Below are 57,671 nucleotides of genomic sequence, written 5' to 3'. Positions count from 1 at the left end.
GCACCGCCGCGCCCTTCACCGCAAGCGGCCGCGCATCGGGCGCGTCCGGCACTTCGCGGCCCGCGCCGAGCAGCGTGAACATGCGGTCGGTATCGGTCAAAGCCTGCTTCAGTTCCCTGTACACCACGCCGAGAAAGTTCAGCGGAATATACAACTGCAGCATGAAGGTGTTGATGAGCACGAGGTCGCCGAGCGTGAGCCGTCCGGCCATGACGCCCTGTGTCGCGCGCCAGAGAATGAACACGAGCCCCGTGCCGATGATCGTCTGCTGCCCGAAGTTGAGCATCGACAAGGAACGCTGCGACTGGATCGCCGCCGTTCTATAGCGCTGCAGGTTCTCGTCGTAGCGGCGCGCTTCCCACTCTTCGTTGCCGAAGTACTTCACCGTCTCGTAGTTGAGCAGGGAATCTATCGCGCGGGCGTTCGCCTTCGAGTCGAGATCGTTCATCGTGCGGCGAAAATGCGTTCGCCATTCCGTCACCTTCACAGTGAACACGATATACGTCACTAACGCGATGAACGTGACGATGGCGTAATACGCTTCGTACTTCGTCGCGAAGAAGGTGAGCACGAGCCCCACTTCGACGAGCGTCGGCAGAATGCTGTAGAGCGAATACGACACGAGTTGCTGAATGCCGCGCGTGCCGCGTTCGATATCGCGCGACATGCCGCCCGTTTGCCGCTCCAGATGAAAGCGCAGCGACAGCGCGTGCAGATGTCGAAACACCTTGAGCGCAAGCTGGCGCACCGCGCTCTCCGTGACCTTCGCAAAGAGCAGTTCGCGCAGTTCGGTGAAGATCGAGGTCGACAGCCGCACGAGCGCATAAGCGATTACCAGCAACCCGATTCCGCTAATCAGCACGAGCCCCGGCGCGTCCTGCGCGCGGCCGAGTGCAGTGAGATGCTGCACGGACGAGAGGCTATCGACGATATGCTTCATCACGATAGGCACGCCGAGGTTCGTCACCTTCGCACCGATGAGACACGCAAGCGCGAACGCCACGCGCACCTTGTACGTGGCGAGGTAAGGCAACAGCGAGCGGATCGTCTGCCAGTCGCGGCGCGAGCCCTTGGCAGGCGCGTCCGTCTCTCTCGTGGGGATGCGGCGCATGAGTCGTATTTTTCGGGCGCCTTCGGGCACGTTGCGCGGGGGCGGCGTTTCAGACGCTTGGGGGTTCTTGCGGGAGCGCGATCTACGCGTGCTATCCCGGTACAATTCGCGAGACTCGCTGGCTTGCTGCTCGCGAGTCATCTATACATATGCATTGTCGCAGAAGGTTCAAGGCCCCGCTCATGGCCGCTGCGACGCAACACCGGACCCTTTCCATGCCCCAAGAATCCAGTCTTCCCCAAAAGCCGGTCGCCCTGCGTGTCGTTCCGCAGCCCGCCGACGCCAACGTGCACGGCGATGTCTTCGGCGGCTGGATCATGGCGCAGGTGGATATCGCGGGTTCCATTCCCGCGAGCCGGCGTGCGAACGGACGCGTGGCGACCGTCGCCGTGAACTCGTTTCTGTTCAAGCATCCGGTATTCGTCGGCGATCTGCTGAGCTTCTACGCGGACATCGTCAAGACGGGCAACACGTCGGTGACGATATCCGTCGAGGTCTATGCGCAGCGCATGAGTCTCGCGGAAGAAGTGGTCAAGGTGACGGAGGCGACACTGACCTATGTCGCCACGGATCGCGACCGTCGCCCGCGCGTGTTGCCCGCGCTCGATTGACCTTTTCGCAGACGTCTATTCGGTCAGGCCGAATTCGCGCATGGCCGGCAAGAAGTCGTGGTTGAGTTTGTCTGCGTTGCGCGAGAGCTTGGCTAGCGCGTAACGCTGGAAGCGATCGAGCTTGCCCCAGCGCGACAAGCTTGGCGCGCTCACACCAGCTAGACTGCTCTGACGAATCACGGATTCAGGCACGGCATCGGCATGTGCCCAGACGGGATCGGTGTCGCGCTCGATTTGTTCCGGCGTGGCATTGGCATGTGTTTTCAGCATCTCTTCGAGCGCGAGATCGAAGTTCTTTTCGAGTTCCGCATCGTCTTCCACGGGAAAGCGTGCAAGCAACGCGCGATCTTCATACGGAAGCTGTTGCCATTCCTCGAGCGCGATACGCATGCCAAAGCGATCCAGATTGAAGCGCACGGCAAGCGGAATGAAACGCAAGTTGTCCGAGGATTCAACCTCGAAGCCGAAGAGACGAGCGGCGTCGTAAAGTCCCATGACGTTAGCCTCGTTGGATTGAGGGGCGCGCGCGGCGCGCATCGCCCGCTTAAGTTATTGTAGGGCTCTGAATCTGGCTGGAACCGTTGCAAATGAACCGCTGACGCGCGCATTAGAAAACGCGGACAGCATGACATGGCAGCAAGCGTCATACCCACACTTTACTTGAACGCGGCGGCCATGCGGTAAAGAAGGAGCAGCAAGTGAGTCGACTCGATACCGACGATCAACCCGGCTATGTCGAACGCAACGTGCGCAGGCATCGCAAGGGCGAGAGCGCGATCGTCACGGATAACGTGGGCCAGGAATGGCCCGTTGCGCTCGTCTACAACGGCATTTCGCACGCGGTCATGATGTGCACGCCGCGCGATCTCGAAGCCTTCGCGGTGGGCTTCTCGCTGACGGAAGGTATTGTCGAGCGGGGCAGCGACATTCACGACATAGAAGTCTATTACCGCGATGAAGCAGACGCGCTGCCTCATGCCGAAGTGCACTTGCAAGTCGTGCAGCAGGCGTTCGTTTCGCTGAAGGACAAGCGGCGCGCATTGGCGGGCCGCACGGGGTGCGGCGTGTGCGGGATCGAGAGTATCGACTTGCTGGATTTGCAGCCCGAAGCCGTGCCGGATACCGGCTTTCTCGCGAAGCTCGCGCCCGATGCCATCGAACGCGCCGCGCGCGATCTGCCCGCGCATCAGCGGCTGACGAAGCTCACCGGCGGCCTGCACGCCGCTGCATGGTGCGACGAAACAGGCGCGGTGCTGCACGCGTTCGAGGATGTCGGCCGCCATAACGCGCTCGACAAACTCATCGGCCATCTCGTGCTGCAGCGTGTGGACACGACGCAAGGCTTCGTGTTTCTGTCGAGCCGCGCAAGCTACGAACTCGTGCGCAAGTCGGCGCGCGTCGGCGTGCCGATGATCGCGACTATCTCCGCGCCGACTTCACTTGCCATCGCCATCGCGAAGAAAGCGAGCCTGAGGCTCGTCAGCTTCGCGCGCGAAAACAGCTTCGTCGAGTACGACGCGGATTGAACGCGCTTCAGGCGTTTTGCGCAGGCTTTATTCGAACGCGCTGAAGTTCGGTTTGCGTTTCTCGAAGAACGCCTGAAACGCCTCACGCGCTTCCGGCGCGGCGAGCATGCGCGCAAAGTGCCCCGCTTCCTCGCCCATGCGCGCGGTGACTTCCGCCGCCTGTGCGCCCTTCAGCAAGGACTTGGTGGTGCGCAGCGACGACGCCGGCAACGCGGCCAGCTTCCTCGCCTTGCCAAACGCGTAGGCATCGAGTTCGGTGGCAGCGAGCACGCCGTTGACAAAGCCCATTTCGGTGGCTTCCTTGACATCGAATGCTTCGCCGAGCAGCAGCTTTTCCGCCGCACGCTGGTATCCGGCGATACGCGGCAACAATAGACTCGATGCCGCTTCCGGACACAAGCCGAGCTGCACGAAGGGCAGCGAGAACTTCGCGCCCTCGGCCGCGTAGACGAGATCGCAATGCAGAAGCATCGTCGTGCCGATACCTACCGCCACACCCGATACCGCCGCAACCACCGGCTTCGGCATCGCGCTCAGGCGGCGCAGGAATTGAAACACGGGCGCGTCCTGGTCTTTGGGCGGATCGTTGAGAAAGTCTTCGAGGTCGTTGCCCGCGCTAAAAGCGCCGCCGTTGCCGCGAATCAGCACGGCGCGCACGGAAGGATCTTTCTCGGCTTCGTAAAGACCGTCGGCCATCTCCTGATACATCGCAGCCGTGATCGCGTTCTTCTTCTCGGGGCGATTCAGCACGATGCAGAGCACGCCATCCGCGCGTTCGATGAGAATCTCCATCTTCCGTCTCCTGTCGTATGGTCCGCCAACGCTCGACGCGCTGGCGGACCACGTCATCACAGCCGCTCGATGATGCCCGCAGCGCCCATTCCGGTGCCGACGCACATCGTCACCATGCCGTACTTCAGATTGCGGCGGCGCAGGCCATGTACGACGGTCGCCGCGCGAATCGCGCCGGTCGCGCCGAGCGGATGCCCGAGCGCAATCGCGCCGCCGAGCGGATTGACCTTCGAAGGATCGAGCCCGAGGTCCTGAATCACCGCGAGCGACTGCGCCGCGAATGCCTCGTTGAGTTCGATCCAGTCGATGTCATCCTGCTTGAGACCGGCGGCCTTCAATGCAGCGGGAATCGCTTCCTTCGGCCCGATGCCCATGATCTCCGGCGGCACGCCGCGCACTGCAAAGCTCACGAAGCGCGCGAGCGGCGTGAGGTTGAATTGCTTCAACACTTTCTCCGACACGACGATCAACGCGCCCGCGCCATCGGAAGTTTGCGAACTGTTGCCCGCCGTCACCGAGCCCTTGTTCGCGAACACCGCGCGCAGCTTCGCGAGACCTTCGACGCTCGTATCGGCGCGCGGACCTTCGTCGAGCGCGATCTCGCGGGCATTCACGCGCACTTCGCCCGAAGCGAGATCGGGGAAGCGTTCGTTGAGCGTGTAAGCCGCGATTTCATCGGCGAATTCGCCCGCCTTTTGCGCCGCCAACGCACGCCGATGCGACTCCGCCGCGAACGCGTCCTGCGCCTCGCGGGTCACCTTCCAGCGCTCGGCCACGCGCTCGGCGGTCAGCCCCATGCCGTACGCAATGCCGACGTCCTCATTGCGATCGAAGATATGCGGCGACAGCGACGGCTTGTTGCCCATCATCGGCACCATGCTCATGGACTCGCAGCCGCCTGCGATCATCGCGTCGGATTCGCCCACGCGGATGCGGTCCGCGGCCATCGCGAGCGCCGTCAGACCCGATGCGCAGAAGCGGTTCACCGTCACGCCGCCGACCGTGTTCGGCAGACCCGCGAGCAAGGCGCCCATGCGCGCGACGTTCAGCCCTTGCTCGGCTTCGGGAATGGCGCAGCCGACGATCGCGTCTTCGATCACGCTCGTGTCGAGTCCGGGCACTTGCGCCACAGCCGAGCGGATGGCGTGGACCAGCAGTTCATCCGGGCGCGTGTTCTTGAACACGCCGCGCGGCGCCTTGCCGATAGGCGTGCGGCTCGCGGCGACAATGTATGCGTCTTGCAATTGCTTGCTCATTATTTGCAGCTCCAATAGGTCGCGTGTTCAGTTGCGAACCGGCTTGCCGGTCTGCAGCATGCCCATGATCCGTTCCTGCGTTTTCTGCGTGCCGAGCAACTCGACGAACGCGCGGCGTTCGAGCGCGAGCAGCCATTCTTCATCGACGAGACTGCCGGCTTCGACATCGCCGCCGCACATGGCTTCCGCTATGCGGCTCGCGATCAGATAGTCGTGCTCGCTGATGAAGCGGCCATCGCGCATGTTGACGAGCGACGCCTTGATGGTCGAAATCGCCGAGCGGCCCGCCACCGGCACCTGTCTCACACGCAAGGGCGGACGGTAGCCGGTATCGGCAAGCGCGCGCGCTTCCTTCTTCGCGATGTCGAGCAACTCGTGCACGTTGAAGACGATGGTGTCCGTGGGCTTGAGATAACCCATCGCGCGGGCATCGAAAGCGGAGGTGGAAACCTTCGCCATCGCGGCGTTCTCGAACGACTTCTGCAGGAACTTGAGCAGATCGGTCGTTGCGTTGACGGCGTTCGCGGCATCGGCGGCGCGCAACGCGGCTTCCTTCAGGCCACCGCCCGCAGGCACGAGACCCACGCCTACTTCGACGAGACCGATATAGCTTTCGACGTGCGCCACGCGCTTGGCCGAATGCAGCAGCAACTCGCAACCGCCGCCAAGCGCGATGCCCGACACGGCCGCGATGACCGGCACATTCGCGTACTTCACGCGCAACATGCCTTGCTGGAACTTCTTCACGAACGGGTCGATGCCCTTCGCGCCGCCCATCATGAACGCGGGCATGGCTTCCTCGAGATTTGCCCCCGCCGAGAACGGACCGCCCGGCGCGCCGAGCGCAAGCGAAGTCGGCTGCCAGATCACCACGCCGCGATACGCTTTCTCGGCGAGTTCGATGGCTTGCGTGAGACCGTCGATCACGCCCGGGCCAATGGTGTTCAGCTTCGTCTTGAACGACACGATGACGACATCGCTTTGCTCGTCATCGAGCCAGGCGCGCACGCTTTCGGTTTCGAAGAGCGTCTTGCCGAAGGTCTTGGGATCGGCGCCGGTCTCGCCGACGAGCGGCGCGCGAAATACTTGCTTCTCGTACACGGACAAGCTCGAGCGCGGCACGAAGCGGCGTTCCCGCGGCGACCACGAACCCTCGCTCGTATGCACGCCGCCTTTTTCCGCGACGGGACCGTCGAGCACCCACGCGGGCAGCGGCGCTTTCGAGAGCGCCCTGCCTGCATCGATATCTTCCTGCACCCACTTCGCGATCTGCTGCCAGCCCGCGGCTTGCCAGCTTTCGAACGGCCCTTGATTCCAGCCGAAGCCCCAGCGAATGGCGAGATCGACGTCGCGCGCGTTATCCGCGATCGATTCGAGATGCACCGCGATGTAGTGGAACACGTCACGGAAAATGGCCCAGAGGAACTGTGCCTGCGGATTGTCCGTCTCGCGCAGCAGCTTGAAGCGCTCGGCGGGCGGACGCTTCAGAATGCGGCCGACGAGTTCATCGGCCTTCGCGCCGCCATCGACGTATTGCGCGGTCTTCGGATCGAGCACCTTGATCGCGCGCCCTTCCTTGCGATAGAAACCGGCGCCCGTCTTCTGGCCGAGTGCGCCGCTTTCCACCAGTTTCGCGAGCACGGGCGGCGTGGCGTAGATGGGCAGAAAGGGATCGTCCGGCAGGTTGTCCTGCATCGTCTTGATGACATGCGCCATCGTGTCGAGACCGACGACATCCGCGGTGCGGAAGGTGGCGGACTTGGCGCGACCGAGACGCGAACCCGTGAGGTCATCGACCTGATCGAAGCGCAGACCGAACTTTTCCGCTTCGGCGATCACGGCGAGAATCGAGAACACGCCGACACGATTCGCGATGAAGTTCGGCGTGTCTTTCGCGCGCACCACGCCCTTGCCGACCACGCTCGTCAGGAACGTTTCGAGTTGATCGAGGATATGCGGTTGCGTGGTTGCGGTCGGAATGAGTTCGACCAGATGCATGTAGCGCGGCGGATTGAAGAAATGCACGCCGCAGAAGCGCGCCTTGAGTTCATCCGAAAAGCCGTTCGACAGTTCCGTGATCGAGAGGCCGGACGTATTGCTTGCGAAGATGGCATGCGGCGCGATGTGCGGCGAGACCTTCTTGTAGAGATCGTGCTTCCAGTCCATGCGTTCGGCGATGGCTTCGATGACGAGATCGCACTCGGCGAGTTTGGCGATATCGTCTTCGTAGTTAGCCGGCTCGATGAAGTTCGCGTCGTCCTTGATACCGAGCGGCGCGGGCGAGAGCTTCTTGAGATTGTCGATGGCTTTGAGCGCGATGCCGTTCTTGGGATCTTCCTTGGCTGGCAGATCGAATAGCAGCACGGGTACGCGAGCGTTGATCAGATGCGCGGCGATTTGCGCGCCCATTACGCCGGCGCCGAGCACGGCGACTTTGCGAATGTTGAGAGTGCCCACGAATAAGCCTCCAAAAAAAGGGGTTGTGCGCGACTTGTATCGAATGGCTGCGCGCTACCCAATGAGCGCCAAAACTAATGAACAAAACACGTTAGTCATTGGAAGTGCTCAATGGGCCTGTGATAAATAGCGGGAAACCGGTTGTTCTTCAGAAGGCGGGCTCGCCCTGAGATGAACCTGAGGCGTTGGACATTTGGAGCGCTCAAAGGGTTTGTGGTGAATAGCGGGGAACCAGTTGTGCTTCAGAAGCGGGTTCAGAAGCTGCTTTCTTTGGTGACTTTCTTTGCTGCTGCAAAGAAAGTTACCCCTCCGCCGGGGAGGCGGCTACTGCATGTAACCGCACGAAAGCAGCACAGGCTCCCTTAAAACAAATCAAAACAAAGCCTCGTCGTAATCCATCATAGGCTTGGCCCCCGCGCGAGCAGCACGAATAGTAGAGGCTGTCTCGGGCAGCAGCTTGGCGAAGTAAAACCGCGCAGTAGCGAGCTTGGCCTTATAAAAAGCATCGTCAGAAGAAGCGTTATCGAGCGCGACTCGAGCCATCCGCGCCCAAAAATAAGAAAACACCAAATGCCCGACCGTACGCAGATACGGCACCGCAGCCGCGCCCACTTCATCGGGATTCTGCATGGCTTTCATGCCGATCTCCATGGTGAGCTTCTGCACCTTGTCGCCAATATCCGCGAGCGGATTGATGAACTCCTGCATCTCCGGCTTAACGCCCTCTTCCTCGACGAAATCCGCGACCAGCTTGCCGAAGCGCTTCAACTTCGCGCCCATGTCGCCGAGAATCTTGCGGCCGAGCAGATCGAGCGCCTGAATGGAATTCGTGCCTTCGTAGATCATGTTGATGCGTGCATCGCGCACGTACTGCTCCATGCCCCATTCGGAGATGAAGCCATGACCGCCGTAAATCTGCATGGCCATGTTCGTGCCTTCGAACGCGTTATCGGTGAGAAACGCCTTGATGACGGGCGTGAGCAACGCGACGAAATCCGCCGCCTCGCAACGCGCCGCTTCATCCGCGTGCGAAAGTTCCTTGTCGATATTGAGCGCCGCCCAATAAGCAAACGCGCGCCCCGCTTCGGCATAAGCTTTTTGCGTGAGCAGCATGCGCCGCACGTCCGGATGCACGATGATCGGATCGGCCGGCTTCTCCGGCGCCTTCGGACCGGTGAGCGAGCGCATCTGCAAGCGCTCTTTTGCATAGACGAGCGAGTTCTGATACGCGACTTCGGTGAGACCAAGACCCTGCATGCCGACACCCAGGCGTGCCGCGTTCATCATCACGAACATGGCGTTCAAGCCCTTGCTCTCTTCGCCGACGAGCCAGCCCTTCGCGCCATCGAGATTGATCACGCAGGTGGCGTTGCCGTGGATGCCCATCTTGTGTTCGATCGAACCGCACTTGACGCCATTGCGTTCGCCCAGTGCGCCGTTCGCGTCCGGCACGAACTTCGGCACGATGAAAAGCGAAATGCCCTTGGTGCCGGCAGGTGCGCCAGGCAGACGCGCCAACACGAGATGGACGATGTTCTCCGCCATGTCGTGCTCGCCGCTCGAAATGAAGATCTTCGTGCCGGTGAGCGCAAAGGAACCGTCGCCATTCGGCTCGGCCTTCGTGCGCAGAATGCCGAGGTCGGTGCCGCAATGCGGCTCGGTCAGACACATCGTTCCGGTCCATTCGCCCGAAACGAGCTTCGACAGATACGTGCTCTTTTGCTCCGGCGTGCCATGCGCGTGCAGACATTCATACGCGCCATGCGAGAGGCCGGGGTACATCGTCCAGGCCTGATTCGCGGAGTTGAGCATTTCGTAGAGCGCGTTGTTTACGAACGCGGGCAAGCCCTGTCCGCCAAACTCGGGATCGCAGCCGAGCGCGGGCCAGCCCGCCTCGACATACTGGCGATACGCCTCCTTGAAACCGGCGGGCGTGCGCACGACGCCATCGCCTTCATACGTGCAGCCCTCGCGGTCGCCACTCTGGTTGAGCGGAAAGACGACTTCGGCGCAGAACTTGCCGGCTTCTTCGAGCACCTGATTGATGGTGTCCGCGTCGAGATCGGCGTGCTTCGGCATGTTCTTCAGTTCTGCTTCGACATCGAGCAATTCGTGCAGCACGAACTGCATGTCGCGCAACGGGGCGGCGTACTGTCCCATGAGTCTCTCCAGTTTCTTTGGGCTTCTCGTCAGGCGCCGCCAAATCGTTGTGCGATTCGTGCGGCGCCGCTAACGGCTATCGGGTTGTGGTGAAGCTAAAGTCGCCGTGGCGCCCACGCTTGCCGCGATACTGCTGTGCACGCGCGCGGTCGATTCCGGCGACTGATACGAATCGATCGTTTTTTCCAGCGCATCCCGCGTCAGTTGCACGGCTTCCGGCAAGTGAAGGAAGCGCGCGTCGTGATGCAGGCCGAGCGTGAAACTGTACAACTCGAAGAGCATCAGTTGCGGATCGGTATCCGGCTTCAAATGCCCCTCGTCCTTCGACTGGCGAATCGCGCGCAAGAGCGCCTCTCGCCAGGTCGTCACGCTGCTTACCAGTTGCTCTCGCACGGCGCTCGCCGCGCGGTCGTCGTACTCCACCGCGCCGCTGATATAGATGCAGCCCGTGGTCACCTCCTGGATACGCTTTTCCATCCAGCGATCCATCATGGCGCGCAGCCTCGGCAATCCGCGCGGCTCTCGCAGGCTCGGGAAGAACACTTCGTCCTCGAAGCGGCGGTGATACTCGCGTACCACTTCCACCTGCAAATCTTCGCGCGATCCGAAATGCGCAAACACTCCGCTCTTGCTCATTTGCATCCGCTCGGCCAGCAACCCGATGGTTAGCCCTTCCAGCCCGTCCCGGCTCGCCAATTCAAGCGCTGCGTCGAGAATCGCGGCCCGCGTCTGTTCGCCTTTTCGCATGATGTCTCTACCGTCCTCTCGTGACCCGATTTAAAACGAACGGCCGTTCTATTATTATGGCCAGTCGCCAATGAAACAAGAAAATTATTAGAAAACCGTTTCTAACCCGCCGCCAACGTCAATAGGATAAGTCTCAACATTAGCCGCTCGATTGTCCCTTTTTAATTGATAGCTGCATGCTAGTGACTGCCCGAGTTCCCATTTTCTGAACCGGTCATGTTGCGGTGCATGAAGGAACAATTTGCTGCTGGTCAGCAGCAATCTACACGAATCGGGAGCCGAAATCGTAGTGATCAGTCGTATTGACCGATCGTGATGACTTTCATCATCAGACGATACGTGTTGTAGGCAAACCAGCTCAGCATGCGCTCGGTGACGGGGCGCGCGGCGTAATGCTTCTGGTCGATAGGACGGCCTTCGTCGAAGGCGTTGAGGATGGCGTCGTGCAAACCGGCGATTTCCGGGTGATTCACGAGCACCATGTTGGCCTCGTTGTTCAAGACGAGACTGAGCGCGTCTAAATTGGAGGAGCCGATGGTTGCCCAGTCGGAATCCACGACGGCGACCTTGCCGTGAAGCATGGTTTTCTCATATTCGGCGATACGCACGCCGTGCTTGAGCAGGTTGCCATAGAGAAACGGCGTGGCGTAGTCGAGCGCCACAAATTCCTTGCGGCCAATCAGCAGTGAAACGCGCACGCCGCGCCGTGCCGCATACACGAGCGCACGCCGCAGTTTGCGTCCAGGCATGAAGTAAGGATTCGCGAGCAGCACTTCGCTTTCCGCATGCGAGATGGCACGCAGATACGCCTTCTCGATAGCTCGCCGGTTCAACAAATTATCGCGCGCGACGAAAGCGACGCACGGCTGATCGACCGCGTGGATTTCGCCGAGCTGGGCGCGTTTGCGCGCGCGCATCGAACGGCGCGCGCTCCAGCGGCTTTGCTGCGGCTCGGGCTCGCATCCCGGCTGGCGCGGCTGACGCGGTTTCACGCCAAGACGAATACGTTGCCATTGCAAATCGATCGCTTCGCCTACGTCCTTCACTACCGGACCTTGCGCTTCCATCGCGAAGTCCCAGCGTGGTTGTTCGAGGCGCGTGCCGTTCTGATCGTAATCGTCGACGATATTGATGCCGCCGCAAAACGCGTAGGTCTCGTCGACGATCGCGAGCTTGCGATGCGTGCGCGACCATCCTTGCGGCCCGAACAAAAGATGCGGATTGTAAATGCGATGCTCGACGCCGCTTTCCTTCCAGAGCGTGAACATCGGCAGTTTGCTGTCGGTGCCTATGCCATCGGTGATCACGCGCACCGTCACGCCGCGTTGGGCCGCGCGCACGAGCGCATCGGAGACGGCGCGGCCGATGTCGTCGTTGGCGAAGATATACGTTTCCAGCGACACCGACGTGCGCGCATTGTCGATGCGCTCTATCAACGCCGGGAAGAACTGCACGCCGCACTTGAAGATACGAACGTGATTGCCCGACGTGAAGCACAGGCGCGACGGCCGACGGCCCGAGAAGAGCGCCTCGCGCAGCCGCTTGAATTTGCGTCGCGGGCGAATGTCCATCACCGGCTATGCGCCGCGAGGCGCTCGGGCAATTGCAGAATGGCTTCGCGGTTCGACCACGAGAAGCAGCGATCCGCGGCTTCGCGCAGAGGCAGCCACAAGTGTGAAGTGTGTTCGCGCGGCGCGAGTGTCACTTCGAGACAGTGCGGCACGAGCAGGCTGAACTGGTGTTCGATATTGTGCGTGACGCCTTCGGCATAGCGATGCCGCCACCGCGGATAGATCTCGTACTGAATGCTGTGATTCCAGTCGAGCAACGCGTTCTCCGGCACGAGCGGACTGCCGATCACGATCCCCGTTTCCTCTTGCACTTCGCGCGCGGCGGTCTCGGCAAGCGGCTCGTCGATACGGTCCTTCGAACCCGTCACGGACTGCCAGAAGCCCTCGTGATCCGCGCGTTCGATGATGAGCACGTCGAGCATTGGCGTGTGAATGACGACGAGTACGGATTCAGGGATTTTCGGCGGCTTGAGCATGACGGTTTATGCGCGCGTTTCATTGTGTGCCTCTATGGCGAATGACTGTAACGCAAAAACGGAAAAAGGCGCACTTGGCGCCTTCTTCATCGTGCTGCAGCGAACGTGCGTTACTGCGCCTTCTGCTCCGGCTGACGCAAGCGAATATGCAACTCGCGCAACTGGCGCTCGTCCACTTCGCTCGGCGCTTGCGTGAGCAAGTCCTGCGCGCGCTGCGTCTTCGGGAACGCAATTACGTCGCGGATGGAATCGGCGCCGGACATCAGCGTGACGATACGATCCAGACCGAACGCAATGCCACCATGCGGCGGCGCGCCGTACTGCAACGCGTCGAGCAGGAAGCCGAACTTCAGGCGCGCTTCTTCAGCGCCGATCTTGAGCGCGCGGAACACCTTGCTCTGCACGTCTTCCTGGAAGATCCGCACGGAACCGCCGCCGATTTCCCAGCCGTTCAGAACCATGTCGTACGCCTTCGCGAGACAGCGGCCCGGATCGGTTTCGAGATATTCGAGATGCTCGTCCTTCGGGCTCGTGAACGGATGATGCGCGGCCACGTAACGGTTCTCGCCTTCGTCGTATTCGAACATCGGGAAGTCGATCACCCACAGCGGCTTCCAGCCTGTTTCCAGCAGACCCGTGGACTTGCCGAATTCCGAATGACCGATCTTCAGGCGCAGCGCGCCGAGGCTGTCGTTCACGACCTTCGCGCGATCCGCCGCGAAGAAAACGATGTCGCCGTCTTGCGCGCCGGTACGCTCGAGAATGGCTGCGAGCGCTGCGTCATGCAGGTTCTTGACGATCGGGCTCTGCAGGCCGTCACGACCACGCGCCTTGTCGTTGACCTTGATCCACGCAAGACCCTTCGCGCCGTAGATACGCACGAATTCCGTGTAGCCGTCGATATCGCCACGCGAAAGTTCGCTGCCCTTCGGCACGCGCAAGGCGGCCACGCGGCCGTCTTTCGAGTTGGCGGGCATGCTGAACACCTTGAAGTCGACGTCCTTCACCGCGTCGGTGAGATCCGCGAATTCCAGCTTTACGCGCAGGTCGGGCTTGTCGGAGCCGAAACGACGCATGGCTTCCGAGTACAGCATGACCGGGAATTTCTCGGGCAACGCGACGTCCATCGTCTCCTTGAAGACGTGGCGGATCATGTTCTCGAACAGATCGCGAATTTCCTGTTCCGTCAGGAACGAGGTTTCACAGTCGATCTGCGTGAATTCCGGCTGACGGTCGGCGCGCAGGTCTTCGTCGCGGAAACACTTGGTGATCTGGTAGTAACGGTCGAAGTTCGCGACCATCAGCAATTGCTTGAACAATTGCGGCGATTGCGGCAGCGCGAAGAACTGGCCCGCGTTCACGCGCGACGGCACCAGGTAATCGCGCGCGCCTTCGGGCGTGCTCTTGGTCAACATCGGCGTTTCGATGTCGATGAAACCTTGTGCGTCGAGATACTTGCGCACTTCGATCGCCACGCGATAACGCAAACGCAGGTTCTTCTGCATCTGCGGACGACGCAGGTCGAGCACGCGATGCGTGAGGCGCGTGGTTTCGGAGAGGTTGTCGTCGTCGAGCTGGAACGGCGGCGTGACCGATGCGTTCAGCACGGTCAGCTCGTGGCACAGCACTTCGATCTTGCCGCTCGTCAGATTGGTATTGATCGTGCCTTCCGGACGGTTGCGTACCACGCCCTGAACGCGCACACAGAACTCGTTGCGCACGCCTTCGGCCACCTTGAACATATCGGCGCGGTCCGGGTCGCAGACGACCTGAACGAGCCCTTCGCGATCGCGCAAGTCGATGAAGATAACGCCGCCGTGATCGCGGCGGCGATGCACCCAGCCACACAGCGAAACGGTTTGGCCCAGCAGGGCCTCGGTCACCAGACCGCAGTATTCAGATCGCATCGACATGATGTTTGTGTCTTTCGTTGTTCGTTGATCAACGGCTCGCGCGCTGTGGTCATGTTCTTGATTGACTGACTGACTCACGTTTGGCGCGCGTGCCGGCATTACATCGGCGGCTCGGTGGGGCGGCGGGCAGGCGCGACCGGGATCGGTGCGCTCGGCGCCGGGGCTACCACGCCCATCGAGACGATGTACTTCAGTGCGGCGTCGACGGTCATATCCAGTTCGACGACTTCGCTTTTCGGCATCATCAGAAAAAAGCCGGAGGTCGGATTCGGCGTGGTCGGCACATAGACGCTCACGTGATCGCCCTCCAGATGATTCAGGACGTCGCCACCCGGAATGCCCGTCAGGAACCCGATGGTGTAGGAGCCCTTGCGCGGATATTCGATGAGCAACGCCTTGCGAAACGCATTGCCGCTCGACGAAAGCAGCGTGTCCGACACTTGCTTCACGCTCGTGTACAGCGGGCCGACCACCGGAATGTGGCGCACGATGGCGTCCCACCACAATACGAGTTTCTGCCCGATGAAGTTCTGCGTCAGCAAGCCGACGATAAAAATGAACGCGATGGTCAGTACCGCGCCCAGTCCAGGCAAATGGAAACCGAAGATGCGCTCGGGCTGCCATGATTCGGGCAACAGGAGCAGCGTCTGATCCATGGTTCCGATGACGAGGCCGAGCACCCACAGCGTGATGGCCAAAGGCACCAGCACGAGCAGGCCAGTCAGAAACACGGATTTCAGCGTAGTCTTTTTTGTCGTCACGTTGTAGTCGCTAAGGTCTTAGCCGAAGGTTGCACCGTTTCAGTTCGAAACGGCTGGCGGATGCCCGAATCGACGAGCGCGACAGCGATATTCGCCCGGAGATGCCGGACGGCATGCATATCGCGCAATGGCCGCGCTCTTGCGTTCAGCCGCTCAGGCCGCGCCCGACGTGGATGTGCCGGAAGAAGGCGTACTGCTTGCGGGCTTCGACGCTTCCGAGGACGACGCCTTCGCGCCGGCGTCATTCGAAGCGTTTGCATTGCCTGAACTGCCAGCTTCCGACGAAGCCGCGGGCGCATCCGAAGAGCCGTTCTCCGATTTGGCGGGCGCCGCCGCGTCCTTGGCCTTGCCGCCGTTATTGCCGCCGCGAAAATCGGTGACATACCAGCCCGAACCCTTCAACTGGAATCCGGCGGCAGTGACCTGTTTCGAAAACGTGGCCTGTCCGCAAGCGGGACATTGCGTGAGCGGTGCGTCGCTCATTTTCTGAAGCACGTCTTTTTCGTGGCCGCAGGAGGCGCAGCGGTACGCGTAAATCGGCATGGTGCTATCCCTACAATGATCTGTCGACGCTTGCAAAGCCTTGAATTATAGCCGCAAACGGATTTTGACCCGCGATTTTCGGGGGCTTCCGGCTACGACTTCCTGCCGCTAAATGGAGGCGTCGATGCCGAATTTCAAGCGCGCCGCCAGGTCATCCAGCGTTCGCGTCCGGCAAATACGGGAATGGAGTCTCGAACTTCCCGCTCGTCGACGAGTTCGAAGTGCGGCGTAAGAAGCGCGTGAAGTTCATCGCGTTCGATGCCGAACGGCGGACCTTTCGGCGTCGCGCCGAGGAAATAGAAGCCCGCGAGCAGCGCGCCGGGTTCGAGCAAATCGGCCATGCGCTGCGCGTAATCGGCCCAGCGGTTTTTCGGCAGCGCGCAAAGAAACGCGCGCTCGTAGATCCACGCGGGCGAAAACGGCGGCTGATACGCGAAGAAATCCGCCTCTTCGACGTTTTTCCCATACGCGCCCAGTTGCGCGCGTGCCGTTGCGACGGCGACCGGCGAGAAGTCGATCGCGCGCACCGTCCAGCTTCGCTCGGCCAGATAAAGCGCTTCATACGCGCTGCCGCAACCGGGAATCAGCACATTGTGCAGAGCGCGCGACGCCGCAAACGCCTTGAACGCCTCCTGAACGCCCGCCTGATCCCACGGCATGAAACGCCGGTCGAAGCGTTCGTCCCAGAAATCAGGCGAATTGGGATCGCGATGATCGAAAGTTGGGACGTTGGGATCGCTCATCCGCCGTGCCCCAGCCACAACTGGGCGATAACCACGCCCGCACCCGCCATGGCAACGAGTCCGACCGCGAGCAGCGTAATCAGCAAGCGGTTCGTGCGCTTTTGCTCCGCTAGCAAGAGGCGCATGGTTTCGTCGCTGCTGCCTTTGGGCGCGTCGTGATGCTCGGCCAGAAGGTGATGAATCAGGCGCGGCAACTGCGGAATAGTCTTGCTCCATTGCGGCGCTTCTAACTGCAGACGTTCGTACCAGCCGCGCCAGCCGATCTGTTCGTTCATCCAGCGTTCGAGATACGGCTTCGCGGTCTTCCAGAGATCGAGTTCAGGATCGAGCGAACGACCCAGGCCTTCGACGTTCAGCATCGTCTTCTGCAAGAGCACGAGTTGCGGCTGAATCTCGACGTTGAAACGACGCGACGTCGAGAAAAGCCGCATCAACACCTGACCGAGGGAAATATCCTTGAGCGCGCGATCGAAGTACGGCTCGCACACGGCGCGGATCGCGCTTTCCAGTTCCTCGACGCGCGTGCTCGGTGGCACCCAGCCGGATTCCAGATGCAGCGTGGCGACGCGATGATAGTCGCGCTTGAAGAACGCCAGAAAGTTCTGCGCGAGATAGTTCTTGTCGAAGTCCGACAGCGCCCCGACGATGCCGAAGTCCAGCGCGATATAGCGCCCGAAGGTTGCCGGATCAAGACTCACCTGGATATTGCCGGGGTGCATGTCGGCGTGAAAGAAGCCATCGCGGAACACTTGCGTGAAGAAAATCTCCACGCCTTCGCGCGCCAGCTTCGGAATATCGACGCCCGCCGCGCGCAGCGTTTCAACCTGGCTGATCGGCACGCCGACCATGCGCTCCATCACGAGCACCGTGGGCGCGGACAAATCCCAGTACATTTCCGGCACGAGCAGCAGATCGAGCCCCGCGAAATTGCGCCGCAACTGACTGCCGTTGGCGGCTTCGCGCATGAGGTCGAGTTCGTCGTGCAGATACTTGTCGAATTCGGCGACGACTTCGCGCGGCTTCAGCCGCCGTCCGTCCGGCCACAGGCGTTCGGCCCACGTCGCGGCATCGCGCAGCAAGCCGAGATCCGAATCGATCACCGGCAGCATGCCGGGGCGCAACACCTTCACGGCGACCGACTTGCCCGCGTGCTCGCCGTGCTTGATTTTCGCGAAATGCACTTGCGCGATGGAAGCCGACGCCACCGGCACGCGCTCGAAATCGTCGAACAACACGTCGATAGGCGCGCCCAGCGATTTTTCGATGATCTCCATTGCCACGGCCGAATCGAAGGGCGGAACCTGATCCTGCAGCTTGGCGAGTTCATCCGCGATATCGACGGGCAGCAGATCGCGCCGCGTCGACAACACCTGACCGAACTTGACGAAGATCGGGCCGAGACTTTCCAGTGCGAGGCGCAGCCGGATGCCACGCGCCACTTCGAATTTGCGGCCGAACGTCGTGATGCGCATGAGATAGCGCACGCGACGATCGTTGATGCCGCTCATCACCAGCTCGTCGAGCCCGAAGCGGACAATCGTGAAGAATATTTTGAGGAAACGCAGAAAACGCATATTCGGTTTCGCTTCAGCTCGTTATTCGCGCGAGTCGCGCACGGACTCGCCACCGGGCCGCGCTGAGGCGCCGCGTTCCGGTTGTCGTCTTTCCAGTCTTTCGATGCGCTTTTCGAGGCGCGCCAGGGCGTCGCGCGTCGCGGAAACCTCGGCGTTGAAACCGTCGAGCGCGCTTTTGCGTATGAGTTGCGGACGTTCGTCGAGCAGATATTCGGCGACCGTATCCAGCAGATTGCGGCCGGTGCGTTGCGCCTGCTCCTGAACCGTCCGCGCGATTCGCCCCACGCGATGCGCGGGCGCGTCGCCGATGACGCGCGCCAGATCCTCTTCCGGGTCCCAGCGCAAGTTTTCGGCGAGTTTGGCGAGCGTCGTGGCGAATTCGGCATCGCCTTCGATTCGAACGTGCTTCATCACGGCCGCCTGGCCGCCTTGCAGGAACGCGGGCAACGCGTCGAGCGGAACCGCGATGGTGACATCGAAACGCCCGGCTTCACCTTCGCTCGTCGCGGCAAAGAGACCGCCCGGTTGCACCACGAGCGCGATGGGAACAGGTCCGCAAGTCAGCTTGACGCACTTGCCGGCGTAAGGCTTGACGCGTTCGAGCGCCCACGGCTCGCGCACGAGCAGATGGTTCACCACGGCCGAGAAGGCGCCGGATGCGGTCTTGAAGGCAGGATTTACTGCAAAACGGGCGGATTCGTCTGCGTTCGTCATCGGCTCTGAGATGAAAAAACCCGCGCCAGCGGTGACCGGCGCGGGTTTCTATTCTACCTTCGCAACCGGCGTGATACCGGCCGCCGCCCCCGGTCTTTCGACCGGGCGCAATTGGATCGACAACTCAACTGACTTGCTGAATACCTGCCAGCAGCCAGCCTTCGTTGCCCGTCTTCTGCTTCGAGAGATTCCACACTTCGACGAACGGTTCGGCCGCTGAACCCTCGGACTCGCGAATGAGGCCGTGGAAACGCACGCTTGCCAGATACTCGTTCGCACGGTCTTCGACGCCGAGCAGATCGGCATTGAGTTGCACGACGTCTGTACGGTTCGGTGTGCTGCCGCGCGCATCGACGTCGAGTTTCACTTCGGCGAACATTTCGGGCGTCGTGAACTCACGGATGTCGTTGACATTGCCGCGATCCCACGCGTCCTGCAGGCGCACAAAGTAGACCTTTGCGTTGCGCACGAACGCTTCCGTATCAAAGCCGGCCGGCACGTTCGGATTTGTCACCGACGGCTGGTTCGGCGAATCGATATAAGTCGCGCCGAGGCTCGTGGAACGCGGCGTTTGCGGCGGCTCCTGGTTCAAGTCGGTACGCGCCATTGCGCCGTAAGGCGACGCCGCGCCCGAAGCGCCGGCGTATGCGGGCGTGTTGCCCTGATTCGCTTGACGGCGGCGCATGAAGAAGCGGAACAGCATAACGGCCGCGAGCACGATCAAGCCGATGATGATCATATTGGCCATGGCGCCGGCGAAGGCTTCGCCCAAGCCGAAGTGCGACAACAGCGCCGCGATGCCGAGACCCGCCGCCAAACCTGCGAGCGGTCCGAGCCAGCGGTTGCGTGCCGGTTGCGCGGCCGCCGCCGCGGCGGGCGCGGCCGGTGCGCGCTGAGCTTGCGCGGCCTGGCCTTGCTGCATGGACTGTGACGGCGGCGTCGCCTGATGCTGCTGCGTGGCCGTTGCCGACTGACGGCCCATGCTGCGGCCGCCGCCCATGCGACGGGCATCTGCATCTTCAGTGTAGATTGCGCCAACCGTGATAACGCCAGCGAGCGCCAAGATTCCGGCCTTCCTGAACATGCTGCTCAGGAAACCCCGGGATTGGGGTATGCGCGAATCGGACATTTCGAATCCTATTAAGAGTGGAACACTAAAATTTGGTCCCGACGTGTAACGCTACCACGCCACCTGACAAATTGTAATATTCGACTCGATCCAAGCCAGCTTGTTCCATCATTGTTCTTAAAGTTTCCTGGTCGGGATGCATGCGGATAGATTCCGCAAGGTAGCGATAGCTGTCCGCATCCTTCGCGACTTTCTCTCCAAGCCACGGCAAAATCTTGAAACTGTAGATATCGTACGGCTTCTTCAGCGGCTCCCAAACCTTCGAGAACTCCAGAACGAGCAAACGACCACCGGGCTTCAGCACACGCTGCATTTCTGCAAGCGCGCGCTCTTTGTGGGTCATGTTGCGTAGACCGAAGGCAACTGTAACCACATTGAAATAATTGTCCGGGAAGGGGATCTTCTCGGCGTCGCACAAGAGCGCGGGCGTAATCACGCCTTTGTCGACCAACCGGTCGCGCCCGACGCGCAACATCGATTCATTGATGTCCGTGTGCCAGACTTCGCCGCTTTCGCCCGCTTGCCTTGCAAAAGCCATCGCCAGATCGCCCGTGCCGCCTGCCAGATCCAGCACCTTGTAGCCCGGCCGCACTCGCGCCTGCCCGATCGTGAAATGCTTCCAGATCCGATGCAGTCCGCCGGACATCAGGTCGTTCATCAAGTCGTAGTTGCCCGCGACGGAGTGGAACACGCCCGCCACTTTCTTCGCCTTGTCCTGCTCGTCGACCGTTTCGTATCCGAAGTGGGTCTTGCTCATCGCGCTGATTCCTCGCCTGTCGTTTGTCGTATACCCGCGCAAGCATCGCGCCGGGTCCGCGGCGTTATGCCGCGTATTTGGATTGAGTTCGAGTTTAGTGGCAATGCCCGCCGGACGCCTTCGCCGTCATGGGCGCGTCGCGGTCGAGGCCGGCAGCTTCCAGTTTCGCCAGATACTCGCGCCACAAATCGTCCTGCCGCGTTGCCAGCTTGTGAAGAATGTCCCAGGAATAGATGCCGGTATTGTGCCCGTCCGAAAAGTTCAGCTGCAGCGCGTAGTGACCGACCGCATCGACGCCGATCAGCGTGACATCGCGCTTGCCGGTCTGTAGCGTTTCCTGGCCGGGACCGTGGCCCTGAACCTCGGCGGAAGGCGAATAAACGCGCAGCAGTTCGAATGGCACGCGGTACGACGTGTCGTCCGCATATCGCAGTTCGAGCATGCGGGATTTCGAATGCACGACGACACCGGTGGGAATCGGCGTCGTGGAAGTGAGTCCGCTCATGGGGAGCCCTGGCTTTTGATGATGTTGTCTTATGGAGAGCCGAAGACCTGATTCAGCTCATGGCGCACGGCTTCGCGCAGCAAGGTGGCCTGCGCGCGGCGCTTCGAAAGCTGCGCTTCGGAAACGGTGCGCTGACGCGGCGCCCAAATGGGCAGAGGAAAGCGGGAATCGTTGGAAAAGCGCGGAATGACGTGCCAATGCACGTGCGGCACCTGATTGCCGAGACTCGCCAGATTGACCTTCTCCGGCACGAGAATGCGCCGCATGGCGCGCTCGACGCAGTTGACGGCGGTCATCAAGCGCGCGCGGTCGGCGTCTTGCAGATCCGACATCTCGGCGACATGCGCGCTCCAGATCACGCGGCACAAGCCGGGCCAGTCGGCCTCATCGGCGAGGACGACGCGCAATGCGTCGTCCGCCCACAGTACCTCGCCGCCGTCTTCACGGCAAAACACACAGTCCATCTCAAACCTCTAGCGAATCGAAACCCGATTTCGCTATTACACCAGTACGCGCTCGATACCGCCATTGTTCGCGCGCTCGACATACTGTTCCATCCAGTTCTCGCCGAGCACCTTGCGCGCCATTTCCACGACGATGTAATCCGCCTCGGTGTTGGCGTCCTCGTTGTAGCGCGACAAACCCTGCAGGCAGGACGGGCAGCTCGTGAGGATCTTGACGTCGGTGACGGCATTGTCCGGCTGCGGACCATCGCCCGCTTTCAGCACCGAACCCGGCTGCGCGCCCGCCGCACCGGCCGAGGCGTTCGCCATGTTGATGGCGTTCGCGCCCGCCTCCGCGACGAGCGGAATGCCGCGCAACTTCGCCGCGCCCTTGCGCATTTCCTCTTCCTTGCGAAAGCGCACTTGCGTGGAGATGTCCGGCCGCGTCACCGCGAGCGTGCCCGACTCGCCGCAGCAGCGATCATTTTTTTCGATCTTGTAGCCGTCCTGCTGCGAACCCATCAGCTCGTTGACGAGTTTGACCGGGTCCATCGTCTTGATCGGCGAATGACACGGGTCGTGATACATGTAGCGCGTGCCCTTCACGCCATCGAGCTTGATGTTCTTTTCGAGCAGGAACTCGTGGATGTCGATGATCCTGCATCCCGGGAAGATCTTCTCGAATTCATAGCCCGCGAGCTGGTCGTAACAGGTGCCGCACGACACGACCACGGTCTTGATATCCAGATAGTTCAGCGTATTGGCCACGCGATGGAACAACACGCGGTTGTCCGTGACGATCTTCTCGGCCTTGTCGAACTGTCCCGCGCCGCGCTGCGGATAGCCGCAGCACAGATAGCCCGGCGGCAGCACGGTCTGCACGCCCGCTTCCCACAACATGGCTTGCGTGGCGAGCCCGACCTGCGAGAACAGACGCTCGGAACCGCAACCGGGGAAATAGAACACGGCTTCCGAATCCACCGTGGTTTTCTGCGGATTGCGGATGATCGGAACGATCTTGTTGTCCTCGATATCCAGCAGCGCGCGCGCCGTCTTCTTGGGCAGATTGCCCGGCATCTTCTTGTTCATGAAGTGGATCACTTGCGTGACCACCGGCGGCTTGCCGACCGTCGCGGGCGGTTTGGCCGTCTGCTTCTTCGCGAACTTCTTGAGGATGTCGTTGCCCAGACGCTGCGCCTTGTAGCCCACGCCCATCATTGCGGTGCGCGCGACGTTGATCGTCTGCGGATTCGTCGCGTTGAGGAAGAACATGCCCGCCGCGTTGCCCGCGTTGAACTTCTTTTTGCCCATCTTGCGCAGCAGATTGCGCATGTTCATGGTGACATCGCCGAAATCGATCTTCACCGGGCACGGCGTCACGCACTTATGGCAGACCGTGCAGTGATCGGCGACATCGTTGAATTCGTCCCAATGCTTGATCGACACGCCGCGGCGCGTCTGCTCTTCGTACAGGAACGCCTCGATGAGCAGCGAAGTCGCGAGAATCTTGTTGCGCGGGCTGTAGAGCAGGTTCGCGCGCGGCACGTGCGTCGCGCACACGGGCTTGCACTTGCCGCAGCGCAGGCAGTCCTTGATCGATTCGGAAATCGCGCCGATATCCGACTGCTGCATGATGAGCGACTCATAGCCCATCAGGCCGAAGCTCGGCGTGTACGCGTTGCGCAAGTCCGCGCCTTCGAGCAATTTGCCCGCGTTGAAGCGCCCCTGCGGATCGACGCGCTTCTTGTAATCGCGGAAATCGCGGATTTCGTCATCGGTCAGGTACTCCAGCTTCGTGATGCCGATGCCGTGCTCGCCCGAGATCACGCCGTCCAGCGAACGCGCGAGCTTCATGATGCGCGCCACCGCGTGATGCGCGTCCTGCAGCATCGCGTAGTTGTCGGAGTTGACCGGAATGTTGGTGTGCACGTTGCCGTCGCCCGCGTGCATGTGCAACGCGACGAACACGCGGCCGCGCAGCACTTGCTTGTGGATGGCCTGCGCTTCGTCGAGGATCGGCTTGAATTCGCCGCCGTTGAAGATTTGGCGCAATTCGCCGCGAATCTCCGTCTTCCATGAGATGCGCACGGTGCGGTCTTGCGCGACATGGAACACGCTCGCATCCGGCTGGGTATCGACGCGATCCGCGAACTTCTCGGCGAGCCCTTCGTAGCCGAGATTCACGAGATAGTGCTGCGCCTCGCGCAAGGACATGTCGAGCTTGTCGCCGACGAAAGTCCAGCGCTCACGCACGCGCTTCATCAAATCGAGCGCCTGTTGCACGCGATCTTCGAGCAATTCGGCGGACGGAATCTCGTTCGCGTCGTCGCTCTTTCCGAGCGGCAGCTTGCCGGTCTTGAAGAACGCCTCGAGCGCGTCGACCAGTTGCAGCTTGTTCTTGATCGACAGCTCGATATTGATGCGCTCGATGCCGTCCGTGTACTCGCCCATGCGATTGAGCGGGATCACCACGTCTTCGTTGATCTTGAACGCGTTGGTGTGCTTCGCGATGGCGGCCGTGCGCGAACGGTCGAGCCAGAAGCGCTTGCGCGCCTCGGCGTTCACCGCGACGAAGCCTTCGCCGCTCTTGCCATTCGCCATGCGGACGACTTCGGAGGCGGCTTGCGCGACGGCATCGGCGTCGTTGCCGACGATATCGCCGATCAGCACCATCTTCGGAAACGCGTTGCGCTTGCTCTTGGTCGCATAGCCGACCGCGCGCAGATAGCGCTCGTCCAGATGTTCGAGTCCCGCGAGAATCGCGCCGCCCTGCTTCGACGTCTCGAACAGATAATCCTTTATCTCGACGATGCTCGGAATGGCATCGCGCGCCTGGCCGAAAAATTCGAGGCAGACGGTGCGCGTGTGCGCGGGCATCTTGTGCAGAATCCAGCGCGCCGACGTGATGAGCCCGTCGCAACCTTCCTTCTGCACGCCCGGCAAGCCCGCGAGGAACTTGTCGGTGACGTCCTTGCCGAGCCCTTCCTTGCGGAACGTGCGGCCGGCGATATCGAGCGCCTCGGTTTTCAGGAGCTTTTCGCCGGGCGCGCGCGTGCCGTCGAACCAGTCGAGCCGGAAGCGCGCCACCGGAATGTCGTGGATCTTGCCGCAGTTATGTTCGAGGCGCGTGACTTCGAGCCAGTTGCCTTCCGGGTCCACCATGCGCCACCAAGCGAGATTGTCGAGCGCCGTGCCCCACAGCACTGCCTTCTTGCCGCCCGCGTTCATCGCGACATTGCCGCCGACGCACGATGCATCGAGCGATGTCGGATCGACGGCGAACACGAAGCCCGCCTGCTCCGCCGCTTCCGTGACGCGTCGCGTGACCACGCCCGCGCCGGAGAAAATGGTCGCGACCTTGTGATCGACGCCCGGAAGATCGGTCATCTCCACCGGCCCGAGTTGTTCGAGCTTTTCGGTGTTGATGACCGCGGAAAACGGCGTGAGCGGAATCGCGCCACCGGTATAGCCCGTGCCGCCTCCGCGCGGAATCACGGTGAGGCCGAGCTCGAAACACGCCTTGATGAGACCTGCGATCTCCGCCTCGGTGTCCGGCGTGAGCACGACGAACGGATATTCGACACGCCAGTCGGTGGCGTCGGTGACGTGCGAAACGCGCGACAGACCGTCGAACTTGATGTTGTCCTTCTGCGTCTGTTTGCCCAGCACGCGCGACGCGCGGCGGCGCAATTCGGCCATGCGGCCGAATTCGGCGGAGAAGTCGTCCACGGAGCGGCGCGCGGCCGCGACCAGCAGTTGCACGCGTGCGGCGCGTTCCTGGCCTGCGTCGTCGCCGTGTTGCGATAGATCGGCGTTACGGCGCTTTTCGATCTCAGCCAGCCGATGGTTCAGCGCTTCGACGAGCAAGACTCGACGCTTCGGGTTGTCGAGCAAATCGTCCTGCAGATACGGATTGCGGCGTACGACCCAGATGTCGCCGAGCACTTCGTACAGCATGCGCGCCGAGCGGCCGGTGCGTCTTTCGCCGCGCAGTTCGTCGAGTGCGGCCCAGGCTTCGTCGCCGAGCAGCCGCATTACGATCTCGCGATCGGAAAACGACGTGTAGTTATAGGGAATTTCGCGCAGACGGGGCTCGACGCCGAGCGGCAAGGCGGCATGGGCGCCGTTCGGATCGAAGGCTTGAGGTGCGTTCATGTTCGACGGTTCGGTGAGCCGGCGAGCGCGTCAGGAAGCGCAAAGTCACCGGCGATGCGCGTGGGGGCGCAGATTTTTGGATGAGACTGTTCTGTAGGAAGGCCGCCGCATCGCGCAAATCCGGCAATGACACGGATGTAATGACGAGCCAGATGCGACACGGCGCCTTCAATGTGCCCGGATCAACGCCACGATCGCGCATGGCGCGCATGCCGCTCCGCCGCAGCGTGAAGCTCGCGGGGGACATACGCCAGTAAATCGATCCGAAGCTGCCAGTGCATCTGCCGATCCTGATTTGTAAAACGAAATTCTAACCCATCGCGAAAAAGGCCGTTCGTGACGGCTAGCAGGCAGAAGGGGCATTTGCGTGCCCGTTCACGACATGTTTCGGGCATTTTCCGCGCTTTTACTCCCGGCCGGTCGGTCGGCGATAAGGCGTCGTAGCCGGAATGCTGCTTCTTCCGCGCTATCATTCATGCTTTCGCCCTCAAAAAAGCAGCGCGCAGCCGGCCTGCGCGACGATTTCGACGCATGACACATCCCGACTACCTGAAGAAAGTGCTGACCGCGCGAGTCTATGACGTCGCGCGCGAGAGCGAGCTCGAACCCGCGCGCAGTCTGTCCGCGCGCCTGCATAACGCCGTCTACCTCAAGCGCGAGGACAACCAGCCGGTGTTCTCCTTCAAGATTCGGGGCGCCTACAACAAGATGGCCAACCTGCCCGCCGACGTTCTGGCGCGCGGAGTCATTACAGCGTCGGCGGGCAATCATGCGCAGGGCGTGGCTTTGTCGGCGGCGCGGCTCGGCTGTCGCGCGGTGATCGCCGTGCCCACGACCACGCCGCAAGTGAAAATCGACGCGATCCGCGCGCATGGCGGCTCGACCGTCGAAGTGGTGCTGGCGGGCGAATCGTATAGCGACGCCTACGCGCGCGCCGTGCAGCTTCAGGAAGAGCGCGGCCTCACCTTCGTCCATCCGTTCGACGATCCCGACGTGATCGCCGGACAAGGCACCGTCGCCATGGAAATCCTGCGCCAGCATCAAGGTCCGATTCACGCGATCTTCGTGCCGATAGGCGGCGGCGGCTTGGCGGCGGGCGTGTCGGCGTACGTCAAGGCGATCAGGCCGGAGATCAAGGTCATCGGCGTGCAGACCGAGGATTCCTGCGCGATGGCGCAATCCATCGAGGCGGGCGAGCGCGTTACCTTGAGCGAAGTCGGCCTGTTTTCGGACGGCACGGCGGTGAAGCTCGTCGGCGAGGAAACCTTCCGCCTGTGCAGCGAGTTGCTCGATGAAGTCATCACCGTCGATACCGACGCGCTTTGCGCCGCCATCAAGGACGTCTTCCAGGACACGCGCAGCGTGCTCGAACCGGCGGGCTCGCTCGCGGTGGCGGGCGCGAAGGTCTATGCGGAACGCGAAGGTATCGAAGGAAAGACGTTGATCGCGGTGACTTCCGGCGCGAACATGAATTTCGACCGCATGCGCTTCGTGGCGGAACGCGCGGAAGTGGGCGAGGCGCGCGAGGCCGTGTTCGCGGTGACGATTCCCGAGGAACGCGGCAGCTTCAAACGCTTTTGCGAACTCGTCGGCGATCGCAGCGTGACCGAGTTCAACTACCGTATCGCGGATGCGGCCGCCGCGCATATCTTCGTCGGCGTGCAGATCAAGTCGCGCAACGAGACGGTGCAGATGCGCTCGGCGTTTATCGAGCACGGGTTCGCGACGGTCGATCTGTCGCACGACGAACTCTCGAAGCAGCACATTCGCTACATGGTCGGCGGCCATTCGCCGCTCGCGCATGACGAACGCCTGCTGCGTTTCGAATTCCCCGAGCGGCCGGGCGCGCTCATGCGCTTCCTTTCGTCGATGGCGCCGGACTGGAACATCAGCCTGTTTCACTATCGGAATCAAGGCGCGGACTACAGCTCGATTCTCGTTGGCATTCAGGTGCCGCGGGCGGATAACGCCGAGTTCGAGCGCTTTCTCGCGACGCTCGGTTATCCGTGGTGGGACGAGCAGCAGAACCCCGTCTACAAGCTGTTCCTGGCGTAAGTCGAGACTTCATGTCCAAGTTCACGCTCGAAGACAAGCTCGTCGTCGCGATTTCGTCGCGCGCGCTCTTCGACTTCGAGGAAGAAAACAGCGTGTTCGAGGCGGGCGATCTCGCGAGTTACGAAGCGCTGCAACGCTCGCGGCTGGACAATCCCGCGAAACCGGGCGTGGCGTTCGGGCTCATTCGCAAACTGCTCGCGCTCAATGCGGGCGAGCAGCGCGTGGAAGTAGTGATTCTTTCGCGCAGCGATCCTATCAGCGGCCTGCGCGCGTTCCATTCGTGCCGTGAGCATGGGCTGGCGATCGAACGCGGCGTGTTCACGCGCGGCCGTTCGCCCTTCAGCTACTTGAAACCGCTGCGTGCGTCGCTATTTTTATCGGCGAATCCCGACGATGTACGCGACGCGCTCGCCGCCGGTTTTCCCGCCGCGCGCGTGCTGCCGGAAACGCCGCGCGCAGCGAGCCGTTACGCGGATGAAATTCGCATTGCGTTCGATGGCGACGCCGTTCTCTTCTCCGATGAAGCCGAGCGCGTGTTTCAGGCCGACGGTTTGCTCGCCTTCGTCGGCCATGAAACGAACAAGAAAGATCTGCCGCTGCCGGGCGGACCGTTGAAGCCGCTGCTCGAAGCGCTGAACAAGCTGCAACGCATTGCCGCCGCGAATGAAGGCGAGCAGGCGGCCATGCATATCCGCACTGCGCTCGTCACCGCGCGTTCCGCTCCCGCGCACGAGCGCGCGATCCGGACGTTGATGGCGTGGGACATCGAAATCGACGAAGCGATGTTCCTGGGCGGTCTGGACAAGGGCGAATTCCTGCGTGAATTCGAGCCCGACTTTTTCTTCGACGATCAAATTCGCCATTGCGAATCGGCCCGCGGCGTGAGTCCGACAGGGCATGTTCTCAGCGGCATAGCGAACGCAACATGACACCCGAACAATCTCCGCTCGGCAAGCCTGTCCACTACACCGAACAGTACGATGCGTCGCTGCTGTTTCCGATAGAGCGCAAGAGCGCGCGCGATGCCATCGGCGTCGGCGCGCGGCTGCCGTTCTTCGGCACCGACATCTGGAACGCTTACGAGCTTTCGTGGCTGAACGCGCGCGGCAAGCCGCAGATCGCGGTGGCGACGTTCTTCGTGCCGGCGGATTCGCCGAATATCGTCGAATCGAAGTCGTTCAAGCTTTACCTTGGCTCGTTCGCGCAGACGAAGTTCGACTCCATCGACGACGTGCGCGCGGCCATCAAGCGCGACGTATCGGCGATCTGCGGAGCGACCGTATCGGTGCAACTTGCCGCGCCGGCAGATTTCGGCAAGCTCGCGATGGAAGAGTTCGATGGCTTGTCGCTCGACAGGCTCGATCTGGATACGGACATCTATATGCCCGATCCTTCACTGTTAAGCGCGACGCATGGCGAAGCACCCGTCGACGAGACGCTGTATTCGAATCTGCTGAAGTCGAATTGCCCGGTGACGGGACAGCCGGATTGGGGCAGCGTGCAGATTCGCTACTACGGCGGGCAGATCGATCACGCGGGTTTGCTGCGCTATCTGATTTCGTTTCGCGGACATACCGGTTTTCACGAGCAATGCGTCGAGCGCATTTTCATGGACGTGATGCGGGAATGTCAGCCGGAAAGGCTCGCGGTGTACGCGCGTTACACGCGGCGCGGCGGGCTGGATATCAATCCGTTCCGGACGAATTTCAATTTGCCGATGCCGGATAATGCGCGGTTGGCGCGGCAGTGAAGCTCGTCAATGCGGCTCCGACTTCCCGGAGCCGCATTGATGTTCAAGCCGACGCCTTCTTATAAGCCACGCAATCCACCTCGACCTTGCAATCGATCACCATTGACGACACCACGCAAGCTCTCGCCGGCGGATTCGCGCCGAAGTACTCCTTGAAGATCTTGTTGAAAGAAGCGAAATCGCGCGGATCGTCCAGCCAGACGCCGCAGCGCACGACATGCTCCGTGCCGTATCCCGCTTCCGTCAGAATGGCGATCACGTTTTGAATTGCCTTGTGCGTCTGCTCGACGATTCCGCCGTTGATCACTTCGCCGTTCTCCATCGGCGTCTGGCCCGACACGAAGAGCCAGCCATCGGCCTCCACCGCGCGTGCAAACGGCATATGCGCGCCGCCTTGTCCCTTGCCGCCTTCAACGCCATATCGCTTCATCGTTCAACTCCTTGATTCAATCGTAAAGAATTCAAAACGCACCCTGCGCATCCAGCTTGGATGCCGCGCCGCGCGCTACGAAACGTCCCGCGCGCGCGCCGGTCACGGCGGCATCGCGATACGTCAAAACCCCATTCACCCACACCGCGTCGATGCCGTCCGCCGCCTGCTGCGGCTTCGCGAAGGTCGCGGCATCGCGCACACGCTCGGGATCGAACACGACCAGATCGGCGTGATAACCCACTTTCACTTCGCCACGCTCGGGCAGGCTGAAACGCCGCGCCGTCAGGCTCGTCATCTTGCGCACCGCTTCTTCGAGCGGCATCAGCGCCGTATCGCGCGCGTAGTGGCCAAGCACGCGCGGAAACGCGCCCCACAAGCGCGGATGCGGCAGCGGATCGTTCGGCAAGCCATCAGAGCCAACCATCGTCGCGGGATGCGCGAGAATGCGCCGCACATCGTCTTCCGACATGTTGTGATACACCGCGCCCGCCGGCTGCAAGCGTTTCGCCGCATCCTGCTGGCTCACGTTCCACTCGGCCGCCACCTCGCGAATCAGCTTGCCCGCCATCTCCGGATGCGGCTCCGACCACGTGATGGTGATGTCGATATCGCCCGTCACCTGCTTCAGATCCAGCGTCGACGAACTGCGGTTATACGGATAACAATCGCAACCAAGCGGCTGACCCTCGCGCACCGTTTCGAGCGACTTCAGCACTTCCACGCTGCGTCCCCAGTTCGACGGTCCCGCGCACTTCAAATGCGAAATCACCACCGGCACACGCGCATGGCGACCGACGCGATACGCCTCTTCCATTGCATCGAGAATTGCATCGAACTCGGTGCGCATGTGCGTCGTGTAAAGCGCGCCTGCCTTGGCAAGCGGCTCGGCAAGCGCCTGCACTTCCTCTGGCGGCGCGTTGAACGCCGAACCATAAGCCAGCCCGCTCGATAACCCCAGCGCGCCGTTATCCAGCGCTTCTTCGAGTTGCGCTCGCATGCCTTCCACCTCAGCGCCGTTCGCCGCGCGATCCAGCCGGTCCATGTGATTGTTGCGCAGCGCCGTATGGCCGATCAGCGCGCCGACATTCACGGCGGGACGCGCTTCGTTGACGGCATCGACATAAGCGGCGAAGGTCGGATATTTGAACGCGTTGGCGTCGCCGAGCAGATTCATCGGATCGGGCGGGTTGCCCTTCAACGTCACCGGCGACGCGCTGATCCCGCAATTGCCGACGATCACCGTGGTCACGCCTTGCGTGATCTTCGGCATCATCTGCGGCGAGCGGATCACGTGCGTGTCGTCGTGCGTATGGACGTCGATGAAACCGGGCGCCAGCACCTTGCCCTGCGCGTCGAACACTTCATCGGCGTTCCAGTTGGCGAGTGCGCCGGGCGCCACGATGGCGACGATGCGGCCATCGCGCACCGCGACATCGCGCTCGACGGCGGGCGCACCCGTGCCGTCGATCACACGCGCACCGATGATCAACGTATCGGCCTTCTGCTTCGAGGGCGATTCCATGTCAGTCTCCCAAAGGTTGCCGCTCGCCGCCGCCACGATGCGCATCGAGCGCGTGCTTCATGCGGCGCAGCAGTTCACGGCTGTGATCGGCCTGCTTCACCGCGAGTTCGGTGACCAGCAGATCGAGCGCCATCATCATTGCGTAACGCGACGACGACGGCTTGTAGATGAAATCCGTTTCTATCGCGATGACCGGAATGAGCCAGTCCGCGAGCTTCGCCAGCGGCGACGCCGGCGCGGTCAACGCGATCACGCACGCGCCGTACTCGCGCGCGATCCGGCAGCTTTCGAGCATCTCCGGCGTCTGCCCCGTCACGGACAGCGCGACAACGACGTGTTCGCTCGATAACGTCGATGCCACCATGCGCTGCAGCAGTCCGTCCTGATACGACGCCACCGGCCGCCCGAGCCGCACGAGACGAAAGCGCATCTCGTCGGCGAGCGCGGTCGAGCCGCCGCCCATGCCGAACACGTAGATCATCGACGCAGCCGCGAGTGCATCGGCGGCTTGCGCGATGGGCGCGGCACGCAGCGCACCCTGATTCTGTGCGAGCGTGGCCTGCACTTCCTCGAAGATGCGCGCGGCGAGTGTTTCAGGCACGGCGTCCGGTTCGGGCTTTAGAAAGCGTTGCCCGACGCCCGCCGCCTGCGCGAGCCGCAGCTTGAGTTCGCGCACGTCCTGACAGCCGACCGCTTTCGCAAAGCGCGTGACCGTGGCGATACTTACTTCCGCCTTGTCCGCAAGCGCGCCGATGCTCGCCCGCGACGCGCCCGTGAGATCGTCGAGGATCAGCGCGGCGACCTTGCGCTCGGCACTGCGCAATTCGGGCGCGCGTTGCGCGATGCGCGCGACGATATCGAAGGTGAGCGAATCGGCGTGGCCGTTCATAGTGCTGACAGGGTTAACCCACAGTGTATGTTACTAAATAACATTTCAACGAGAATGCTACTTTGGGTAACATGATGCCGTCAACCGCGACGCCATTTTAAGTACCGACAGAATTTATTCATCCGGACGATGGAGTAGCAGCACATGAAAGTTACAAACTATCAGAACGCGACAATCGACCCGTTTGGCAAGGGTCTCGGCATGGTGCCGGGCACGGGCATCAACCTGACGGACGCGGCGCGTCTGCAATGGAACCTGCTCGAAGAGGACGTGAGCTTGCCTGCCGCCGTGCTGTATGCAGAGCGCATCGAACACAATTTGAAGTGGATGCAAGCGTTCGTCGAAGAGTACGGCGTGAAACTCGCCCCGCACGGCAAGACCACCATGGCGCCGCAACTCTTTCGCCGCCAACTCGACACCGGCGCGTGGGGCATCACGCTTGCCACGGCGCATCAGGTGCGCGCGGCGTATCGCGGCGGCGTGTATCGCATCCTGCTGGCGAATCAGCTCGTCGGCAAACGCAACATGGGCATGATCGCCGAGCTGCTGACGGACCCGAACTTCGAGTTCTTCTGTCTCGTCGATTCAGCGGATGGCGTCGATCAACTAGGCGCATTCTTCAGCGACGTGCACAAGAAGCTGAACGTGCTGATCGAACTCGGCGTGCCGGGCGGACGCACGGGCGTGCGCGACGACGCGCAGCGCGAAGCCGTGCTCGCGGCCATCGCGCGCTGGCCGGGCACGATCGAACTGGCGGGAATCGAACTATACGAGGGCGTCTTGCAGGACGAATCAAAGGTACGCGACTTTTTGAAGAGCGCCGTCGACACCACCCGCGCTCTGATCGATGCTGGCAAGATCGCGCGCAAGCCGGCGATTCTCTCGGGCGCGGGATCGGCATGGTACGACGTCGTCGCCGACGAATTCGCCAAGGCGAACAGCGACGCCATTGAAGTCGTACTGCGTCCCGGCTGCTATCTGACGCACGACGTCGGCATCTACAAGAAAGCGCAGAACGAAATCTTCGCGCGCAATCCCATCGCGAAGAAGATGGGGCAAGGGCTTAAACCCGCGCTGCAATTGTGGGCGTACGTGCAGTCCATTCCCGAGCCGGACCGCGCGATCATCGGGCTCGGCAAGCGCGATTCCGCATTCGACGCGGGCTTGCCAGAACCGGCGAAGCATTTTCGTCCGGGCACGGAAGCGCCACGCGATATCTCGACGGATGAAGGCTGGGAAATTTTCGGCCTGATGGACCAGCACGCTTACTTGCGCATCAAGCCCGGCGATGATCTCAAGGTCGGCGACATGATCGCCTTCGACATCTCGCACCCGTGTCTCACTTTCGACAAGTGGCGTCAGGTGCTCGTGGTCGATCCTAAATACCGCGTCACCGAAGTGATCGAAACGTTCTTTTGACGCGTCAGGCTTTTTCGGCGGCGGTATCGACGAGTGCGGCGTTCGCCGCGTTTTGCACCGCGACTTCCTGAATGCGCGCTTCGAGCATATGAAGCGCGCCCGACAGCGCCTCGATGGCGTCGTCCGGCAACGATGCCATGGTGTCGTGCAGAAACGCCGTGCGGCGCGGCATGCCCTCTTCCGCCGCCGCGCGGCCTTGCGCTGTCAGCGCGACATTCGACACGCGATTGTCGCGGACATCCACGCTGCGCACGACCCAGCCGAGACCTTCCAGCGTCTTTAACTGACGAGTCAGCGCGCCCGGGTCCACGCGCAGGCGTTCGACGAGTTTCTTCTGCGACACCTCGCCTTCGTGCTCATGCAAGGCGAACAGAATGCGCCAGCGCGGCATTGGCTGGCCGACGGCTGCTTCGAACGCCGACATGAAAGCGCGATACGTCCGCCCGAACTGCTGCACCACCGCGATACGTTCCTGTTCGTTCATGCTCTCGATTCCGTTGTAATTCATTCGGCGAGGATGACCGGTTCGTGCGTTCGTTTCAAGCGCACGGGCGGCACGCGGCGCGACTGCCAGAGCGAAACGACCGCGACGACGGCCGCGACCGCCAGGCCGATGTGGATTGCCGCCACCAGCGATTCGCGCGCGGATTCGAGCAGCATCGCGCCGTTATGACCCGCAGCCGCAAGCTGCGCGAGCAGCGTGTCCTGTCCTTCGCGATTGATGAGGATTTGCGGATCGGAAAGATCGCCGAGCCAGTGCATTGCGTGATCTCGTTCAAGCGCGAGGCTCACGCCGCTCGCGTACAGATGGCTCACGAGCGTGCCGGTCAATGCCGTGCCGATCATCCCGCCGATCATGCGTAGCGATTGCAACAATGCCGTCGCAATTCCCAGATGCTGACGTCCCGCGGTCTGTTGCGCGAACACGGTGAGGTTCGGCATGACGAAGCCCAGGCCGAGCCCGCCCATCAGCATGACGACGAGCAGCATGGAACGCGGCATCGTATGCGTGGCGATCACCACGCCGAAACACGACGCGGCGAGAAACGCGAAACCCACGTACAGCATGAGATTCGCGTTCTTCAAACGCGTCACGATTCGTCCGTTCACGATACTGCCAATGGTAATGAACACGACGAGCGGCGTGATCATCATGCCCGCGTCTTTCGGCGACATGCCGAAGCCGCCCTGGAACAGCAGCGGCGCATAGAACAGCAGCGAGAACATGGTGAAGCCGCCGAGAATCGCCAGCGTGAACAGCGCGGCGAGGCTCTTGTTGCGGAACATATCGACGGGAAGAATCGCGTAGCTGCAACGCAGTTCCCACTTCCACAGGCTGTAGGACGCCACGATGGCCACCGCCAACAGCATCGCCGTCTCGACACTGATGCCGTGCTTCGGCAACATCTCGACGAACAATTGCAGCGCGCCGAGCGCAACCGCGATCAGCGCGGCGCCGGGCCAGTCGAGCCGCATCTTGCCTTCGTGCGCGACATGCCGCAGATGCGGCAAAAAGCGCCAGACGAAGAACAGCGACAGCACGCCGACGGGCAGATTCACGTAGAACACCGAGCGCCAGCCGTAATACTGCGTGAGAATCCCGCCGAGCGAAGGGCCGACCGCATTGGCGATGCCGAAAGCGGAACTCATCAGCACCTGCCAGCGCAGGCGCACGACCGAATCCGGGAACAGATCCGCGATGCACGCGAACGCGGTGCCAACCAGCATCCCGCCGCCGATGCCCTGCAAACCGCGCGCGAGCACCAAAAACATCATGCTGTTCGCGAGTCCGCACAACACGGACGCCACCGTGAACACGATAATCGAAGCGATCACGAAGGGTTTGCGACCGTAGTAGTCACCGAGCCGCCCGAAAATAGGCACGGTAATGACGGAGGTCAGCAGATAGGAGGTCGCGACCCAGGCGTAGAGATCGAAGCCTTTGAGTTCGGCCACGATAGTAGGCAGCGCGGTGCCCACGACGGTCTGGTCCAGCGCGACGAGCATGGTGACGAAAGAGATGCCCAACATCGCCATGAGCGATTCGCGGAAGGGCAAGACCTGTCCGCTGGAGTGATGCGCGGCTGTGTGAACGGCCATTTTTGTGGACGCAATTATTGACGAGTCAAAGAATGGGGAATCATAGCACGCTCGCGTGCTCTAAGCCGTGTGGCCCACCGCTCTCTTCATGCACGTTCCCGGACATTTTTCTTATGCAACCGACGCCCATCATCACTTCGCCGCTTACTGCCGAAGATTTCACCGCTCTGTCCCGCGCGAAGGAGGCGCTCGAAAGCCCTTCGCTCACGATGAAACTGGCGAGCGTGGTCGGCGCGCCGATCGAAAAACTCATGGGACGGCTTCCAGCCTCGGCTCAGGGGAAAGTCGACGAAGCCACGCAAGTCGCGCTCAAGAAATGCCTGCAGCTTGCGCTGCGCACGCTCGGCAACAGCGCGCCGTCCGACTCGCTGCTCGCGCCGCCGCCGGACAAACCGCGCAATCTGATGCACAAACTCGCCGTCGCGACGACGGGTGCGGCGGGCGGCGCATTCGGCTTGTTTGCGTTGCCCGTCGAGTTGCCCGTCACGACCACGTTGATGTTTCGCTCGATTTGCGACATCGCGCGCAGCGAAGGCGAGGACGTGCATCGCGTGGAGACGCAGTTGCAATGCATGATGGTGCTCGGCATGGGCGGCACCCACAAAGACGACGATAACGCCGACATCGGCTATTTCATCGTTCGCGGCGCGCTCGCGCAGTCCATCTCGCGCGCGACCAACGAAATCGCGGCCAAGGGATTGAGCAGTCATGGCTCGACCGCGTTGCTCAAATTCTTGCAGACCATTGCGTCGCGCTTCTCGGTGCAGGTCAGCGAGCAGGTCGCGGCCAAGTCGATTCCGGCCATCGGCGCGGTTCTCGGCGCCATGGTCAACACCGTGTTCATCGACCATTTTCAGCAGATGGCGCTCGGACACTTCACTGTGCGCAGACTCGAACGGCAATACGGAACGGCGGCGGTCGAGCGCGCGTATCAGACCATCGAGGTGATCGGCGGGCGCTGAGCGTTGCCGGCGCTCGTCGTGGTCGATATGAAACGCGCGGCTTGCGTGAGCGCATCGCGCGCTTCGGGCATGAATGGCGCCCAGATCTGGAAAATATGCGGGACGTTGCGCCAGATTTGCAATTGCACGTCCACGTCGGTTTCGCGCGCTATCTTCGCGACGCGTGTGGCATCGTCTAGAAGCAATTCCGTGTCGCCTGCTTGAATCAGGAGCGGCGGCAGGCCTCGATAATCGCCGAAAAGCGGTGACGCGTAGGGATCACGCGAATCGGCATCGCCGAGATAGAGCGCGGCCACGCGCGGGAAGACCGATGCGTGGAACATCGGGTCACGGCCTTCGTTTGCTTGCATCGACGCGCCGCCGCAGGTCAGGTCGGTCCACGGCGAAAACAGCACCGCGCCGGCGGGCAATTGAACCCGTGCATCGCGAAGCGCCAGCAATGTGGCGAGCGCGAGGCCACCGCCGGCCGAATCGCCCGCAATGACGATCGATTTTGCATCGATGCCCGACGCGAGCAGGCGGCGGTAAGCGGCAACGGCGTCGTCGAGCGCGGCCGGAAAGCGATGCTCGGGAGCCAGCCGGTAATCGAGCGAAAACACGTCGGCATCCGCACGCGTCGCAAGACCGAACGTGATCGCTCGATGACTGCGCGGCGAGCAAAAGTAATAGCCGCCGCCGTGGAGATAAAGCACCGTTCGTCGATCATGCGCGGCGCTCTCGCGGCGCAACCACTCGCCATCCGGCTCGATATCGAGTCGCCATCCCTTCGGTACACGCGGCAACCAGATTCGGCGCGATGCGTAGGTCCGCGCGCGCTCGACATCGAGTGTGGGCTTCGCCGTTTCCGGCCGCATTTGCCGCTTGAGCAGCCAGCATGCGAACGCGCTTTGCCAGCTCATCGTAGCGGGCTCAGGCTTTGAGTCGAGCCGATCAGTTCGATGGCATCACCTGACCGCGAATCTCGCCGGTCGGGTTTTCCTGTGTGTGAATGTTGAAATACCATTGCCCGGCCATGAGGTCCGTGACCTGCTGCTCGGTGAGCGTGGCCCGACCTTTCATCGGACTGGCGAGCGCATGTTTGTCGGCGGGTACTTGCGGCTTCGCGTTCTGACCGACGGGCGCGGGACCGTGGAAGTGGGCCATCGTGACCGGGCCGGAAAGCTCGGCGTAAGTCGCGGTCCAGGTGATGACCTTGGTGTCGGTGTCGAACGTGGCGTCGAGCATGCCGTGGCCTTTGCTGACGCGTGGCGGGACTTCGCTCGATGGCTGCAGATTCGCCTTCAGCGCGATGGTGTCGGCGAATGCCGCCGAGGATGCGAGCAACGTGAACATCATGGCTGCGATGCAGCGGACATGTGGTCTGCATGTCGGGATCATTCTGGCTCTCCTTGGTGACGGCCAAGCGCTTCGCTTTCATATTGTTAATGCGCTTAGGCATCGCCATGGTAGAGCATTCGGATGATCGATGTTTTCCAGTGTGCGCCGTTCACGCGCACGAATGCAAAAAGGGCGCCGCGCGGCGCCCTTTTCTTTCTACTGCTAGCTAGCTACTGCTTAAAACTCAGCCTGCTTTAGAAGCGGTGACGGATACCAGCCGTCACGAGAACCTGACGGCTGCTCGACGATGCTGCTGCACCGCTGATTTGAGCCGACGGGTATTCGTTTTCCGGCAGACCGCTTGCAATTTGCATCACGCCTTCAGCGTAGACGTCCGTACGCTTGGACAACGCGTAGTCGGTCTGCAAGCCGAACTGGTGATAGCGAACGCGCGTCGATTCGCCTGCGGCACCCAGCTTCTGGTTGGTGAACGTGTAGGCCGCACCCAGCGACAGCGCCGGCGTCAGAGCGTAACGAGCGTTTGCTTCGTAGTTGTTCGTGACGGCCGTAGCGTCGAAGTTGCTGCCGTCTTGACGAACTTGCGTCCACAGCAGGCCGAATTGCATAGCATTCGTCGAGTAGCTGGCGCCTGCGCCGAACGTACGTTGACGGATCGTGCCGAATGCGGCTTCTGCTGCCTCTGCCGGCTGACCGGCCGCTACAAACGCGTCACCGACGACATGCGGAACGACCGTAGCACCGTTGATCGCGCCGACGTTGTTACTGTTGATGCCGTTTGCTTGGGTGTAAGCAATGCCAGCCTTGATCGGGCCGTTAGCGTAGCCAGCACCCAGGCTGTACGCGCGATTCGCCGCGAAGCTGCCTGCCGAGTTCGAGAAGCCGTACTCGCCGCCGAACGTCAGACCAGCATAGTTGGCGCTCTGGAACTTGATCGAGTTGCTGAGACGGAAGTTGTTGCCGTCCAGGTTATCCAGGTTGTCCGGGTGCGCGAAGTACGTGCCGCCGAACGTGCCCGTTGCGCTCAAAGGACCGAGGTAGTCAGCCACGGCGTCGTTCTGACGACCCAACGTTACCGTGCCTTGGTTCGTCGAAATGCCGACATACGATTGGCGAGCAGCACCGGCGCCGCTACCGTTTGCCGGGTTGAAGCCGCTTTCCAGCCTGAAGACTGCCTTCATGCCGTTGCCCAGATCTTCAGCGCCCGTCAGGCCCCAACGGCTGTCTTGCACGTTGTTGCCAGTGACGCCCCATGCGCTTGCCTTGTTGTAGTCCGAACCCGGTGCCGAGCGCACGTTGTTCACGAACGTGAAACCTGCGTCCAACGTGCCGTACAGCGTGACGCTGCTTTGTGCGCTTGCACCCGTGGCGAACGATGCAGCCAGAGCGGCCACTGCGGCTCCGATAAGATTCTTTTTCATGCGAATTCCTTTGATTGAGTCACGAGACTCGATGAGTTGCTTAAGGCCGCGGCGCGGCACATCTGGGATTGAAGCCCCGGAGAAAGCCTCACACCGATATTCGGCAGCCCAAAGTGTATGGCGCAGCTTTTTGCAGAGACCACCAAGGAACACGCAAAAGGTCTTTCGAATAAATCAAAAAATAGAATTTCAATATGACTTAACGCTTACACATCTGGTACTTACCCGAATGCTTTTTCTTTAACGAGATGGACCAGGCGCAGCATCGTTGCACACATGCGACAGTGGCTGACGAGCGACAGCGAGAAGACATCGGAGTCATCCTATTCACAAGATGTATCGGGCTACGTAACATCGCGCACGCGAGGCGGCACTCCTGCCCTTGCTGACTTCGCACCGATCACCCGCAGTTCACGCTTTCGCCAGGCCATCCGCTCATGAACCAATTACAGGCGATGCGCGTCTTCCTCAAAGTCGCGGAGACATCTTCTTTTGGCCGCGCGGCCGCAGCGCTCGATCTTTCGAACGCCGTGGTCACGCGCTATGTCTCGCTACTCGAAGCGCATCTCAATACCCGCTTGCTGAATCGCACGACACGAAGCGTGTCGCTGACCGAAGCGGGCAAGGAATACGCCGATGGCTGCCGAACAGTGATCGAACACGTCGAGAATATCGAGGCATCAGTAGCGAACAGTTCAGTCGATCCATCCGGAACACTCAAGCTCGTTGCATCGGCATCGTTTTCCTTGCTCGAACTCACGCCCATGCTGCGCGCTTATCGCGATCGCTATCCGAGCGTGAAGCTCAGTCTTACGCTGCTCCATCGGCCGGTCGATCTCGTCGATGAAGGCTTCGATGTCGGCATCGTCGTGCCGCATCTCGTCAATAGCGGCACGCTCATCAATCGGCCACTTTTCAAGGTCGCCGCGGCACTCGTCGCATCGCCCGACTATCTCGCCCGCCGCGGCATGCCGGCGCGGCCCGCCGCTCTCGTCAAACACGAGTTTCTCGCGCCGTCCACGGACATTCACGGATCGAAGTGGTCATTCACCAGTCCGACGGGGTCGCGCGAGGAAGTGTCGATCGACCCGTCGTACACGGTGAACAGTTCACCCATGTTGCGGCAGGCGGCGATATTGGGAATGGGCATTGCCGTATTGCCCGAGAGCTATGTCCGGCAGGACGTCGAAGCGGGCGCGCTCGTGCGCCTGCTGCCGGCCTACACGCTCAACGACGCGGACAAGGAAGTGTCGATCGTTTATCCGGGACGCAGACACGTATCGGCCAAGACGCGTTCATTCGTCGACTTTGCGCTGACGCATTTCCGGGACCGTGCGACGTCCGATTTCGGCGCGGCCAATCTTTCCGATTAAAAGAAAAAAGCGCGACGCGGTTTGATCCGCGTCGCGCTTTGATTGATTCGACCGCTTAAACGAGCTCGGCGCCTTGCGCCTCTATGCGCTCGAGCAACTGCCTGCAGCGAACGATTAACAGATTTCCATCCTGTCGACGCATTGCGAGTGGTTTACTCGACAAGTCACGCCTGAATGTTTCCAGCGCATCAAGCAGCGGCCGATACTGCAACACGCTCGCCGCCCCAGACACGCGATGATGCCATTCGCGCAAGTGTTCTACCGTGCCACGTGCGACCAGTGGTTCGAGCGCGGCGAGATCGTCGCGGAACGAGGATACGAAGGCATCGAGAAGCGCCTTGACGGTGGCCTCGCTGCCCCAGAGTTGCGCCATCGCTTCAAGGTCGAGTTCGTCTTCTTCCGCGTGCCTTGCTTCGGCGCCGCCGACTGCCCGTCCTTCCGGCTCAGGCGCGATCGTGTCCTTCAACCACCACCGGTTAAGATGCTCGCGCAGCGTCGCGAGCCGAGTGGGTTTGATGAGGCAATCGTCCATACCCGCGTCGCGGCACATGGTGCGCTCCTCGGCCGCCGTGCTAGCGGTGATACCGAGAATCGGCAGTCGGACCGCTGTTCCCGCTTCGTTGGCGCGCACGCGTCTCGTCAGTTCGTAGCCGGTCATGTTCGGCATATGGCAGTCCGTGATCAGAAAGCCGTAATGCGTTTGTTCGAGCGCCGCGAGCGCCTCGACGCCATCCTGCACGACATCGCAGGCGAACCCGAGCAACGAAAGCTGGTGGCGAATCAACTCCTGATTAACGGGATGATCCTCCGCCACGAGCACGAGCCTGCCGTTGCGCAAAGCATCCTCGCGGTCGGGCGCTTCCTTCTTCGGTTCGAGGCCCATTGTCGCGCGCGCCGCAATCTGCGGCATGCCGGTCAAGGCCGCGACGCAGGCAGCGCCAAGCCCTCGCCAAGAGATGGGATTGATGCTGACGCGAATATCGTCTTCGAGAATTCGATAACCCGTTGGCTTCGGCTTTTCCGTCGCGTGAATGACGCGGGAGCCGAACGGCAGCTTGTCCTTGTGCGTATCGCTTAGAAATACGATATCGACGCCTTCGAACGTCTCCAGAAGCATTAGGCTCGGGCTATCCGACGGAATGCGCTGAAGCACCAGACCGAGCGCCTGTCCGTAGTTCACCAACGCGTCGGCGACGCGATCTTCGTCGATCGCCACGATGCCTCTCCGGCCGCGCAAGCCGTCGATCTGATACTGCAAAGTCTCGACCGGCAGTTCGAGGCGAAGCGTCATGGATGTGCCGACGCCTACTTCGCTCTGCAACGTTAGTGTGCCACCCATCAAATCCACGAGCCGATTGACGATAGTCAGTCCGAGGCCCGTACCGCCGAAGCGTCGAGTAGTGGACTTTTCCGCTTGCACGAACGGCTCGAAGAGACTCGCCTGCGCTTCGGACGCGATACCAATGCCCGTGTCCTTCACGCAGAGTTCGAGCAGCTGAGTGGAATCCGTCGATCCCACTTCCCGTACGTGCACGGCGACTTCACCAGCGCTGGTGAACTTGATCGCGTTGCTCATCAGGTTGAAGATGATCTGCCTCAGACGCACGCTGTCGCCCTGCACGGTAGCCGCCACTTCCGGCGCGACATTGACTCGCACTCGCAAGCCCTTTTCGTGTGCCCTGCCCGCCAGCAAGCCGACGGCGCTATCGACGAGTTCGCGCAAATCGATCGCGGTCGGCTCGATCGTCAGACGGCCTGCTTCGATCTTCGAATAGTCCAGGAGATCGTCGAGAATCTGAAGTAAAGCGCTGGCTGAATCCTGAATCATGCCGAGCATTTGCGACTGATCCGGATTGAGCGGCGTATTTTCGAACACTTCGACGAGACCCAGAACGCCGTTCATAGGCGTGCGGATTTCGTGGCTCATCATGGCGAGAAAATCGTCCTTCGCTCTCGATGCGGCCTCCGCGATATCTCTCGCCCGCGCAAGCTCTTCAGCGCGCGCGTGCTCGACGCTCGCATCCACCCAATATCCGCTCCAGACCACGGCGCCGTCGTCTTCGCAATGAGCGACGAGGTCTGCGCGAAACCAGCGCGTCACGCCGCCGACGACGGCTCGAAATTCCGTATGCAAGGGCTCGAGCGTGAGCGATGACCGCTCGATTTCCGCCAGCAAGCGCACGCCGTCCTCGGAGTTGACTTGACGCAATACCTTGAGCGGATCGTTAGCCAAGGCTCCAAGATCGAGGCCAAGCAGTTGCCGCGTGTCGCCGTCGATATACGGAAGGCTGTAAGCGCCATCGCGCGCACGCCGCAGTTGGAAGACGACAGCGGGAAGCGAGCGCGTGACGTCGTGCAGGCGCCGCTCCGTGCGACGGGCGTGCATCTCGGCGTCGCGAATATCGGTAATGTCGATCATCGTGCCGACTACGCCTGCTCGCTCGCCGTCCGGTGCCAGAAATGCACCGGTCCAAAAGAGGCCGTAGCGCGATCTGCCGAACTCGTCGAAGAACTCGGCCTCGACTTCCTGACGCTTGCCCGTGGCGAGCGTGCAACCAGAGAGATCGTGCAGCAAACGGCTGTGCTTTGCTCCCCACGCGCCCACTTCGAGCGCCGTCTGTCCGACGATATCCGTCCTGCGAACGCCCAGGGCCTCCTCGAACGCACGGTTGACCGCGACGTAGCGATTGTCCATGTCCTTCGCGACAAGCGGATACGGCACGACTTCCATCATGGTCTGCTGGAAGCTCAACTGCGTCGCGAGTTGCTGTTCGATGGTGAGACGCTTTCGCATTTCCCGCTGCAATAGAACGAATGCCCGGAGCGTGACGATCAAAACGGCCAGCACGCCAATGAGTGCAGGAAGCAGGCGCAGTGCGGTAACGCTCAGAACACGGGACGGCGCTGCCGAGACATAAACGTTCGAGAGCGCGTCGTTAGCGCGAAACATGAAGGCATCCGCATCGATAGGCGGAATGCTTTCTCTGGCGGGCGCGATATCTGCCGCCGTTGCACGCGCGTCGGACGCGACAGTGTCCGCGCGAACCACCGTGCAATACGGTGACAGGAGCACGACGAGCAAAAACCAGCAACGCACGACGACGGAACTCAAATCGAATCTCACAAAGGTAAAAGTCGGCGTCGTTGAGAGGACACCGCATCGGAAAACTTGCGTACGCTGCAACACAGGCTGTCGCAGGCGCCGTCGAACAGTAGAGTCTGATACGCATCCGTTGGCGCAGACATCGGAACCGTCTTAAATAATTCTGATGACGCCAACCGTCCGCTCAGTCAGACGAGGCCCACCTGCCTGAAATACTCGACGAGATCGGCCTCCGAACTTAGGCCCAGCTTCCGCATGCCACTGCGTTTCTGGGTAGCGATGGTTTTACTGCTTCGTCCAAATCGGCTTGCAATCTCGTGCACCACCATTCCACTGGCATACAGCCGAAACACTTCCCACTCGCGCCGGCTCAATACGCCGACACATGCGGGCATGTTTTCTGGAAGGCTGCTCAACGCATCTATGGCAAGCGGCGAGGCGAACCGTCTGCCTGCGCTGATGGCCGCAATTGCGGTTTCGAGAGACTCCAGTCCGTCGCGCTTGTCGACCACACCGTCGACGCCCATTCGTAAGAGTCCCGCTAGCATTCGAGCTTGTGAAAGCATGGTGATGACGACCAGCCTCGGCCGCTCGATCCGACTCGAAAAACGCCTCAGAAATGTGATGGAACTGCTCTCACCTTCCATCCCCTGCATTCCAATGTCAGAAAAGACGAAGTCACAAGCAGTCGAATCCAGCGCTTCGGCCAGCTCTTGGGTGTCGTGCGCCGTCGCCACTACTTCGATGGCGCCGTCCCGTTCGAGATAGCTCTTGATACCCTTCACGACTATCGGGTGATCATCGGCGATGATTGCCCTCAGCGGCATTCTTGTTTTCATTGGTCTCTTTTATTTTAAAAGCCGGCATGCCCTTCTAACGGGGGCAGTGCGTCTCTACGCCGGCCGGTCAAAGCTGCTTGTAAGCGCGCGTCAGATCAGGTCCGTGTCCGCAACGAAGCGATACAGATCTGCGTCCGTGGACAGATCCAGCTTGCGCATGGCGGCGCATTTCTGAGCGCTGATAGTCTTTACGCTACGGCCCAGCTTCCTTGCGATCTCAGTCACGTTGGCACCGCGCGCGTAGTTTTCAATGACTTCCATTTCCCGGCTAGTCAGTCTCTGCCGAATGAACAGAGCGTGACTTTCCGTATTCGCAATGGCCAAAGCACGGCGAATTGCAGGTCCGAGATAGGTCTCGTTGGCAATGACCGAGACGATCGCGACGTAGATGAGGTCAAGCCGGTCCTCTTTGCTGAGGAACGCGTGCGCGCCCGCGTCCAGCGCCTGCTTGATGAGCGTCGCGTTATCGGTGCGCGATAGCACGACGATGTGCACATTCGGATAAGTCGAAGAAATGTGCTGCACGAGTTGAACGCCGTCACCATGGCGCCCCCCCGGCATGAAGAAGTCGACGATGGCCACGTCGCATTCACCGCGTGCCAGACACTCGTCGAGCTGCGTGGAATCGATGCTTCGACTCACCACTTCTACATTGGGAAAATTCCCAGCCAGCCGTTCGATAGCGAGAATGACGAGCGGATGATCGTCCGCTATTGCTAACCGAATTCTCCTGGCATGCGAGAACACTTGACCTTCATTCAATGATTCCATCACTTAAAACCTTCACGCGTTGAGCGAACTCAAATTCATTCTTGACACCGATAAGAATCGGATACCGAAACATTAAAAAACATAAGATGCATCCGAATTCGAACTCACCACACCGATAACTCAGCCGAGTCCTTGAGCGCGTACAAACGCGAACAAACCCGGGTCGTTTCTAATTCCGAGCTTGTTCATCGCATCTCGCTTCTGTCGACTGATAGTGCGCACATCGCGGTTCAACGCTTTGGCGATTTCGGTAATCGTGCGACCCTTGGCGAACAAACGAACGACTTCTTCTTCCCGGGGCGAAAGCCGCGGTTCCTCTGGTGATGACTCGGTTTCCGCGCCCGCTTCCGCCAACGCGGTAACAAAAGACCCACTGACATAACGGCGATCGATTCCCGCATGGCGCACGGCAGTCGCGACGAGTTCAATAGCCTCCGCCTTATTCACGAGTCCGATGGCACCGGCATTCAGAATAGAACGAAGAATCGCGACATTACTGACGCTCGTCAGCACGACGATTTTGATGCTTGGCCACTCTTGCCTGATTCTACGGATCAGCCGTAATCCGTCTAAAGCGTCCGGCCCAGGCTCAGGCATGGCGAAATCCGTGACAAGCACGTCACATGGCGTCTTCGCGAGTTCGACCACGAGGCTGCTCGCATTATTCGCCTCACCGACGACATCGATCCCTTCGTCGGCCTTGAAAAGCGCCTTTACGCCAAGGACCACGAAAGGATGATCGTCGGCCAGCACTACGCGAAGTTTCAAAGTCGCCCCTCTAAATGATGTTGTTGATTTTTAGATTTTGGTCAGAACGCATTTATTGCTTTATGCAATCAACGAAGTCTCTCTTCCGTTACGTTTGCTCGAACTCAATAAAATCGAGTAAACATCTGAAATCAATAAATGAATGCCTTAAAGCAGCGAGTAACTAAACGTTCTAAACTCGATGAATCAAAGTAGGACGCAAACAAGCCGCGCACCATAGGACTACTCCGATTACACCGCCATGACTCTTCGTTGATCCTTATAAAGCCTCATATCGCGGTTAATCGGAAGCGTAATACGGCTGCGGGAATTGCGGAGAGCCTCGAAGCGATATTTCGGAAAGCGCCTTGCCGATTCTGGTAAAAAAAAACCTCCGACAATTAATGCCGGAGGCTTAGCGTTTAAACAAATTTGTTGCGAGTCGTCAGAACGGGATATCGTCGTCCATGTCTTCGAAACCGCCGCCCGCAGGTTGGCTCGGACGGCTCGATCCGCCACCCGCTCCACCGCCCGCAGCGCGCCCGCCTGCCGGCGCGCGGCCGCCACCACCACCGCCGCCTGAGCGCTCCATCGGCGCGCTGCGGCTGTAGCCGCCGTCATCGCCGCCGCCTGCTCCGCCGCGGCCACCGAGCATTTGCATCTGATCGGCAACGATCTCGGTCGAATAGCGCTCTTGCCCCGCCTGATCGGTCCACTTGCGCGTGCGAATGCGCCCTTCGATATACACCGACGAGCCCTTCTTCAAATACTCGTTCACGATCTCGGCAAGACGCCCGAAGAACGCCACGCGATGCCACTCCGTGAGTTCCTTCATCTCGCCGGACGACTTTTCCTTGTAACGGTCGGTCGTCGCGAGACGAATGTTGGCCACGGCGTCGCCGCTCGGAAGGTAGCGCGTTTCCGGGTCGGCGCCCAGATTGCCTACGAGAATGACCTTGTTGACAGATGCCATGATTTCTCCGGTAAATTCCTTGCCCACTAGCAGTTATGCGACGTTATCAGTTCAACCCTCTTCCACGGAAGAGGACGGAAACATCGCACTGCCTCAATATGATTAATACAGATTCGCTACGCCGCGCGCTCGACCCTGCGCGGCGGCGCCTTCATTTTCCACGCGACGATCAACCATGCCAGCACCAGCGCCGAACACGAGAAGAACACCGCACTCGGGCCATCCAGCTTGAGCAGCCAGCCGCCGATCACGCCACCAAGCGCGAGCCCGATAGACTGCGTCGTGTTGTACACCCCGGCGGCCGCGCCCTTGCGGGTGCCTGGCGCCAGTTTGGACACAAGCGAAGGTTGCGACGCCTCCAGCACGTTGAAGCCCAAAAAGTACACAAACAGGATCGCGGCCACAGACCATAGCGTATGGGGAGCCGCGCCTAATAACAACTGGCCGATCAGGATAAGAAAAATCGCACTCAACATGACCGCTTTCATCTTGCCGCGCTTCTCGGCAGCGATGATTGCCGGAACCATCATCACGAAAGCGAGGCCCATCACCGGAAGATAAATCTTCCAGTGCGAGGCGACCGGTAATCCGCCCGCTTCGAGAATGCGCGGCACGACGAGAAAGAGCGCGGTTTGGGTTGCGTGCAGCACCAGCACGCCGAAGTTCAGACGCAGCAACTCGACGTTGTGCAGCACCTCGGCGAATGGTGCCTTGACGTGAACCGGCGGCACGGGCGGGTCCGGCACGACCCACAGGACCACGCCGACCGCGACGATCGACAGCACGCCGATCACCGTGAACAAGCCGCTCATGCCGATCCATTGGAACAGGATCGGTGCGCCAACGATAGCGACCGCGAACGAGACGCCGATGCTCGCGCCGACCATCGCCATGGCCTTGGTGCGATTTTCTTCTTCAGTTAGATCGGCGATGAACGCGATCACCGCCGACGACACCGCGCCCATGCCCTGAATCACACGTCCGGCGATGATCCACGCCATGGAGTGCCCTGCCGCCGCCACGAAGCTGCCGAGCGCGAACACGAGCAGGCCGAATGCGATCACGGGTTTGCGGCCCAGCTTGTCCGAAATCCAGCCATAGAAGATGTAGAGCATGGACTGCGTGACGCCGTAAGCGCCGAGCGCTATGCCGACGAGAAACACGTCATCGCCGCCAGGGATGGTTTTCGCGTAAATGGAAAACACCGGCATGATCATGAAGAGGCCGAGCATGCGCAGCGCGAAGATCGCGGCGAGCGACACGGTTGCGCGCAATTCCGGCGCGGACAAACGTGTGGACGTGGCAGACGGATTGGACATCAGGAACGGAAATGGGTGAGGGTCGCGACTGGCCTGACGCGTGGGGAGCGCGGCGCGGCCGCCTTGTTCTGGCTCGAAACGGCACTATATGCGACACACGGCTGCTCGCGCGCCGCACGACCTGCGGCCATTAACGCAAAGGCGCCTGGGAAACGGAAAAGCCGTTGGAAAGCCGCCGAGAAGCCTTGAGAGCCCCTGAGAGCCCCTGGGAGCCTTTTGGCACGGGCGCCGCACCCTGCAAAAGTCGTTATAGTAGCAGGTTTAGCCCCCTTACTTTGTCGTCCGGTAGTCGCAGGAAACCCCGCGCCACGACCTAAAAGACGCCCGAAAGACCCCCGAAAGAACCCGGAAGAGACTCGTGGAAGAAATTCGTATTCGTGGGGCTCGCACCCACAATTTGAAGAACGTCAATCTCGACTTGCCGCGTCACAAGCTGATTGTGATTACGGGGTTGTCCGGGTCGGGCAAGTCGTCGCTCGCATTCGATACGCTTTACGCCGAAGGTCAGCGCCGCTATGTCGAGAGCCTCTCGGCGTACGCGCGGCAATTTCTGCAGCTGATGGAAAAGCCCGATGTCGATCTGATCGAAGGCCTTTCACCGGCCATTTCGATCGAACAAAAAGCCACCTCGCATAATCCGCGTTCGACGGTCGGCACCGTCACCGAGATTCACGATTATCTGCGTCTGCTGTTTGCGCGCGTCGGCACACCTTATTGCCCCGATCATCTGATTCCGCTCGAAGCGCAAAGCGTCTCGCAGATGGTCGATGCCGCGCTCGCGCTGCCCGAGGAAACCAAGCTGATGATCCTCGCGCCCGTCGTCGTGGATCGCAAGGGCGAGCACGTCGAATTATTCGAAGAGATGCAGGCGCAGGGCTTTATCCGCTTTCGCATTCGTTCGGGCGGCGGCACGGCGAACGAAGGCGTCGCGAAAATCTATGAAGTGGACTCGCTGCCGAAGCTCAAGAAGAACGACAAGCACACCATCGACGTGGTGATCGACCGGCTTAAAGTGCGTCCGGACATGAAGCAGCGCCTGGCGGAATCGTTCGAGACCGCGCTGCGTCTCGCCGATGGCCGCGCGATCGCGCTCGAAATGGATACCGAGAACGAAAAGCTCTTCAGCTCGAAGTTCGCGTGCCCGATCTGTTCGTACTCGCTGCCGGAACTGGAGCCGCGCCTTTTCTCGTTCAACAATCCGATGGGCGCGTGCCCGGAATGCGACGGCTTGGGCCAGATCACGTTTTTCGATCCGAAGCGCGTGGTCGCGCATCCTTCGCTCTCGCTCGCGGCGGGCGCGGTGAAGGGCTGGGACCGGCGCAATCAGTTCTATTTCCAGATGCTGCAAAGTCTCGCGGCGTTCTACGAATACGACATCGACGCGCCGTTCGAGGAACTGCCGGAAAAGGTGCGCAAGACGCTTTTGTACGGTTCGGGCAAGCAGGTCATTCCGTTCTCGTACATCAACGAGCGCGGGCGCGCTTCGGTGAGAGAGCACGCGTTCGAAGGCATTCTGCCGAATCTTGAGCGTCGTTATCGCGAAACGGACTCGGCCGCCGTGCGCGAGGAACTGGCGAAGTATCAAAACAATCAGGCGTGCCCGGCCTGCGAGGGCACGCGTCTGCGCCGCGAGGCGCGTTTCGTCAAAGTCGGTTCCGGCGATGACGCTCGCGGCATCTACGAAGTCAGCGGCTGGCCGTTGCGCGATACGCTCGGCTACTTCCAGACGCTACGGCTCGACGGCGCGAAAGGTGAGATCGCGGACAAGGTGGTCAAGGAAATCGTCGCGCGGCTGTCGTTCCTGAATAACGTCGGGCTCGATTACCTGTCGCTCGAACGCAGCGCCGAAACGCTCTCGGGCGGCGAGGCGCAGCGCATCCGCCTCGCGTCGCAAATTGGCTCGGGCTTGACCGGCGTGATGTACGTGCTCGATGAGCCGTCCATCGGTCTGCATCAGCGCGACAACGACCGGCTCATCGCCACGCTCAAGCATCTGCGGGATATCGGCAACTCGGTGATCGTGGTCGAGCATGACGAAGACATGATCCGCATGGCCGATTACGTCGTCGACATGGGGCCGGGCGCGGGAGTGCATGGCGGCGTGATCGTCGCGCAAGGCACGCCGAATCAGGTGCAGAAAGACCCGAATTCGATCACGGGACAGTATTTGTCGGGCAAGCGGACTATCGGTTATCCGTCCGAGCGGACCGCGCCGGACGAGCGGCAGCTTCGTATTGTCGAGGCGTACGGCAATAATCTGAAGCGCGTGACGCTCGATTTGCCCGTCGGGCTTCTGACTTGCGTGACCGGCGTCTCGGGTTCGGGCAAGTCCACGCTCATCAACGACACGCTGCAACACGCGGTCGCCCAACATTTGTACGGATCATCGACCGAGCCCGCGCCGTATGAATCCATCGAAGGTCTCGAACACTTCGACAAAGTGATCGCCGTCGATCAATCACCCATCGGCCGCACGCCGCGCTCGAACCCGGCCACTTATACCGGACTGTTCACGCCCATCCGCGAACTCTTCGCCGGCGTGCCGGCCGCGAAAGAGCGCGGTTACGATCCCGGCCGTTTTTCGTTCAACGTGAAGGGCGGACGCTGCGAGGCGTGTCAGGGCGATGGCGTCATCAAGGTCGAAATGCATTTTCTGCCGGATGTCTATGTGCCCTGCGACGTGTGCCACGGCAAGCGCTACAACCGCGAAACGCTCGACATTCAGTACAAGGGCAAGAACATCAGCGAAGTGCTCAACCTCACGGTGGAAGCCGCGCACGAGTTCTTCAAGCCGGTGCCGGTCGTCGCGCGCAAGCTGAAGACGCTGCTGGAAGTGGGCCTCGGTTATATCCGGCTCGGCCAGTCGGCGACCACGCTTTCGGGTGGCGAGGCACAGCGCGTCAAGCTTTCGCTGGAACTGAGCAAGCGCGACACCGGTCGGACTCTTTATATCCTCGATGAACCGACGACCGGTCTGCACTTCCACGACATCGCGCTTCTGCTCGAAGTGATTCACCGTCTGCGAGATCAGGGCAACACGGTCGTGATCATCGAGCATAATCTCGACGTGATCAAAACGGCGGATTGGGTCATCGACCTCGGTCCGGAAGGCGGCGCGGGCGGCGGCCAGATCATCGCTCAGGGAACACCCGAGCAGGTCGCGAAATCGAAAGCGAGCTTTACGGGCAGATATCTGGCACCCTTGCTGCAACGGCCCAAGTCGGCGGCGTAGCATGGTTGCGGCGCGCCACTTGCGCCGCGCGCCATAGCCGTTCGAAATGCGCCGCGATACGCGGCACGAATAACCGTCGCAAGCAGGGAAAAGGAACGCAGTCATGGCGAAGCGCAACGAAGCGGCCAACGAGGAGCGACGCATACGGGATCTTCCCGCGCGCCCCGTCAGGCTGACGAGCGACATGAGCATGCCGAAGTTGTCCGCCGTGGAGATCGGCAGCTATCTGGCGGCGTTCGCGGGTATGTACCTGGTTTTGCAGCTCAAGTTGTTGGGCGGACTGCTCGCCGGCATGCTGGTGTTCCAACTGGTTCACATGATCGCGCCCGTGATCGAGCGGCACGTCATGAGCCGCGGCGCGCGGCTGGTGTCCGTCGTCATCATCTCCACGATCATCATCGGCGGGCTCACGTTCGCGACGATAGCCATCATCGAGCACTTCCAGCAAGACGTGCCGAGTCTGCAAAAATTGCTGGATCAGTTGATGAGCATCACGTCGCACGCAAGGCTGCGCGTGCCGGATTGGATCGCCAATTACCTCCCGGTCGATGCCGATCAGATGAAAGACCGCGCCGCCGACCTCATGCACAAGCACGCCGAGCAATTGCAGCAAGGCGGCAAGGAAATGGCGCGCGGCTTCGGGCATATCCTGATCGGCATGATCATTGGCGCGATCATCGCGGTCGGAGCGCCGAAGCAGGCGCATCGGTTGCCGTTATCCACCGCGCTCGTCACGCGCGTGTCGCGCTTCTCGGATGCCTTCCGCCGCATCGTCTTCGCGCAGATCAAGATTTCGGCGATCAACGCGGTTTTCACCGCGCTGTATTTGCTGGTCGCGTTGCCGCTCTTTCACGAGCGTTTGCCGCTGTCGAAGACGCTCGTGCTGATCACGTTCATCGTCGGTCTGCTGCCGGTAATCGGCAATCTCATTTCCAACACCATCATTGTCGGGATTTCACTGTCGGTTTCGTTCGGCACGGCGGTGGCGTCGCTCGGCTTTCTCATCGTCATTCACAAGCTCGAGTATTTCCTGAACGCGCGCATCATCGGCGGTCAGATCGAGGCGCGCGCGTGGGAACTGCTGCTCGCCATGCTCGCGATGGAAGCCGCGTTCGGTCTTCCGGGCGTAATCGCCGCGCCGATTTTCTACGCGTATATCAAGCGCGAACTGATTTATTTGCGGCTCGTCTGAAGCGTGCATCGACATAAAAAACCCCGCTGAATCTTTGAATTCAGCGGGGTTTCTCGTTTTGACGGCGATGCTTACCGGAACACCACCGTCTTGCTCCCATTCAGCACGACGCGATGCTCCACATGCCACTTCACCGCGCGCGCGAGCGTCACGCATTCGACATCGCGGCCAATGGCGGTCAGTTGATCCGGCGTCATGTTGTGATCGACGCGCTCCACTTCCTGCTCGATGATCGGCCCTTCGTCGAGGTCGGACGTCACGTAATGGGCGGTCGCGCCGATCAGCTTCACGCCGCGATCGAACGCCTGATAGTACGGCTTCGCGCCCTTGAAGCTCGGCAGGAACGAGTGATGAATGTTGATCGCGCGGCCCGCGAGTTTGTCGCACATTTCGGTGGAGAGAATCTGCATGTAGCGCGCGAGCACGACGAGGTCGGTATCGTTCTGGTCGATGATCTCCATCACGCGCGCTTCCTGCGCGGCCTTCGCCTGCGGCGTGCCGTTGAGCAGCGGCAGATGATGGAACGGAATGTCGTAGCTCGCGGCAAGCTGATAAAAATCCTTGTGATTCGACACGATAGCCGCGATGTCGATCTGCAACTGGCCCGTGCGATACCGGAACAGCAGATCGTTCAGACAGTGGCCGATCTTCGACACCATGATGACCACGCGCGGCTTCACCGATGCATCGTGCAACTCCCAGCGCATGCCGAACGTTTCGGCCAGTTCGCCGAACGACGTGCGCAGCGCATCGAGGCCGGGATCGCCGCCGACTTCCTGAAAATGCACGCGCATGAAGAATTCGCCGGTGTGGCTGTCGCCGAACTGCGCCGAGTCCAGAATGTTCGCGCCGAGATTGAACAGAAACCCGGACACGGCATGCACGATTCCCGGACGGTCCGGGCACGACAACTTCAGGATGAAACTATGTTCGGTCGACATGACCCGGTTACTCCTTAATCATTGTTAGAGCGATGGCGGCGTGTAGAGCGCGGCGATGCCTTCGCACGCTTCCTCGTCGATCCAGCGGTGGCGCAGCAGGCAATCGAGGGTGGCGAGCGTCGCATCGACGGTGAATTCGCCTTCCTCGATCCAGCGCGCGACATCCTCGATGCGCGCCAGGCGATGTTCGCCGACTTCGCCGTCCTGATTTTGCGGCGTGAAGTCGTTCGGAAGCTCGATGTCGTAGACGAAAAGCTGCTCGGCCTGCGTGCCTTCGGGAATCATCTGCAGCACGTGGAGCGTGCCGCCGGGCGTGGCCGTCGACGCAAGTTCGGCCGGCATGCCCGCTTCTTCCCAGCATTCCTTCACGAGCGTCGGCTCGATATCCATACCCCAGCCGATGCCGCCCGCGACCACGTTGTCGAGCCTGCCGGGATCGACGGACTTGGTATCGCTGCGGCGCGCGATCCACAACCGCGGCGCGCCATCGCGATATTTTACGATGCCGTTCAGATGCACTGCGTAAGTCATCGTGCCGAAGAAGCGCGAGGCCGCGCGTTCGATGAACGCGAGCGGCGCTGCTTGGAAGTCGTTGCGAATCGCGTAGGTTTCGTTGCGCCAGCCGGGAATCTTGCCCTGCTGAGCGAGCGTGTCGATGACATCGTGAAGCGCGGCCGTGCGCGCATCGACGTCGTTCAGCGATGGATGCAGCCGCACCGCGGTTTCATCGACTACGAAGATGTTCGGCCAGCGCGTGAGCGATGCGACATCGAAAGCGCGGATCCAGCCGACGCGCTCCTCGCCGATCAGAAAAGGCACATGCAGGGTGGCGTCGAAATGGCGGGCAGCGGCGATCGAAGGCAGGGACATGAAGGCTCCGGCAGGCTCGGCGGCCCGTGAAAGGCCGGAAATTGTAGCGCGGCCAATTGAATCGAAGGCTGGGCTTTCGCGCTCGCAGCTTGAGCGTTGGTGAGCGCTCGAAAGCGCTGGTGAGCGTTCGACGAGCGTTCGTGGCGCTGGTTAGCGTTCGTGAGCGTTCGAAAGCGCCAGCCTCAATCCTTCAACGCGACGCGAATCCCGAGCGCGATGAACGTCACGCCAGCCACACGATCCAGCCACAAGCCCACGCGCGGACGGCGCTTGAGCCACGAACCGATCATGCCCGCGCCGATGCCGAAGAGCGAGAACACCACGACCGTTTGCAGCATGAACGCGCCGCCAAGTTCGAACATCTGCAGCATCACGCTTTGCGCGCCGTGCGGATCGACGAATTGCGGCAGAAACACGATAAAGAACAACGTGACCTTCGGATTGAGCATGTTGCCGATCACGCTCTGCCGGAACACGGTCGAAAGCGGTTGGCTCGCGCGTTCATGCGCGGTCGCGATGCCACGGCTGCGCAAAGCCTTGATGCCGATCCACACGAGATAAGCCGCGCCCGCGAGCTTCACGGCCTCGAACGCCATCGGCGACGAGCGCAAGAGCGCCGCAATGCCGAGCGCCGCGAGCGTCGTGTGAAAGATCACGCCGCACGCAAAGCCGAGCGCCGCCACGACGCCCGCAAGCCGTCCTTGCGAGATGCCGCGCGCAAGCACTTGCAGATTGTCCGGCCCCGGCGCGACGGTAATCGCCACCGATGCGGCAAGAAAGAGGAGGAAATTCGGCATCTCAATGCCCCGCGAATTCACAAACGGTGTAAAGCGGCACGCCGCTTTCACGCAGCAGTTTCGAGCCGCCCAAATCCGGCAAGTCGATGATCGCCGCCGCTTCCACCACTTCCGCACCGAGCCGGTCCAGCAAAATCTTGCCTGCCATCATGGTGCCGCCGGTCGCGACCAGATCGTCGACGAGCACGATGCGATCGCCCGGTTTGCACGCGTCTTCGTGAATCTCGACGGTCGCGCTGCCATATTCGAGCTCGTAGGACTGTGAGAGCGTCTTGTACGGGAGCTTGCCTTTCTTGCGGATCGGCACGAAACCCAGGCTCAGTTCGTACGCGAGAATCGGCCCGATGATGAAACCGCGCGCATCGAGACCGGCGATCGAATCGAGTTTTGCATCGATATAACGCTGCACGAACAGGTCGATCAACGTGCGCAGCGCGCGCCGGTCCTGCAAGACGGGCGTGATGTCGCGAAACTGCACGCCGGCCTGCGGCCAGTTTTCGACGGTGCGCACGCGCTCCTTGATGAAACGCGCGGCGTCCGGCGTGACGTTCGTAGGGGTAAAGGACATGACTTCTCCAAGTCCGCGCTGTGAGGCCGCGCCCGCCTTGACGATGAAGAGAAAAAGTTACGCTGCCCGGCGGTTGCGCGAAAGCCGCTCTTCGGCTTGCGCGAGCCCTTCGGGCATGCCGCGCAAGACGACGATGTCGTTCGCGCGCAGCTTGGTGTCGGGGGCGGGTTCGACGCCCCGGATGCCGTGGCGCCGGATCGCGGTGACCTCGACACCGTTGCCGACGAGCCCCAGATCGTCGAGCGAATGCCCGACGGCGTCCGATTTCTCGTCGATCGGTACGGATTGTAGCCGCACCTGCTCGTGGCCATCGTCGTCGTCATCGTCATCGGCGCCGTGGAAGTAGCCGCGCAGCATGCTGTAGCGCGCGTCGCGCATTTCCTCGACGCGCCGCACGACGCGGCGCATCGGCACGCCCATCAGCACGAGCGTGTGCGACGCCAGCATCAGGCTGCCTTCGACGATCTCCGGAATCACTTCCGTCGCGCCCGCTGCGGTGAGCTTTTCGAGATCGGCGTCGTCGACGGTACGCACGATCACCGGCAAGGTGGGCGCGAGTTCGTGGATGTTGTGGAGCACGCGCATCGCGGATGGCGTATTCGCGTAAGTGATCGCGACCGTCGCCGCGCGATGCAGACCCGCCGCGAGCAACGATTCGCGGCGCCCGGCATCGCCGAACACGACCGATTCGCCGGCCGCCGCCGCTGCCGCCACGCGATCCGGGTCGAGGTCGAGCGCCACGTAGGAAATGCCTTCCTGCTCCAGCATGCGCGCGAGATTCTGCCCGGCGCGGCCGTATCCGCAAATGATCACGTGACCGCTTTGCTTGAGACTTTGCGTCGCGATCTTCGTCATTTGCAGCGATTGCAGCATCCATTCCGTCGACGACAGCCGCAGCACGATCCGGTCGGCGTTCTGGATGATGAACGGCGCGGCAAGCATGGACAGCAGCATCGCGGAAAGAATGGCCTGCAGGATGGTCGGATCGACGAGATGCGAATCCAGAATCAGATTCAGCAGCACGAAGCCGAATTCGCCCGCCTGCGCGAGCCCGAGACCCGTGCGCATGGCGACGCCCGGCGTCGCGCCGAACAGGCGCGAGAGCCCGGTGATCAT

At 61.2% G+C, this 57,671-nt stretch carries 49 protein-coding genes (2 of these 49 cut by a window edge); 10 read left to right on the top strand and 39 right to left on the bottom strand.

Features of this window, described 5'->3' with window-relative positions; genetic code table 11:
• Positions 1-1,111 carry the 5' portion of an ABCB family ABC transporter ATP-binding protein/permease gene (locus NCT03_RS01715; RefSeq protein ID WP_250462979.1) on the bottom strand. It extends 773 nt beyond the left edge of the window, so the window shows 1,111 of its 1,884 coding nt (coding positions 1-1,111); the start codon lies at positions 1,109-1,111; its stop codon lies beyond the left edge, outside the window.
• Between the two features lie 215 nt (positions 1,112-1,326).
• On the opposite strand from NCT03_RS01715, the gene NCT03_RS01710 reads away from it, so the two are divergent.
• The gene (locus tag NCT03_RS01710) at positions 1,327-1,722 is read left to right on the top strand and encodes an acyl-CoA thioesterase (RefSeq protein ID WP_244826974.1); all 396 of its coding nucleotides are present in this window, start codon (positions 1,327-1,329) and stop codon (positions 1,720-1,722) included.
• Between the two features lie 15 nt (positions 1,723-1,737).
• Here the strand turns inward: NCT03_RS01710 and NCT03_RS01705 are convergent, their stop codons facing one another.
• The gene (locus NCT03_RS01705; RefSeq protein ID WP_244826973.1) at positions 1,738-2,217 is read right to left on the bottom strand and encodes a nitrate reductase associated protein; all 480 of its coding nucleotides are present in this window, start codon (positions 2,215-2,217) and stop codon (positions 1,738-1,740) included.
• A 203-nt stretch (positions 2,218-2,420) separates the two neighbouring features.
• Between NCT03_RS01705 and fdhD the strand changes: the two genes are divergently transcribed.
• Entirely contained in the window at positions 2,421-3,248 is an 828-nt protein-coding gene (fdhD, locus tag NCT03_RS01700) for a formate dehydrogenase accessory sulfurtransferase FdhD (protein ID WP_250491770.1), read from the top strand.
• A 27-nt stretch (positions 3,249-3,275) separates the two neighbouring features.
• On the opposite strand, the gene NCT03_RS01695 is transcribed toward fdhD, so the two are convergent.
• From NCT03_RS01695 to NCT03_RS01610, 18 genes are all read right to left on the bottom strand, one after another.
• Positions 3,276-4,040, bottom strand: a complete 765-nt coding sequence (locus NCT03_RS01695) for an enoyl-CoA hydratase (RefSeq protein ID WP_250491769.1) — start codon at positions 4,038-4,040, stop codon at positions 3,276-3,278.
• 56 nt (positions 4,041-4,096) lie between these two features.
• Complete coding sequence (locus NCT03_RS01690; protein WP_250462971.1) at positions 4,097-5,296, bottom strand: acetyl-CoA C-acyltransferase; 1,200 nt, start codon at positions 5,294-5,296, stop codon at positions 4,097-4,099.
• Positions 5,297-5,323: 27 nt separating this feature from the next.
• Positions 5,324-7,753, bottom strand: a complete 2,430-nt coding sequence (locus NCT03_RS01685; RefSeq protein ID WP_250491768.1) for a 3-hydroxyacyl-CoA dehydrogenase/enoyl-CoA hydratase family protein — start codon at positions 7,751-7,753, stop codon at positions 5,324-5,326.
• Positions 7,754-8,125: 372 nt separating this feature from the next.
• Entirely contained in the window at positions 8,126-9,913 is a 1,788-nt protein-coding gene (locus tag NCT03_RS01680) for an acyl-CoA dehydrogenase C-terminal domain-containing protein (RefSeq protein WP_250491767.1), read from the bottom strand.
• Between the two features lie 69 nt (positions 9,914-9,982).
• Positions 9,983-10,660 (bottom strand): TetR/AcrR family transcriptional regulator, encoded by a 678-nt coding sequence (locus NCT03_RS01675; protein ID WP_244826967.1) that lies wholly within the window; start codon positions 10,658-10,660, stop codon positions 9,983-9,985.
• 293 nt (positions 10,661-10,953) lie between these two features.
• On the bottom strand, positions 10,954-12,231 hold the full coding sequence (locus NCT03_RS01670; protein ID WP_244827956.1) for a phospholipase D-like domain-containing protein: 1,278 nt from the start codon (positions 12,229-12,231) through the stop codon (positions 10,954-10,956).
• Complete coding sequence (nudB, locus tag NCT03_RS01665) at positions 12,231-12,707, bottom strand: dihydroneopterin triphosphate diphosphatase (RefSeq protein WP_250491766.1); 477 nt, start codon at positions 12,705-12,707, stop codon at positions 12,231-12,233. The genes NCT03_RS01670 and nudB overlap by 1 nt, the downstream gene beginning before the upstream one ends.
• Before the next feature lie 110 nt (positions 12,708-12,817).
• Positions 12,818-14,620, bottom strand: coding sequence for an aspartate--tRNA ligase (gene aspS, locus NCT03_RS01660; protein WP_250491765.1), 1,803 nt, complete (start codon positions 14,618-14,620; stop codon positions 12,818-12,820).
• 98 nt (positions 14,621-14,718) lie between these two features.
• Positions 14,719-15,381: a DUF502 domain-containing protein gene (locus NCT03_RS01655; protein WP_244826964.1), complete on the bottom strand. Its 663-nt coding sequence runs from the start codon at positions 15,379-15,381 to the stop codon at positions 14,719-14,721.
• 153 nt (positions 15,382-15,534) lie between these two features.
• Positions 15,535-15,924, bottom strand: coding sequence for an FmdB family zinc ribbon protein (locus NCT03_RS01650; RefSeq protein WP_250491764.1), 390 nt, complete (start codon positions 15,922-15,924; stop codon positions 15,535-15,537).
• Between the two features lie 134 nt (positions 15,925-16,058).
• Positions 16,059-16,667 carry a methyltransferase domain-containing protein gene (locus NCT03_RS01645; protein WP_250491763.1) on the bottom strand — a complete coding sequence of 203 codons (609 nt, stop codon included), beginning with the start codon at positions 16,665-16,667 and terminating at the stop codon, positions 16,059-16,061.
• Positions 16,664-18,241, bottom strand: a complete 1,578-nt coding sequence (gene ubiB, locus NCT03_RS01640; protein ID WP_250491762.1) for a ubiquinone biosynthesis regulatory protein kinase UbiB — start codon at positions 18,239-18,241, stop codon at positions 16,664-16,666. Before ubiB ends, NCT03_RS01645 begins: the two co-directional genes overlap by 4 nt.
• Before the next feature lie 21 nt (positions 18,242-18,262).
• On the bottom strand, positions 18,263-18,955 hold the full coding sequence (locus NCT03_RS01635; protein WP_250491761.1) for a ubiquinone biosynthesis accessory factor UbiJ: 693 nt from the start codon (positions 18,953-18,955) through the stop codon (positions 18,263-18,265).
• Between the two features lie 124 nt (positions 18,956-19,079).
• The gene (locus tag NCT03_RS01630; RefSeq protein ID WP_250491760.1) at positions 19,080-20,084 is read right to left on the bottom strand and encodes a Tim44 domain-containing protein; all 1,005 of its coding nucleotides are present in this window, start codon (positions 20,082-20,084) and stop codon (positions 19,080-19,082) included.
• Between the two features lie 25 nt (positions 20,085-20,109).
• Positions 20,110-20,841 (bottom strand): bifunctional demethylmenaquinone methyltransferase/2-methoxy-6-polyprenyl-1,4-benzoquinol methylase UbiE, encoded by a 732-nt coding sequence (gene ubiE / locus NCT03_RS01625; RefSeq protein ID WP_250491759.1) that lies wholly within the window; start codon positions 20,839-20,841, stop codon positions 20,110-20,112.
• Between the two features lie 94 nt (positions 20,842-20,935).
• Positions 20,936-21,346, bottom strand: a complete 411-nt coding sequence (locus NCT03_RS01620; RefSeq protein ID WP_250491758.1) for a gamma-butyrobetaine hydroxylase family protein — start codon at positions 21,344-21,346, stop codon at positions 20,936-20,938.
• A 29-nt stretch (positions 21,347-21,375) separates the two neighbouring features.
• Complete coding sequence (locus NCT03_RS01615; protein WP_250491757.1) at positions 21,376-21,810, bottom strand: HIT family protein; 435 nt, start codon at positions 21,808-21,810, stop codon at positions 21,376-21,378.
• A gap of 36 nt (positions 21,811-21,846) precedes the next feature.
• Positions 21,847-25,944 (bottom strand): DUF3683 domain-containing protein, encoded by a 4,098-nt coding sequence (locus NCT03_RS01610; protein ID WP_250491756.1) that lies wholly within the window; start codon positions 25,942-25,944, stop codon positions 21,847-21,849.
• A gap of 471 nt (positions 25,945-26,415) precedes the next feature.
• On the opposite strand from NCT03_RS01610, the gene ilvA reads away from it, so the two are divergent.
• Genes ilvA through queF form a run of 3 tightly spaced genes read left to right on the top strand, consistent with a single transcriptional unit; the run spans position 26,416 to position 29,749 of the window.
• The gene (gene ilvA, locus NCT03_RS01605) at positions 26,416-27,999 is read left to right on the top strand and encodes a threonine ammonia-lyase, biosynthetic (RefSeq protein WP_350030129.1); all 1,584 of its coding nucleotides are present in this window, start codon (positions 26,416-26,418) and stop codon (positions 27,997-27,999) included.
• A gap of 11 nt (positions 28,000-28,010) precedes the next feature.
• Entirely contained in the window at positions 28,011-28,928 is a 918-nt protein-coding gene (locus NCT03_RS01600) for a 5'-nucleotidase (protein ID WP_250491755.1), read from the top strand.
• On the top strand, positions 28,925-29,749 hold the full coding sequence (gene queF, locus NCT03_RS01595; RefSeq protein ID WP_244826952.1) for an NADPH-dependent 7-cyano-7-deazaguanine reductase QueF: 825 nt from the start codon (positions 28,925-28,927) through the stop codon (positions 29,747-29,749). Before NCT03_RS01600 ends, queF begins: the two co-directional genes overlap by 4 nt.
• A 43-nt stretch (positions 29,750-29,792) precedes the next feature.
• Here queF and NCT03_RS01590 read toward each other — a convergent pair whose 3' ends face one another.
• From NCT03_RS01590 to NCT03_RS01580, 3 genes are read right to left on the bottom strand one after another with little or no spacing between them, the layout of a single operon-like run.
• Positions 29,793-30,179: a RidA family protein gene (locus tag NCT03_RS01590; protein ID WP_244826950.1), complete on the bottom strand. Its 387-nt coding sequence runs from the start codon at positions 30,177-30,179 to the stop codon at positions 29,793-29,795.
• A 31-nt stretch (positions 30,180-30,210) separates the two neighbouring features.
• Positions 30,211-31,704 carry an N-acyl-D-amino-acid deacylase family protein gene (locus NCT03_RS01585; protein ID WP_250491754.1) on the bottom strand — a complete coding sequence of 498 codons (1,494 nt, stop codon included), beginning with the start codon at positions 31,702-31,704 and terminating at the stop codon, positions 30,211-30,213.
• Position 31,705: 1 nt separating this feature from the next.
• Positions 31,706-32,593 carry a MurR/RpiR family transcriptional regulator gene (locus tag NCT03_RS01580; RefSeq protein ID WP_250462928.1) on the bottom strand — a complete coding sequence of 296 codons (888 nt, stop codon included), beginning with the start codon at positions 32,591-32,593 and terminating at the stop codon, positions 31,706-31,708.
• 144 nt (positions 32,594-32,737) lie between these two features.
• Here NCT03_RS01580 and NCT03_RS01575 point away from each other — a divergent pair, with 144 nt between their 5' ends.
• Positions 32,738-34,012 carry an amino acid deaminase gene (locus NCT03_RS01575; protein WP_250491753.1) on the top strand — a complete coding sequence of 425 codons (1,275 nt, stop codon included), beginning with the start codon at positions 32,738-32,740 and terminating at the stop codon, positions 34,010-34,012.
• A gap of 4 nt (positions 34,013-34,016) precedes the next feature.
• Here NCT03_RS01575 and NCT03_RS01570 read toward each other — a convergent pair whose 3' ends face one another.
• On the bottom strand, positions 34,017-34,496 hold the full coding sequence (locus NCT03_RS01570; protein ID WP_250462921.1) for a MarR family winged helix-turn-helix transcriptional regulator: 480 nt from the start codon (positions 34,494-34,496) through the stop codon (positions 34,017-34,019).
• A gap of 20 nt (positions 34,497-34,516) precedes the next feature.
• Positions 34,517-36,112, bottom strand: a complete 1,596-nt coding sequence (locus tag NCT03_RS01565) for an MDR family MFS transporter (RefSeq protein WP_244826945.1) — start codon at positions 36,110-36,112, stop codon at positions 34,517-34,519.
• Between the two features lie 113 nt (positions 36,113-36,225).
• Here NCT03_RS01565 and NCT03_RS01560 point away from each other — a divergent pair, with 113 nt between their 5' ends.
• Entirely contained in the window at positions 36,226-37,074 is an 849-nt protein-coding gene (locus NCT03_RS01560; protein ID WP_244826944.1) for an EcsC family protein, read from the top strand.
• Here NCT03_RS01560 and NCT03_RS01555 read toward each other — a convergent pair.
• The 3 genes from NCT03_RS01555 to NCT03_RS01545 form a co-directional block, all read right to left on the bottom strand.
• On the bottom strand, positions 37,044-37,973 hold the full coding sequence (locus tag NCT03_RS01555; RefSeq protein ID WP_250491752.1) for an alpha/beta hydrolase: 930 nt from the start codon (positions 37,971-37,973) through the stop codon (positions 37,044-37,046). The two genes, NCT03_RS01560 and NCT03_RS01555, sit on opposite strands and share 31 nt — an antisense overlap.
• 31 nt (positions 37,974-38,004) lie before the next feature.
• Positions 38,005-38,409, bottom strand: a complete 405-nt coding sequence (locus tag NCT03_RS01550) for a CHRD domain-containing protein (RefSeq protein ID WP_250491751.1) — start codon at positions 38,407-38,409, stop codon at positions 38,005-38,007.
• A gap of 236 nt (positions 38,410-38,645) precedes the next feature.
• Positions 38,646-39,830, bottom strand: a complete 1,185-nt coding sequence (locus NCT03_RS01545) for a porin (RefSeq protein ID WP_284502963.1) — start codon at positions 39,828-39,830, stop codon at positions 38,646-38,648.
• A gap of 437 nt (positions 39,831-40,267) precedes the next feature.
• Here NCT03_RS01545 and NCT03_RS01540 point away from each other — a divergent pair, with 437 nt between their 5' ends.
• Positions 40,268-41,203 (top strand): LysR family transcriptional regulator, encoded by a 936-nt coding sequence (locus tag NCT03_RS01540; protein ID WP_250491749.1) that lies wholly within the window; start codon positions 40,268-40,270, stop codon positions 41,201-41,203.
• Between the two features lie 55 nt (positions 41,204-41,258).
• On the opposite strand, the gene NCT03_RS01535 is transcribed toward NCT03_RS01540, so the two are convergent.
• The 6 genes from NCT03_RS01535 to NCT03_RS01510 form a co-directional block, all read right to left on the bottom strand.
• Positions 41,259-44,315: an ATP-binding protein gene (locus NCT03_RS01535; RefSeq protein ID WP_350030128.1), complete on the bottom strand. Its 3,057-nt coding sequence runs from the start codon at positions 44,313-44,315 to the stop codon at positions 41,259-41,261.
• Positions 44,316-44,494: 179 nt separating this feature from the next.
• Positions 44,495-45,145, bottom strand: coding sequence for a response regulator (locus NCT03_RS01530; RefSeq protein WP_250491748.1), 651 nt, complete (start codon positions 45,143-45,145; stop codon positions 44,495-44,497).
• 90 nt (positions 45,146-45,235) lie between these two features.
• Positions 45,236-45,916, bottom strand: a complete 681-nt coding sequence (locus NCT03_RS01525) for a response regulator (RefSeq protein WP_250491747.1) — start codon at positions 45,914-45,916, stop codon at positions 45,236-45,238.
• Between the two features lie 120 nt (positions 45,917-46,036).
• The gene (locus NCT03_RS01520; protein ID WP_250491746.1) at positions 46,037-46,684 is read right to left on the bottom strand and encodes a response regulator; all 648 of its coding nucleotides are present in this window, start codon (positions 46,682-46,684) and stop codon (positions 46,037-46,039) included.
• A gap of 424 nt (positions 46,685-47,108) precedes the next feature.
• Positions 47,109-47,636 carry a single-stranded DNA-binding protein gene (locus NCT03_RS01515; RefSeq protein ID WP_244826936.1) on the bottom strand — a complete coding sequence of 176 codons (528 nt, stop codon included), beginning with the start codon at positions 47,634-47,636 and terminating at the stop codon, positions 47,109-47,111.
• 116 nt (positions 47,637-47,752) lie between these two features.
• Entirely contained in the window at positions 47,753-48,955 is a 1,203-nt protein-coding gene (locus tag NCT03_RS01510; protein ID WP_250491745.1) for an MFS transporter, read from the bottom strand.
• A gap of 358 nt (positions 48,956-49,313) precedes the next feature.
• Between NCT03_RS01510 and uvrA the strand changes: the two genes are divergently transcribed.
• Both uvrA and NCT03_RS01500 read left to right on the top strand, forming a co-directional pair.
• Positions 49,314-52,187 carry an excinuclease ABC subunit UvrA gene (gene uvrA, locus NCT03_RS01505; protein ID WP_250462882.1) on the top strand — a complete coding sequence of 958 codons (2,874 nt, stop codon included), beginning with the start codon at positions 49,314-49,316 and terminating at the stop codon, positions 52,185-52,187.
• 103 nt (positions 52,188-52,290) lie between these two features.
• Positions 52,291-53,379 (top strand): AI-2E family transporter, encoded by a 1,089-nt coding sequence (locus tag NCT03_RS01500; RefSeq protein WP_244826933.1) that lies wholly within the window; start codon positions 52,291-52,293, stop codon positions 53,377-53,379.
• 71 nt (positions 53,380-53,450) lie between these two features.
• Here NCT03_RS01500 and purU read toward each other — a convergent pair whose 3' ends face one another.
• The 5 genes from purU to NCT03_RS01475 all read right to left on the bottom strand — a co-directional run.
• Positions 53,451-54,320: a formyltetrahydrofolate deformylase gene (purU, locus tag NCT03_RS01495; protein ID WP_250491744.1), complete on the bottom strand. Its 870-nt coding sequence runs from the start codon at positions 54,318-54,320 to the stop codon at positions 53,451-53,453.
• A gap of 24 nt (positions 54,321-54,344) precedes the next feature.
• Positions 54,345-55,190 carry an NUDIX hydrolase gene (locus NCT03_RS01490; protein WP_250491743.1) on the bottom strand — a complete coding sequence of 282 codons (846 nt, stop codon included), beginning with the start codon at positions 55,188-55,190 and terminating at the stop codon, positions 54,345-54,347.
• Between the two features lie 182 nt (positions 55,191-55,372).
• Positions 55,373-55,987 (bottom strand): LysE family translocator, encoded by a 615-nt coding sequence (locus tag NCT03_RS01485; protein ID WP_244826930.1) that lies wholly within the window; start codon positions 55,985-55,987, stop codon positions 55,373-55,375.
• Between the two features lies 1 nt (position 55,988).
• Complete coding sequence (locus NCT03_RS01480) at positions 55,989-56,555, bottom strand: adenine phosphoribosyltransferase (RefSeq protein WP_244826929.1); 567 nt, start codon at positions 56,553-56,555, stop codon at positions 55,989-55,991.
• Between the two features lie 57 nt (positions 56,556-56,612).
• A protein-coding gene (locus tag NCT03_RS01475) for a monovalent cation:proton antiporter family protein (protein ID WP_250462867.1) crosses the window boundary here: on the bottom strand, positions 56,613-57,671 show its 3' portion. The gene runs 936 nt beyond the window's last position; only the last 1,059 of its 1,995 coding nucleotides appear in the window; the start codon falls outside the window, past its right edge; the stop codon is at positions 56,613-56,615.

Origin of the sequence: Caballeronia sp. GAWG1-1, assembly GCF_023631465.1 — a bacterium.
Taxonomy (GTDB): domain Bacteria; phylum Pseudomonadota; class Gammaproteobacteria; order Burkholderiales; family Burkholderiaceae; genus Caballeronia.
Note: the sequence above shows the minus strand (reverse complement) of the source record. Positions and strands in the feature narration are given on the sequence as shown.

Bases quoted from the DNA above. Each gene is read 5' to 3' on its own strand.
- NCT03_RS01710 (WP_244826974.1), top strand. From the start codon at position 1,327: ATGCCCCAAGAATCCAGTCTTCCCCAAAAGCCGGTCGCCCTGCGTGTC.
- NCT03_RS01705 (WP_244826973.1), bottom strand. From the start codon at position 2,217: ATGGGACTTTACGACGCCGCTCGTCTCTTCGGCTTCGAGGTTGAATCC.
- NCT03_RS01695 (WP_250491769.1), bottom strand. From the start codon at position 4,040: ATGGAGATTCTCATCGAACGCGCGGATGGCGTGCTCTGCATCGTGCTG.
- NCT03_RS01690 (WP_250462971.1), bottom strand. From the start codon at position 5,296: ATGAGCAAGCAATTGCAAGACGCATACATTGTCGCCGCGAGCCGCACG.
- NCT03_RS01680 (WP_250491767.1), bottom strand. From the start codon at position 9,913: ATGGGACAGTACGCCGCCCCGTTGCGCGACATGCAGTTCGTGCTGCAC.
- NCT03_RS01675 (WP_244826967.1), bottom strand. From the start codon at position 10,660: ATGCGAAAAGGCGAACAGACGCGGGCCGCGATTCTCGACGCAGCGCTT.
- NCT03_RS01670 (WP_244827956.1), bottom strand. From the start codon at position 12,231: ATGGACATTCGCCCGCGACGCAAATTCAAGCGGCTGCGCGAGGCGCTC.
- nudB (WP_250491766.1), bottom strand. From the start codon at position 12,707: ATGCTCAAGCCGCCGAAAATCCCTGAATCCGTACTCGTCGTCATTCAC.
- aspS (WP_250491765.1), bottom strand. From the start codon at position 14,620: ATGTCGATGCGATCTGAATACTGCGGTCTGGTGACCGAGGCCCTGCTG.
- NCT03_RS01650 (WP_250491764.1), bottom strand. From the start codon at position 15,924: ATGCCGATTTACGCGTACCGCTGCGCCTCCTGCGGCCACGAAAAAGAC.
- NCT03_RS01645 (WP_250491763.1), bottom strand. From the start codon at position 16,667: ATGAGCGATCCCAACGTCCCAACTTTCGATCATCGCGATCCCAATTCG.
- ubiB (WP_250491762.1), bottom strand. From the start codon at position 18,241: ATGCGTTTTCTGCGTTTCCTCAAAATATTCTTCACGATTGTCCGCTTC.
- NCT03_RS01635 (WP_250491761.1), bottom strand. From the start codon at position 18,955: ATGACGAACGCAGACGAATCCGCCCGTTTTGCAGTAAATCCTGCCTTC.
- NCT03_RS01630 (WP_250491760.1), bottom strand. From the start codon at position 20,084: ATGTCCGATTCGCGCATACCCCAATCCCGGGGTTTCCTGAGCAGCATG.
- ubiE (WP_250491759.1), bottom strand. From the start codon at position 20,841: ATGAGCAAGACCCACTTCGGATACGAAACGGTCGACGAGCAGGACAAG.
- NCT03_RS01620 (WP_250491758.1), bottom strand. From the start codon at position 21,346: ATGAGCGGACTCACTTCCACGACGCCGATTCCCACCGGTGTCGTCGTG.
- NCT03_RS01615 (WP_250491757.1), bottom strand. From the start codon at position 21,810: ATGGACTGTGTGTTTTGCCGTGAAGACGGCGGCGAGGTACTGTGGGCG.
- NCT03_RS01610 (WP_250491756.1), bottom strand. From the start codon at position 25,944: ATGAACGCACCTCAAGCCTTCGATCCGAACGGCGCCCATGCCGCCTTG.
- NCT03_RS01600 (WP_250491755.1), top strand. From the start codon at position 28,011: ATGTCCAAGTTCACGCTCGAAGACAAGCTCGTCGTCGCGATTTCGTCG.
- queF (WP_244826952.1), top strand. From the start codon at position 28,925: ATGACACCCGAACAATCTCCGCTCGGCAAGCCTGTCCACTACACCGAA.
- NCT03_RS01590 (WP_244826950.1), bottom strand. From the start codon at position 30,179: ATGAAGCGATATGGCGTTGAAGGCGGCAAGGGACAAGGCGGCGCGCAT.
- NCT03_RS01585 (WP_250491754.1), bottom strand. From the start codon at position 31,704: ATGGAATCGCCCTCGAAGCAGAAGGCCGATACGTTGATCATCGGTGCG.
- NCT03_RS01580 (WP_250462928.1), bottom strand. From the start codon at position 32,593: ATGAACGGCCACGCCGATTCGCTCACCTTCGATATCGTCGCGCGCATC.
- NCT03_RS01575 (WP_250491753.1), top strand. From the start codon at position 32,738: ATGAAAGTTACAAACTATCAGAACGCGACAATCGACCCGTTTGGCAAG.
- NCT03_RS01570 (WP_250462921.1), bottom strand. From the start codon at position 34,496: ATGAACGAACAGGAACGTATCGCGGTGGTGCAGCAGTTCGGGCGGACG.
- NCT03_RS01565 (WP_244826945.1), bottom strand. From the start codon at position 36,112: ATGGCCGTTCACACAGCCGCGCATCACTCCAGCGGACAGGTCTTGCCC.
- NCT03_RS01560 (WP_244826944.1), top strand. From the start codon at position 36,226: ATGCAACCGACGCCCATCATCACTTCGCCGCTTACTGCCGAAGATTTC.
- NCT03_RS01555 (WP_250491752.1), bottom strand. From the start codon at position 37,973: ATGAGCTGGCAAAGCGCGTTCGCATGCTGGCTGCTCAAGCGGCAAATG.
- NCT03_RS01550 (WP_250491751.1), bottom strand. From the start codon at position 38,409: ATGATGTTCACGTTGCTCGCATCCTCGGCGGCATTCGCCGACACCATC.
- NCT03_RS01545 (WP_284502963.1), bottom strand. From the start codon at position 39,830: ATGAAAAAGAATCTTATCGGAGCCGCAGTGGCCGCTCTGGCTGCATCG.
- NCT03_RS01540 (WP_250491749.1), top strand. From the start codon at position 40,268: ATGAACCAATTACAGGCGATGCGCGTCTTCCTCAAAGTCGCGGAGACA.
- NCT03_RS01530 (WP_250491748.1), bottom strand. From the start codon at position 45,145: ATGAAAACAAGAATGCCGCTGAGGGCAATCATCGCCGATGATCACCCG.
- NCT03_RS01525 (WP_250491747.1), bottom strand. From the start codon at position 45,916: ATGGAATCATTGAATGAAGGTCAAGTGTTCTCGCATGCCAGGAGAATT.
- NCT03_RS01515 (WP_244826936.1), bottom strand. From the start codon at position 47,636: ATGGCATCTGTCAACAAGGTCATTCTCGTAGGCAATCTGGGCGCCGAC.
- NCT03_RS01510 (WP_250491745.1), bottom strand. From the start codon at position 48,955: ATGTCCAATCCGTCTGCCACGTCCACACGTTTGTCCGCGCCGGAATTG.
- NCT03_RS01500 (WP_244826933.1), top strand. From the start codon at position 52,291: ATGGCGAAGCGCAACGAAGCGGCCAACGAGGAGCGACGCATACGGGAT.
- purU (WP_250491744.1), bottom strand. From the start codon at position 54,320: ATGTCGACCGAACATAGTTTCATCCTGAAGTTGTCGTGCCCGGACCGT.
- NCT03_RS01490 (WP_250491743.1), bottom strand. From the start codon at position 55,190: ATGTCCCTGCCTTCGATCGCCGCTGCCCGCCATTTCGACGCCACCCTG.
- NCT03_RS01485 (WP_244826930.1), bottom strand. From the start codon at position 55,987: ATGCCGAATTTCCTCCTCTTTCTTGCCGCATCGGTGGCGATTACCGTC.
- NCT03_RS01480 (WP_244826929.1), bottom strand. From the start codon at position 56,555: ATGTCCTTTACCCCTACGAACGTCACGCCGGACGCCGCGCGTTTCATC.